The organism is Vibrio sp., assembly GCF_050299255.1.
Taxonomy (GTDB): domain Bacteria; phylum Pseudomonadota; class Gammaproteobacteria; order Enterobacterales; family Vibrionaceae; genus Vibrio.
Genome location: NZ_JBNKVP010000017.1, coordinates 1 through 57,671, shown reverse-complemented (window position 1 = coordinate 57,671; position 57,671 = coordinate 1). Strand labels below are relative to the sequence as shown.

The window sequence follows — 57,671 nt, the reverse complement described above, 5'->3', positions numbered from 1 at the left end:
GTCACCGCCAAATCGGGAAACAGCATCAGCAGCAGAAACAGCGGCAGCAGCAAATGGGCCGAATGGGGGAACAGTACATTGGACAGCGACGCAACGGCGATAATAATGGCGTAATAGGCCAGGTTCCACATCCAGTAGGTTTGGCGCCCTATCCGGCCTTGAAATGAGAACAGCAACTGTTGCATCGGCATAATCGATTCCCCTGTAATGAGCGACTCAATTCAATGCGATTTGAAAACACTCTTTATCCATATCGCGGATATTGACGGTTAAACTGCGCACCTGGCCCGCCTGTTCAGACAGCACTTCGAGCAGCTGGCGCGACAACTGTCTTTTCTGCTCGTCCGTTCGGCCAGCCAGCAATTCAAAGCTGATATGGATAAAATCAACGCTGTCGCCTTGATCGCCAATCAACCACTGATGGCATCGCAATGCCCGGGATTTAACCGACGCGATATCAAACAAGCCTGACTGCAGTACCACGTGGTGCAGATCTTCCAGCAGACCCTGCACATTCAGCCGCTCATCCACCGAACTGGAATACTCCATAACCAGATTTGGCATACACTTTCCTTTGTTATTGTAGATGTAAATTTCTTTCAGCCACTTGCATAGCCAACCTCACTAATAACAAGAAGCGGGGGAAAAGCCGAGCGACGAGAGTGACTTCTGTCTATCAGATCACTGAAGCACAGAGGTTTAAAATTATTTTTGTCTTAGAACCAGCAGCTTAATCTACATCCAATAAAGAAATGACACGCGTCATGATCTGTTTGGTTTTATCTGTTATATTCTTTCGAAATCACGTTTATTTTTTACATTAATAGAAATTGGAGATATTCCTATGCGTCGTCCTGTAGTGATGGGTAACTGGAAACTTAACGGCAGCAAAGCCATGGTCACTGAGCTGCTGAATGGATTAAATGCGGAACTGGAAGGCGTAACAGGCGTTGACGTAGCGGTTGCTCCACCTGCCCTGTACCTGGATCTGGCTGAACGTCTGATCGCCGAAGGCGGTAACAAAATGATCCTGGGTGCGCAAAACACCGATCTGAACAACAGCGGTGCTTTCACTGGCGATATGTCTCCAGCAATGCTGAAAGATTTCGGTGCTTCTCACATTATCATCGGTCACTCTGAGCGTCGTGAATACCACAACGAATCAGACGAATTTGTCGCTAAGAAATTTGCTTTCCTGAAAGAGAATGGTCTGACTCCTGTGTTCTGTATCGGTGAATCAGAAGCGCAAAACGAAGCGGGTGAAACTGAAGCAGTTTGTGCTCGTCAAATCAACGCTGTGATCGACGTATATGGCGTTGAAGCGCTGAACGGTGCCATCATCGCTTACGAACCAATCTGGGCTATCGGTACCGGTAAAGCGGCTACGGCAGAAGATGCACAGCGCATCCACGCATCTATCCGTGCTCTGATTGCAGCGAAAGACGCAGCAGTAGCTGAACAGGTGATCATCCAGTACGGCGGCAGCGTGAAACCTGAGAACGCAGAAGCTTACTTTGCTCAGCCAGACATCGACGGTGCATTGGTTGGTGGCGCATCTCTGGATGCGAAAAGCTTCGCAGCTATCGCTCAAGCAGCAGCCAAAGCGAAAAGCGCGTAAATAATTAGCTTCCAAGCAGCGTGAAGGCCAGCAGATGCTGGCCTTTTTTGTTGCTCGATTGTCAGCCTGGCATCGAATCCTGTATCCTAGCGTTTTTCCACTAAGCTATTCCCCCTATGCACGATAAACATGGCCTGTTATCCGGTCCTATCCCTCAAGTGCTGCGCAATATGACCGTGCCGATGACTTTTGGCATGATTGCAATTCTGCTGTTCAATTTAGTGGATACTTTCTTTATTTCTCTGCTCGGCACTCAGGCGCTGGCGGCCATCAGTTACACCTTTCCGGTTACGTTTGCCGTCAACTGCATTACCATGGGCATCGGCATGGGTCTCTCGACCACGATTGGCCGCTGCTTGGGACAGGGTAATACATTGCAAGCCGCCCGCTTGTCCGGGCACGGGTTACTGCTGGCGGTGATGCTGGTTACTCTAGCCTCCAGTATCGGTCTCAGCAGTATCGACCCTCTGTTTCTGCTGCTGGGTGCTAAGCCGGAGTTACTGCCGCTGATCGATCAGTATATGCAGGTCTGGTACCTGACCATTCCGCTGCTGGTGATTCCGATGGCGGGTAACAGTGCCATCAGGGCGTCGGGAGATACCAAAACCCCGGCCAAAATCATGATGTTAGCCGGTGCAATTAACGGCCTGCTCGATCCCCTGCTTATCTTTGGCTATGGCCCATTTCCTGAACTCGGTATTCAGGGCGCGGCCATTGCCAGTGCCTTCAGCTGGTTTGGTGCCCTGTGTGGCTCACTGTTTGTGCTGATCAAACGCGAAAAACTGCTCGCCTGGCCGCAATTGCCCACGCTGCTGTCTGACTGGAGTCAGATTCTGAAAATTGGTACCCCGGCCGCACTGTCCAATGCGATGAATCCGCTGTCTGGTGCCATCTTAATGATGCTGCTTTCCAGCCACGGCACCGCCGCTGTAGCCGCCTATGGTGCCGCGCAGCGGATTGAATCGATCCTTATCCTGGTACTGATGGCGCTGACTTCGGCACTGACTCCGTTTATGGCTCAGAACCTGGGAGCGCAGAATCATCAGCGCAGCTTTACCGGGCTGTTTCTCAGCATGCGCTTTGCTATCCTGTTCCAACTGGTGATTTTTATCATGATGGTGCCGCTCAGCATTCCGCTTGCAGCGCTGTTTTCTCAGGAACAGAGTGTGCGGGATCTGCTCTGGCACTATCTGCTGGTGGTACCGTTCAGTTACGGCTTCCAGGGAGTAATCATGATGCTGGTCTCCGGCCTGAATGCCCTGCATCAGCCGCTAAAAGCGTTTCAGTGGAGCTTTATGCGCCTGTTCGTGTTTATTCTGCCGGGGGCGTGGCTGGGCAGCCTGTGGCTGGATATCGAAGGGCTGTTTATCGGCATCGCGGTGGGTAATCTGCTGGGCGGAACCATGGCTTATCTGTACGCGCTGAAACTGCGCAGGCAACAGCTGGCCCTGGCTGAAGAGAGCTGAGCTCAGGCAATAAAAAAACCGGCTCCAGGCCGGTTTTCGCGGTTATTCGGCTTCTGCCAGTTGTTGCTCTTCCAGACCGGTTTCGAGGTCAATATCCAGCGGTTCCTGGGATAAAATGATACCGGTATTGTCGGCGTACAAGTAGTCTTCCGGTAAGAAAGTGACACCGGCAAAGTTGACTGCCACATCCACTTCCCCAGCCCCTTGCTGAGTCGCACCGACCGGAATGGATGCCATGGCCTGAATGCCGATGTTCATCTCTTCCAGTTCATCCACTTCGCGCACGCTGCCATACACGACGATGCCTTCCCACTCATTTTCTTCGGCCAGTGTTGCCAGCTCAGCATCGATCAACGCCCGTCGTAACGACCCGCCACCGTCGATGAGCAGCACGCGTCCTATACCATCCTGCTCGAGGATTTCACGAACTAAGCCATTATCTTCAAAACATTTTACTGTGGTGATCTGGCCGGCAAAGGAAGCGCTGCCGCCAAAATTACTGAAGATTGGTTCGACAACATCTACCTGATCCAGATAGATATCACACAAAGCCGAAGTGTTGTATTCCATTGCCATTGCTCTCTTACCGAATTACATCCACTTCGAGTATATAAGCTGATCAGGTCATTGCAATGACATGACGCAACTAACTCGCCAGAGTTTGAGCTATAACCACTCCGGCAAACAATAAGTTAGTCACCAATGAACATTTCACCACCGCCGGCATCATAGGCGCGATTTGTGCCGGACGAGTGGTCTGCCACACAGCCCGGCCATGACGGAAAGTCACCAGCACGCTGAACAAGAACGGCAAACTGATCCAGACCGGGACCGGCTGCAGGATAAGATAGAGGATAAAAGCCAGCATGGCACCAGACAGCAAGATAAAGTGGTACTGCTTGGCTTTGTGCTGCCCCAGCCGCACCGCAACAGTACGTTTACCACACGCAGCGTCATTTTCGATATCGCGCATATTGTTGATATTGAGCACCGCCACCGCCAACAGGCCACACCCCACCGAAGGCAGAATTAACATCATATCCAGCCGCCCGGTGTGCAAAAAATAGCTGCCAGCGACGCCGAGTAAACCAAAGAAGACAAACACAGAGATATCGCCAAGGCCGACATAGCCGTACGGTTTTTGTCCTACGGTATAGGCGATTGCCGCGCCGATGGCGAGCAAGCCAAGAATGAGGAAAGCCAGGATATTTTCTGCACTGTCCAGCGCATACAGTACCAGCCATAAACCGGCGGAAATGGTGAGCAGTACATTAATGATGATGGCGCGCTTCATCTCGACCGTACTGACTTCGCCGGACTGGATTGCCCGGGTGGGACCTAACCGGTTGTGGTTATCGGTACCCTTGAGCGCATCACCATAATCATTGGCCAGGTTAGACAGTATCTGTAACAGTGTCGCGGTCAGAAGAGCCAACAAGGCAACCGGGAGGGAGAACAGGCCGCCTGAGAATGCCAGCACGCTGCCGGTCATTATTGAAACCAGCGCGAGAGGGAGAGTTTTCGGTCGGGCGGCATCAAGCCAAATGCGAAGCGGTTGCAGCATGATGTAATCTTGCAATTTAAGTGAGCTGAAATTGTGTCATATCTCACCATAACTCGCAAAAACAAAAAAGGCCACCACAGTGACCTTTTTCGCTAATTCTGGCTAAATTTCCAGATCGAGATTATTTCACCCGGCCGACATATTCAGCAGAACGAGTGTCGACTTTAATCACTTCGCCGATCTGAATGAACAGTGGCACGCGAACCACCGCACCGGTAGACAGAGTCGCTGGTTTACCGCCGGTACCCTGTGTATCACCCTTCAGGCCAGGATCGGTTTCAGTCACTTCCAGTTCTACGAAGTTAGGTGGGGTAACGGCGATTGGGTTGCCGTTCCACAGTGTCAGCATACAAGTATTGTTTTCAACCAACCATTTCGCATTGTCGCCAACCGCTTTAGCATCGGCCGCGATCTGTTCAAAGGTTTCGCTGTTCATGAAATGGTAGAATTCACCGTCGCTGTACAGGTAGTCCAGATCGATGTCCATGACGTCAGCAACTTCAACGCTATCGCCTGACTTGAACGTTTTCTCCAGAACTTTGCCGGAAAGCAGCTTGCGGATTTTCACGCGGTTAAAAGCCTGACCTTTGCCTGGTTTTACATACTCGTTTTCGAGAATGACACAAGGCTCATTATCAAGCATAATTTTAAGACCGCCTTTGAATTCATTCGTGCTAACAGTAGCCATTTTTTCCTCTTACCATTCTTCGAGTTAAATTTAATGCCGCATATAATAACCCGAAAAGTCGCATCTGTTGAGCAAAACTGGCTGCAACAGCTCGCGAGTGGGATCTCCGACCCGCTAACACTGCTCAATATACTGGATATCGACCCGTCGCCCTGGCAACACGGATTCGCAGCTCGGCAGCTGTTCGCCCAGCGTGTTCCACAAAGTTTTGTCGACAGAATGGAAAAAGGCAATCCGCACGATCCCCTGCTGCGCCAGGTATTGCCATTGGCGGCCGAGTTTGCCCAGACCGAAGGCTACAGCGCCGACCCGCTACAGGAGCAGAACAACCGCCAACCGGGACTGCTGCACAAGTATCACAACCGGGCATTGCTGATCGTCAAAGGGGGTTGTGCCATCAACTGCCGCTACTGCTTTCGGCGTCATTTCCCCTATGGCGACAATAAAGGGGACAAGCGCACCTGGCAGGGCAGCCTGGATTACATCGCCCGCCACCCGGAAATCGATGAAGTTATCTTGTCCGGCGGCGACCCTCTGATGGCCAAAGATCACGAACTGCAGTGGCTGACCAATGCCATCGCCGATATTCAACATGTCAAGCGGCTGCGCATTCACAGCCGCTTGCCGGTAGTGATCCCGGCGCGTATTACCGAGCAGTTATGTCAGATCCTGTCCGCTACCCGGCTGGACTGTGTGCTGGTCAGCCACATCAATCACGCCAACGAAATCAATTCGGAAGTGAGATCTCAGTTTCAGCTACTTAAGTTGCATAATGTTACGCTATTAAATCAGGCCGTATTACTTAGTGGTGTTAATGATTCTGCCGACAGCCAAATCGCGCTGAGCAACGCCCTGTTTGATGCCGGCATCCTACCTTACTACCTGCATGTATTAGATAAGGTCCAAGGAGCGGCGCATTTTTATGTCTCAGATCAACGGGCAAAAGCGATCATGGCAGAAGTGATTACCCGGTTATCCGGCTACCTGGTGCCCAGACTGACCCGCGAAGTGGCAGGAAGAGCCAGCAAAACCCCATTGGATTTACAACTAGAGTAACAGACAGCATGGTTTCACAACGTGGTTTTACCCTGATAGAGATGGTCCTGGTGGTCGTGATTCTTGGCATCCTGGCCAGCACCGCCGCGCCCAGGTTGCTGAACATTCAGACCGATGCCCGCATCTCAGCGTTGAACGGCCTGAAAGGCAGCATGCACAGCATCTCAGATACCGTGCATCCTAAAGCGATTATTGAAGGGTTGGATCAGCTCAGTCAGGCGGTGCTGTCAATCAGTGGTCAACAGGTCAAACTGGCCTATGGTTATCCGGCGGCGGACTCCGCCAACAGCTGGAGCAAACTGATCAACGCCAGCTTTGCCGATGCCATTTTTAATGCCGACACGCCATCGGAGTGGTATTTCCACAATCAGGGTCAGGGCTGGATACGTTTTATGACCGCCAGCCGCAAAGATCCCGCCCAGCAGTGTTATCTGCTCTATACCCAGGCCACCAGCGCCAGTTCCCCCCAGTTTGAGACCACCACCAACGGCTGTTAATGAGCTGTGCTGCAGAGACAAAAAAACCACCATTTCAGGTGGTTTTTTCATCATTATTGCCGGTAGGCAGAACGATTAGAACAGCTCTTCTGCTACTTTGTACAGATCGTTGCGGATCGGACGTTTCATGTTCTCAATCGCATCGATAATATCGTGATGAACCAGCTCTTCTTTCACGATACCAACACAGCGACCACCCATGCCCTGCTGCAGCAGGTGCACAGCATAGTTACCCATGCGAGAGGCCAGAACCCGGTCAAACGCCGTCGGACGACCACCACGCTGAATGTGACCCAGTACGGTAGCGCGGGTTTCACGGCCAGTGGCAGTTTCAATCTCTTTCGCCAGCTCGTTAGCATCCATCATCAACTCCGTCAGGGCAATAATCGCGTGCTTTTTACCCTTCTTGATGCCGTCCTGGATATTGTTGATCAGCTGCTGTTTGTCCAGACCGGTTTCCGGAGTGATGATGTATTCACAACCACCGGCAATCGCAGACATCAGGGTCAGATCACCACAGTGACGTCCCATGATTTCAACAATAGAAATCCGTTGGTGAGACGAAGAAGTATCGCGCAGACGGTCGATCGCATCGATAACCGTGTTCAGAGCGGTCAAATAACCGATCGTGTAGTCGGTACCCGCAATGTCGTTGTCGATAGTGCCTGGCAGACCGATACATGGGTAACCCATTTCAGTCAGTTTTTTCGCACCCATGTAAGAGCCGTCACCACCGATCACGACCAGCGCATCAATCCCGTGTTTTTTCAGGTTTTCGATCGCTTTCTCACGGACCGCTACGTCTTTGAACTCAGGGAAACGGGCAGACCCCAGAAAAGTACCGCCTTTGTTGATCACATCAGAGACACTGGATCGATCCAGCTTTTTGATCCGATCTTCGTACAGGCCAAGGTAACCATCGTAAACGCCATACACTTCCAGGCCCTCTGAAAGTGCAGTCCGGACGACGCCACGAACCGCTGCGTTCATGCCTGGGGCGTCACCACCACTAGTCAAAACACCGATTTTCTTAATCATGCTCACCCTCGATTTGGAAATCCAATTTCAAATTTTATGTCAGTTGCTAACAGGTGCAGCCGACCAAATAATAATAAATTGGGCAATATGTTACCTTTACCCACTAGGAATACTAGCTATATTGCAGCCAATTTTGTAACTTTTCTACTTATGAAAGAGTATTACAGTTTTGCTCATTCACTTTGTTGACGCACATCAGGATCACGATTATTTGTCAATTCAGTGAAAAAGATAGTCAACAACGGCTCGCTTGTCGTGACTCATTTCTGCTACCAGCCCTGGCGTTTTTGCGCTTTCTCGGGTCCAAATACCACAGAATAGGGATCCTGGTGGATCAGTACATCAGCGTCGGTAAACATATCCATTAACAGATCTTCCACCTGATCGGATATCCGATGCGCTTCAATCAGCGGGATGTGATCATCCAGCTCAAGGTGCAGCTGAATAAACCGGGTCGGGCCGGACATTCGGGTACGTAACTGGTGTACCCCCCGTACGCCACTGACCGACATGCAACACTCACGGATCTGCACCAGCTCTGTGTCAGGCAGCTTCCTGTCCAGCAGGGTCTGGGTTGCTTCATTGACCATTCTGAACGCACTGTAAAGAATGTAGCCGCCAATACCGATGGCAAATACGGCATCGGCCTGACCAATGCCCAGCCAGCTCAGACCAAGCGCAACCATAATGGCGATATTCATATACAGGTCGGATTGATAATGGAGTGAATCGGCGGCGATCGCCTGGCTGCCGGTTTTGGCCACCACATAGTGCTGAAAACGTACCAGGGCGAAGGTGACCACAATCGCAAACAGGCTGACATACACGCCGAACTCCGGAGACTGCAGTTCATGCGGGCGGAAAAAGCGATCCACCCCGTTCAAAATCAGAAATACCGCTGAGCCGGAAATGAACATCGCCTGAGCCAGTGCCGCCAGCGATTCAGCTTTGCCGTGACCAAATGTGTGTTCACGGTCGGCCGGCTGCACCGCGTAGCGGACCACCACCAGATTCACTAACGAGGCCGCGATATCCAGCATAGAGTCGATCACAGACGCCAGCAGGCTGACGGAACCAGTGATCCACCAGGCCGCCACTTTTACTACTAACAGAAGGCTGGCAACGATGGTCGCCGTCCAGGCTGCCAAGGTCACTAATCGGGCATATTCTTGTTTCATAACGGATTAAATCAGGTTGTTGTTCGCTTAAGTATAACGATACCGCGTGCAAAAGAGTATGGCCAAAAAAATAGCGGCCCGCAGGCCGCTATGGTAAAGATAGTCAAATGGCAGTGTGACTATTTACTCTTGTTCCAACGAGGTTGTATCTCGCTGCATTGTTGCATCCGTTGCTGGCTCAGTTCCGCAAATTTGGCTTTCTGTTCTGCGGTCAGCACACTCAGCATTTTGTGTCGCTGCGCCATCATGGCAACGCGGCGTTCGGTCTGCTGCTCAACCAGCTCTCTGGCCAGTTCGGTCGCAGCGGCCTGGTCGAAAGTGTCGGCCAGCATCAGTTGCTGCATCTGGGCATGGTGGGCCTGCATCTGAGCCTGACGCTCGGCGCGATTCGCGGCAAACTGCTGCTGCATCTGCTCGCGACGTTCACTACGCAGGGTTTTCAACTGCTCCTGCTGCTGATCGGTCAGCTCCAGATCTTTCCAGACGCCACGTTCATATCCGCCACCACACGGGCCGTCGTGAAAACCCTGGTGATGCCCTTTACCGCCATAAGCATTGGCTACTCCCGCGGTCATTAGTGCTACCGGTGCGATCATTGCCGCCAACAACCATTTATTTTTCGTTTTCATCGTCTTACCCTTTTACTAAGTGAATGAGAGACGCTGTCTGCACAGCGGTTATTGTCAGCATAGGGGCTACCCGGTAAAGCGACGTCTAGACAGGGTAAAGAATCGTAAAGACGCCCGTTTGGCTGTTAGCCGGGCGCAATTTCACAGTAATATAGAGTCAGAGAGCAGCCGTAACCGGGGGACGTAGATGGCGCATATTCTGCTGATTGATGATGACACCGAACTGACCGCATTACTAAAAGAAGTGCTCAGTCTGGAAGGGTTTACCGTCTCTGAGGCCAACGACGGCGAAGCGGGCCTGGCTGCCGTGAGTGCCGAGATCGACCTGATCCTGCTCGACGTGATGATGCCGAAACTGAACGGCATTGATACCCTGCGCCAGCTCCGGGCCAATTGGCAGACGCCGGTGTTAATGCTCACCGCCAAAGGGGAAGAGATAGACAGGGTGATCGGGTTGGAACTCGGTGCCGATGACTACCTGCCTAAGCCATTTAGCGATCGGGAACTGCTGGCGCGGATTCGGGCCGTACTACGCCGCTCCCAGCCGCAAGCGGTCAGCAAAAATGGCGACTGCCTGCAGTACCAGGATCTGAAAATCTACCCGGGCAAACAGGAAGCTTATTGTCAGGAGCAACTGCTGGATCTCACCACCACGGAATTTGCCTTACTAAGTCACTTTATTCAGCACCCCGGTGAAATTCAGACCAAAGAAGTGCTCAGCCTGGATGTACTGGGCAAACGGCTGGCGGCGTTTGACCGCGCCATTGATATGCATGTCTCGAACTTACGCAAAAAATTGCCGGCACGAGCCGATGACAAGCCCAGAATCAAAACCCTGCGTGGTCGCGGCTACTTACTGGTGGAGGAAAATTGATGCGTCTGCCCAAGATCACCAGTCTGTATGGCCGGATCTTCGCGATATTCTGGTTTACCATGCTACTGGTGCTGATTGCGGTGCTCGCTCTGCCCCATTTGGATCCTCGGGTGGCCAGAGAGATCCCCGCCGATCACTATCAGCGCCTGACCCAGATCCGCGATCAGGTTGAGACAAAATTTGCCAACATGACCGATCTTGGCCAGGTCCTGTTTCTGATCGATAACGCCTCCCGTTCGCCACGCGGGCCGAGAATCCAGCTGTTCCTGACCGATCAAAATGATCGCCTGCTCAGTACAGCCCACCATATGGATTTTAAAATCAAGGCCCTACAAAACTTTATTACCAGTATTGATTCGCCAGAGGAGCCGAAACAGAAACTTTACGGCCGCTACATGCTGGCCGGTCCACTGCCTATCTCTCTGGTCGGCCAGGATCTGCTGCTTTATGTCGGTGTCAAATGGACCCAACCGCCACCGTTTTTGCTGCGCCTGTTTGATAAACCGCTGCAGCTGCTGCTGGCGGTGATGTTGGTCAGTACCCCGTTGCTGTTGTGGCTGGCCTGGGCCCTCAGCCAACCGGCCCGGAAGCTGGAACGGGCCGCCAAACGCGTGGCTCAGGGCGAATTTGAGGTTGATCCGGAACTGGAAAAAGGCACCAGCGAGTTTCGTCAGGCCGGTGCCAGCTTTAACCAGATGGTGGAAGCGGTCAATCAAATGCTCTCCGGCCAGCAGCGGCTGCTGTCCGATATCTCCCACGAGCTGCGCTCACCGCTGACCCGCTTGCGCATGGCCAGCGCCCTGGCCAGCCGCAAACAGGGCGAAAGTCCGGAACTGAGCCGCATCGATACCGAAGCGCAGCGGTTGGAAACCATGATCGCCGATCTGCTGGCGCTATCGAGAATGCAACTGAACAGCCACCTCAGCAGGGAAGTTCAGCCCTTGTCCAGCCTGTGGGAAGAGTTGCTCAGCGACGCTCAGTTCGAAGCCGAACAGATGGGTAAACAGCTCAATTACGACGCGATACCGGACCGTTCGATCTCCGGCAACCCCAAACTGTTGATGAGCGCGCTGGAAAATGTGGTCCGCAATGCCATCCACTATGGCAGCAGACAGGTCGCCGTGAGCATGCAGGTTGACGCAAATAGCCTGACCATTACGGTTGAAGACGACGGCCCAGGTGTGGACGATAATGAACTGGAGCAGATCTTCCGGCCGTTTTACCGTGTCTCCACCGCCCGGGACCGGGATTCTGGCGGAACCGGACTGGGGCTGGCAATAACCGAAAGCGCGGTACGTCAGCACAGCGGTACCATCCAGGCGTCGAAAAGTCATCTCGGCGGGCTGAAAGTGATCATCACCCTGCCCTTGCACGTCAGTCGCTAACCTCGCACGATCCTGGCCAGCCGTTCTACGCGGTCGGGATAGCGCTTGGCGTCACCCTGTCCGGCCATTATACTGAGCGCCATTATTGTTACTGACGCGGCTAACCATTCATGTTTGACATCGCCCTGTATGAACCGGAGATTGCACCCAATACCGGTAATATCATCCGACTGTGTGCCAATTGTGGCGCAAACCTGCACCTGATAGAACCGCTGGGGTTTGATCTGGAAGAGAAAAAAGTACGCCGCGCCGGGCTGGATTATCATGATCTGGCGCGGGTGACCCGCCACCGGGACTACAATGCTTTTCTGGATTACTTCAAACAGGAGCGCGGCGCACTGCCACGCATTTTTGCCTGTACCACCAAAGCGCAGCAGCATCACGTCGATGCGCAGTTTCAATCCGGCGATGTGCTGTTATTTGGTCCTGAAACCCGCGGACTGCCACCTGAAATCATTGACAGCCTGGCCGCAGAACAGCGTTTGCGCATCCCGATGATGCCACAGGCACGTAGCCTGAATTTATCCAATGCGGTGGCGATCATAGCGTTTGAAGCGTGGCGGCAACTTGGCTTTAACGGCGCAGTCTAACCGCGGACAAAAGCGACCTTACTTCAGTTTCGGCTGGTCGTCTTTGTCGTTGTCATCGTTATCTTTGCGTTCATATTCGCCCTCAAAGGTGTTGCCTTTGTCGCCGGGCTGAAATGGCCCCTGATCGAATGGGCCTCGATGAAAATGCTGGCTGGAGTAACTGCCGCTGGCTTTTACTTCAACCTTACTCATCAACTGCCTGGCCAGCGCCGCACGTGGCCCGGGCAGCAGTACTACCATTCCCAGCGCATCGGTCATAAAGCCCGGGGTCAGCAACAACACCCCAGCGACCGCCAGCATCACGCCTTCCAGGATCTGCTGAGCGGGAATTTCCCCTTGCTGCAGCCGAGATTGCACCGTCAGTAACGTCTGGATGCCCTGACTGCGCACCAGCGAAGCGCCTACCAGCGCGGTGATGATCACCAGAGCGAGAGTTGGCCAGAGACCGAGAAAACCACCAACCTGAATGAACAGGCCGATTTCGATAATCGGTACAAATATAAACAGCAGTAATAGTATCGGAAACACAGTCCCTCCTTAAGTTTGCTTACACATTAGACGTAAGGCCAGTGGAGTGCAAGCTCCGCTCTTTTCCGCCGTTGCAGTGGCAATATTTGATATGCATTCAATTACTATCCAATTAGTGGCAAACGATTTCACCGGCTTCTACACTTTTATCAGCCAAACTGGGTATGGATGAATGAAACAATTTGCCTCGCGAATGTGGAAAATGGCGATCATCTGGTTGATCGTATCGGTTATCCCTATTCTCTATTACTATCAATTAAAAGGTGAAGCCCAGCAGTTTCTGTTAACTCGCCTCGAAAGCGAGGGACTTCAGTTTCTTTCGTATGTAGATGCGAGGGCGACACGCGTGCACAAACAGCTGCACGATAATATCCGCCAGGTTACCCGCTCTTCGCTGTTGCGCGATTTTGCCCACAATCGCAGCCCGGTGCTGAGACGTTACATTGAAAACGAATGGTATCTGCTTTCCTCAAGCTCAAAAATGTTCTATCAGCTCCGCTATCTGGATACGGCCGGCCAGGAAGTGGTCCGGGTAGACTTCACCCAGCCAATGAGCGAACCATACATCGTTCCTGCAGACAAACTGCAAGACAAGTCCGGGCGGGATTACTTCAGCTATGCACGCCAGCTTTCAGAGGGCGAGCTGGGCTATTTCGGAATCGATCTGGAACAGGAACATGGCCAGCCAGTGCAGCCCTATCGGCCGGGCTTTCGTATCCTCTATCCGGTCGGCGATCCGGGTCAACGCTACGGCTATTTTATTGCCAATCTGGAAATCTTTGCACTGGCAGAGCAGATCTCGCAAAACGATCTGCGCCTAGACGTCGAGTTCATCAGCAACGATGGCTACTACCTGATCAGCCCTGATCGAAACAAGCTGTTTGGCGATCTGATTTACGAACGACATAAATTCAACCTGTCGCTGGAACATCCGGATCTGTGGCAGCAGATGCAAAACGACAATAACAACAGCGGTTATCACTACGATGCACATGGGTTGTTCGTCTACAAGACCTTTGATAACCAACTGTTTGCTACACGTGGCGGCATGTATATCGTCACTCAGTACCCGCCAGACATGATCGCCGCCGAACTGTCCGAACGGCAACATACCATTATCCTGGAAGCCCTGACCCTGTGGCTGATCTTTGGCATCCTGTCCGGCGGTGGTGCCTTGTTGCTGGAATCGGCACAGCGTAAAAATGTCGACCGGATCTTTGGTCAGCACCTGTTTGACAGTGATGTCGCCGTCGCAATTACCGACGCCAAGCATCGAATCTTACGGGCGAACAGCAAACTGTGTCAGTTGCTTGGCACGGAGGCGGGCATACTGCGACGAAAAGACCTGGTGGCATTGAGCCACCCGCGCAATCAGGCCGCGGTCATCCAGCAGTCATTAAATACCTATGGAAAGTGGCGCGGCGAGCTGACACTGAGCCATAAAAATGGTCAGGACAGCGTGTGCAAAGTGGAAGCAAGAGTGGTCACGGGTAGCTGGCGGGCGACGCGTTATTTCATCTACACCCTGACGGATATCACCGAGCAACACCGAATGATCCAGACACTAAAAGCCAAAAGTGAACATGACGATGCCACCGGTCTGTGGAACAAAGCTAAGTTTGATGACACGCTGCTCCACCACTGCAAGCTATTACAGCGCTATCCGAACCAGCCACAGAGTTGCCTGGCACTGGTGGATATTGATGACTTTAAGCGGGTCAACGATCAGTACGGCCATCAGGTGGGCGATTTGGTGATCGCTCATGTGGCTGAATCACTACAGGAGCTGCTGCGCAGCACCGACTTTATCGCCCGGATTGGCGGCGATGAATTTGCCGTGATTATCCTTCACACCCAGTGTCACCAGGCAGCCCGACTAATGAGCCGCCTGTGTGAAGCCATCGCCAACTGGCATACCCACCAGGTGACTGTCAGTATTGGCATCGCCCAGTTGGATAAAAACGACGATCAGACCTTCCGCAATGCTGACGAAGCCCTCTACCGGGCCAAAGCCAAGGGCAAAAATTGTGTCATTGTCCACGGCGATCAAACCCTTTCTGTCGTCTAAATGAGCAAGCAGGCTCACTGAGTTGCACATTGATGCAAAAATAGTGATCTAGTTACTATATTTGTCCTAAAACTAAAGTATTATGTGCTACAGAGTCAGGACGGATTAAACAGCCATGTATTCTGGCGAATGGATTCTTAAGCTACAGATTTGGCTAATAAAACACTTATTTATCAGTATAATTATCTAAGGATCCAGCTATGGCCAACTTTTCTGAAACGGTCACAACCTCTTCCCCTGCTACCCGTATTGAACACGATCTGCTCGGCGAGCGTCATGTCCCCGCCGACGCTTATTACGGCATCCACACCCTGCGTGCGATTGAAAATTTCAATATTTCCCACAACACCATTTCTGACGTACCGGAATTTGTCCGTGGCATGGTGATGACCAAGAAGGCCGCCGCACTGGCCAACAAAGAGCTTGGCGTGATCCCAAAGGATGTCGCCCTCAAGATCATTGAAGCGTGCGATCTGATGCTCGAAACCGGTAAATGCATGGACCAGTTCCCATCCGATGTGTTCCAGGGCGGAGCCGGTACCTCTGTCAACATGAATACCAACGAAGTGATCGCCAACCTGGCGCTGGAACTGATGGGCAAGGAGAAAGGTCAGTATCAGTTCGTTAACCCCAATGACCACGTCAATAAGAGCCAGTCGACTAACTGCGCGTACCCGACCGGTTTCCGCATCGCCGTGTTTAACTCAGTGCAGAAACTGATCGACGCTATCGAGTACCTGAAAGGCGCGTTCGAACTTAAGAGTCAGGAATTCCAGAGCATACTGAAAATGGGCCGCACCCAACTGCAGGATGCGGTACCTATGACGGTAGGCCAGGAATTTCACGCTTGGGCTGTCACGCTGAACGAAGAGATTCGCGCGTTGCAGTACACGTCCAAACTGTTGCTGGAAGTCAACCTGGGTGCCACGGCGATCGGTACCGGTCTGAACGCCGCGCAAGGTTACCAGCAGCTGGCAGTGAAACATCTGGCCGAAGTGACCGGCCTTGACGTGGTGGCCGCGGAAGATCTGATTGAAGCCACATCGGACTGCGGCGCCTATGTGATGACCCACGGGGCGCTGAAACGTCTGGCGGTGAAACTGTCCAAGATCTGTAACGACCTGCGCCTGCTGTCGTCAGGTCCACGCGCCGGTTTGAATGAGCTGAACCTGCCTGAGCTGCAGGCCGGATCGTCCATCATGCCGGCCAAGGTGAACCCTGTGGTACCGGAAGTCGTCAACCAGGTCTGCTTCAAAGTGTTAGGTAACGACAATACCATTTCCTTCGCGGCAGAAGGCGGTCAGCTGCAACTGAACGTGATGGAACCGGTGATTGCCCAGAGCATGTTTGAATCGCTGTCGATTCTGACTAACGCCTGCGTCAACCTGCGCGATAAATGCATCGATGGCATTACCGTTAACCAAGAAGTGTGCGAAAGCTACGTGTATAACTCTATTGGTATCGTCACCTACCTCAACCCATACATTGGCCACCACGAAGGCGATATCGTCGGTAAGATCTGTGCGGAAACCGGCAAGAGCGTGCGTGATGTGGTGCTGGAGCGAGGCCTGCTGACTGCTGAAGAGATCGACGACATTCTGTCAGTAGACAACTTCATGCATCCTACTTACAAAGCAAAACGCTACGAATAATACAAACGGGGCTCTTTGGGGCCCCTTTCACCACGGAAGGTTATCTGCCAGCGCTGAGTCACCCGCTCAGTGCTGATTAAGTCACAGTTAACAAACGAGGCATCCAAATGGTCATTGTCGAACTGCTCGTGGTATTACTTTTCATCTTTGTCGGCGCCCGGATAGGCGGGATCGGCATTGGCTTTGCCGGTGGGGCGGGGGTCATCGTCCTGTCACTGCTGCTCGGGGTTCCGACCAGCCAGGCATTTATCCCTGTCGATGTCATTCTGATCATTATGTCAGTGATCACCGCGATTGCCGCTATGCAGGTGGCCGGCGGTATGGACTGGCTGGTACAGGTGGCAGAAAACTTTTTGCGCAAGCATCCGGAAAGAATCACTTTTTACGCCCCGATCGTCACCTTCCTGATGACACTGATGGCCGGTACCGGTCACACCGCATTTTCCACTTTACCGGTAATCGCGGAGGTCGCCAAAGGTCAGGGCGTGCGCCCTTCACGTCCTCTTTCGATTGCTGTGGTGGCATCACAAATCGCCATTACCGCCTCACCGATTTCTGCCGCCGTGGTCGCCTTTGCCGCGATGCTCGCGCCGGTCGGAGTCGATTACCTGACCTTACTGGCGGTTTGCATTCCGACCACCTTTATCGCCTGCATGATCGGTGCCTTTGTCGCCAACTTGATGGGCAGCCCGCTGAAAGATGATCCGGTTTACCATGAACGCATGGAACAGGGCCTGATCAAACTGAGTGGTGAGCAGAGCCGTCAAATCCTGCCGACAGCCAAGACTGCCACCTATATATTCCTTGCCGCCATTGGCCTGGTCGTCAGCTATGCCGCCGCCATCTCTAGCTCGGTCGGCCTTATCGAGAATCCGGCCCTGGGCCGCAACGAGGCGATCATGACTTTCATGCTGGCCGCCGCGGCTGCGATCGTGTTAGTCACTAAGATCGATGCCGCCAAAATTCCAGCCGCGTCGACGTTCCGTTCCGGTATGACCGCCTGTGTCTGCGTACTTGGCGTCGCCTGGCTGGGTTCGACCTTTGTCAACGCACACGTGGATGGCATTAAAGAAATTGCCGCCGAACTGCTGGCCGACTACCCGTGGATGCTGGCCATGGTGCTGTTCTTTGCCTCTATGCTGCTTTACTCGCAAGGTGCCACAACAGTCGCCTTAATGCCTGCTGCGCTGGCAATTGGTGTTGCTCCCCTTACCGCGGTGGCCTCCTTTGCCGCGGTCAGCGCCCTATTTGTGCTCCCCACCTACCCAACCTTGTTGGCGGCGGTAGAGATGGACGATACCGGTTCAACCCGTATCGGTAAATACGTCTTTAACCACCCTTTCTTTATTCCGGGCGTGGTGACGATTAGCTCTGCTGTTGCGTTAGGGTTTACGTTTGGTGGATTATTGATTTAGGTATTATTTAGCAGACTTGGGGAGCTCCGGCTCCCCTTTTTTATCGACTACAATATAGACTTGATTTAAATCAAAGATTGCGATAGTTTTTGATTAAATGAATAAACCATCCACAATGAATAAAATTTCAACCACTAATGACTTATCATTAATAACATTAAAAGTAAGAGTCATATATATTAAATAAAAAGAATATTAATCCAGTAGTAATACACAATTACCCCAAATTACATTTTCACACCTTTGGGCGCTAATAAATTTAAATAACTTTTGTGAACAAAACCAAAGTTGTCACCTGTCACGCCACTTAAAATATCTACAACCCGCATGACAAGAATATAAACTTCTAATTAGTTGGAGATTATCCATTCTTGCATGCCTTTATTATCATCCGCAAATGTCAGCCCGTTATTCGGTTCTACTGAACTATCATAACTGTGGCGCTGATGAACACCTGTTACCAACGGTTGTCAGGTGTAAGGAGAGAGCTATGACTACCCACACTGTTCCCACCACTGAAAAAAAGAAAGGCCTGTTCGCCCAATTTAAATTTCCTTCTGCCTATACCATTTTATTTGCTCTGATCGCGATTGTGGCCATGCTGACCTGGATTATTCCCGCCGGCCAGTATGACCGACAAATGAATGAAGAACTGGGCCGGGAAGTGCCGGTCACCGGTACCTATCAACCGGTAGAGGGCAACCCGCAAGGTGCTCTGGATGTGTTGCTGGCCCCCATCGATGGCTTCTACGACCATAACAGCTACGAAGCCGCTGCTATTGATGTCTCACTGTTTGTGCTGATCATCGGCGGCTTTTTAGGCCTGGTGACCAAGACCGGCGCCATCGATGCCGGCATTGAACGGGTTACCGCCCGGCTGGAAGGCCGGGAAGAGCTGATGATCCCTATCCTGATGGCGCTGTTCGCCGCCGGTGGTACCGTATACGGAATGGCAGAGGAATCACTCCCCTTCTATACCCTGTTGGTACCAGTGATGATGGCGGCTCGCTTCGATCCGCTGGTCGCCGCGGCAACCGTTTTACTGGGAGCGGGCATCGGCTGTTTAGGCTCAACCATCAACCCGTTCGCGACCGTGATTGCCGCCAACGCCTCTTCGATTCCCTTCACGGATGGCATCTGGCTGCGGGTTGCCATGCTGGTGATTGGCTGGTTGATCTGCGTCGCCTATGTGATGCGCTATGCGCGCATGGTCCGGGCCGACCAGAGCAAATCTATCCTGTACGACAAATATGAAGAAAACCGTGCCCACTTCCTGCATGGTAAAGCCGGCGAGCAGCTGGACTTCACCAGCACCCGCAAACTGATCCTGACCATATTCGGCGGCTCTTTCGCGGTGATGATTTACGGTGTAGCCGTTGCCGGCTGGTGGATGGCGGAAATTTCGGCGCTGTTTATCGCCGCGGCTATTCTGGTTGGCCTTGTCGCGAAGATGAGCGAAGAAGAGTTCACCACCAGCTTCATTGATGGTGCTCGGGATCTGCTCGGCGTGGCGCTGATCATCGGCATTGCCCGCGGGATAGTGGTCGTGATGGACCGCGGCATGATCACCGACACCATCCTGCATTCAGCTGAACAGATGGTCACCGGGCTGTCGTCGGTAGTGTTTATCAACGTGATGTTTGGCCTGGAAACCCTGCTCTCCTTCCTGGTGCCTTCCACTTCCGGTCTGGCGGTATTGACCATGCCGATCATGGCGCCATTGGCCGACTTTGCCGGCGTGGGTCGCGATTTGGTGGTCACTGCCTACCAGTCTGCCTCAGGGTTAGTCAACCTGGTCACACCAACGTCCGCTGTGGTAATGGGTGGTCTGGCGATTGCCCGGGTCCCTTACGTGCGCTGGGTGAAATGGGTCGCGCCGCTGCTGGCAATACTGGCGCTGTTCTGCATGGTCGTGCTCAGCATAGGGGCGATTCTGTAGCTTTTGAATGTCAATCCCGCCTGCAAAAGCCGCTGAATCAGCGGCTTTTTTGTTGCCCCAAACTTTTGCTATCCAAATGTATTTAGCCACTATGGATATTTACGCTTATCGCCTGCACTTTTATTTTTTACAGTTAATGGATGAATTACTATTTTTCATCGAAAATAAAATTTAACTAATCTGAACTGCTTATTGCTAATTAAAACCAGCTCGGTGAAAGATGTGACCCAGATATCCTTTATGAAAAGTTATTTTGTTAACAAAGGCCAAAACCGGGCTGATAAAGCGTTATCCACTTACCTAAAATGCATAAATGCTCTTTTGCTGTGTTCCAAAGCTTGTCAGAGAAATGACTAATATTCCCCCCAACTCACTTAACTCTATACCAGATAAAACTATTAAGAATAAAATTCCACACCAAATGAATAAGTACAGAGCATTTGGTTAATATCAATATGAATATATTTTGTTAATAGCAGTGAACTTGTCGAAACCATCATGAAAAAACAATTTGTGATTAGCTTCTAAGAAAAGCCGACCACGCTGTTTAATATAAATACCAACAACAGATTGGCAATTATAAAACATCGTTAATCAAGCTAAGGAATATATTAATTTCCTTCCCCTAGAAGAATATTCAAATATAGAGAGATGCCGTTATGAGTAACTTATATGTTGGTTCTGAAATCGGTCAGTTACGTCGTGTTCTTATTCACCGTCCGCGCCGTGCACTCACTCACCTGACCCCATCCAACTGTCACGACTTACTGTTTGATGATGTGCTGGCAGTAGAACGCGCCGGAGAAGAGCACGATGCCTTTGCCGATACACTGCGCAGTCAGGGAGTTGAAGTGCTGCTGCTGACCCAGTTGCTGGCAGAAACCCTGGATGTTGCAGAAGCAAAACAGTGGTTACTTGAAACCCAGCTGTCGGAATACCGCTATGGCGCGACCTTTGCCAACGATTTGCGCTGCTATCTGGCCGATTTACCGCACCTTGAGCTGGCCAAAATACTCACCGGCGGTCTGGCGTTTGGCGAGATGCCTCTGCAATCCTCTTCTATGTTGCAGGCAATGCACAAACCGACCGATTTTATTATCGATCCTTTACCTAACCACCTGTTCACCCGCGACACTTCCTGCTGGGTCTATGGCGGGGTATCGATCAACCCGATGGCCAAAGTCGCCCGCCAGCGGGAAACCAACCATCTGCGTGCCATCTACCGCTGGCACCCCACCTTCGCCGACCAACCGTTCATTAACTACTTTGGTGACCAGGAACGCAACTATGACCGTTCCACCATCGAAGGGGGTGACGTACTGGTGATCGGCAACGGCGCGGTCTTGATTGGCATGTCAGAACGCACCACGCCACAAGGGGTTGAGCATCTGGCCTCTGGCTTGTTCAAACATGGTCAGGCCAAGCAGGTGATTGCGCTGGAGCTGCCAAAAGATCGCTCCTGTATGCACCTGGATACCGTAATGACCCATATGCGCGAAGATACCTTCTCCGTCTACCCCAACGTGATTCCGGACGATGTGAACTGCTGGAGTCTGACCGGTGATGAATCCGGTGCGGTGCGCGCCAGCCAGCAATCCAGCTACATCCGCACCATCGAAGCGGCGCTCGGTGTTGGCCAGCTGAACCTGATCACCACCGGCGGCGACAGTTTCGAAGCCGAACGGGAACAGTGGAACGACGCGAACAACGTCCTTACCGTCAAACCCGGCGTGGTGATCGGCTATGAGCGCAATACCTACACCAATGAAAAATATGACAAAGCCGGTATCACCGTACTGCCTATCCCCGGCGATGAACTGGGCCGAGGCCGCGGCGGCGCCCGCTGCATGAGCTGTCCGATTGAGCGTGACGGCCTGTAAACCTGACTACCCGGCGGAGCGGTGACTCCGCCTTTGATGAGAGATGCCGAAGATGACTAAACAAACTGTCGTGGTCGCCCTGGGGGGCAATGCCTTGTTACGCCGTGGCGAACCTCTGGAAGCGGATGTCCAGCGTCACAATATCGAAATCGCCGTTCACACCATCGCCCGGATTGCCGAGGAGTACAACGTGGTGCTGGTGCATGGCAACGGTCCGCAGGTAGGACTGCTGGCACTGCAGGGGCTGGAATACAAACAGGTACACCCTTATCCGCTGGATGTACTGGGGAGCGAAACCCAGGGCATGATTGGCTATATGCTGATGCAGGAATTCAAAAACCAGCTGCCGCAGCGCAACATCACCTGCATGCTGACCCAGATGACTGTCGATCCGAACGATCCGGCCTTCGCCGACCCAACCAAGCCGATCGGCCCGATCTACCAGGAAGCCGAAGCACGTGAACTGGCCGAGAAATATCACTGGACCGTCAAACCAGACGGTAAGCACTTCCGCCGTGTGGTGCCGAGCCCACAACCCACCGGCATAATCGAACACGAAGCGATCACCAAGCTGATCAGCGAAGGCCACCTGGTGATCTGTACTGGCGGTGGCGGCATTCCGGTCAAACGCGAAAACGGCAAGCTGGTCGGGGTGGAAGCGGTGATCGACAAAGACATGTCCGCGGCTTTCCTGGCCAGACAGCTCGATGCCGATGCCCTGCTTATTCTGACTGACGCCGACGCGGTGTATCTGGATTGGGGCAAACCCACCCAGCATGCCCTGCGCAGCACGACGCCAAGCGAACTGGCCAAATACCAGTTTGATGCCGGTTCTATGGGGCCAAAAATTGAAGCCTCATGTGAATTTATCAGGCAAGGCGGCAAAGTGGTCGGAATCGGCTCGCTGGAAGACGGTCTGCGCATCCTGCAAGGCACGGCGGGTACCAACATCACCAAAGGTTAAACATGGGGTGATTGCTTAATGTCAGCAATTACAACCAGACGTTAAATCCAGTTTTACTGCGCTTTGTTACCTTTTACTGCAAGTGAGAAAGCGCAAATCAATTAGAAGGAAAACACCATGGCTTTCAATCTACGCAACCGTAACTTCCTAAAACTATTAGACTTTACTCCACGTGAAATCCAGCACCTGCTGGACCTCTCTGCGGAGTTGAAAAAAGCCAAATACAACGGCTACGAGCAGCCTCGCCTGAAAGGTAAAAATATTGCGCTGATTTTTGAAAAAACCTCAACCCGTACCCGCTGTGCCTTCGAAGTGGCCGCGTTTGACCAGGGTGCACAGGTCTCCTACCTCGGCCCAACCGGCTCACAGATCGGCCACAAAGAGTCGATGAAAGATACTGCCCGGGTACTGGGGCGCATGTATGACGGCATCGAATATCGTGGTTTTGGCCAGGCGATCGTTGAAGAGCTGGGCGAATACGCTGGCGTACCGGTATGGAATGGTCTGACTGACGAATTCCATCCAACTCAAATCCTGGCTGACTTCCTGACGATGCTGGAAAATGGCCGCGGTAAACAGCTGCACGAAATCAAGTTTGCTTACCTGGGTGACGCGCGCAATAACATGGGTAACTCGCTGATGGTCGGCGCGGCGAAAATGGGCATGGACATTCGTCTGGTGGCACCTAAACAGTTCTGGCCTGAAGATGCGCTAGTGGCACAATGCCGTGATATCGCGGCCGAAACCGGGGCAAAAATCACATTGACTGAAGATGTCCAGGAGGGCGTGCACGAGTGTGACTACCTGTACACTGACGTTTGGGTATCGATGGGAGAAGCCAAAGAAGCCTGGGCTGAGCGGATCAAGCTGATGCTGCCTTACCAGGTCAACATGGAAGTAATCAAAGCAACCGGCAACCCACAGGTTAAATTCATGCACTGCCTGCCTGCGTTCCACGGAGAAGATACCACGGTGGGAAAACAGCTGGCACAAGAGTACCCCGTACTTAAGAATGGCTGTGAAGTGACCGACGACGTGGTCGAGTCTGATTATTCTATCGTGTTCGATGAAGCCGAGAACCGCATGCACACCATCAAGGCGGTAATGGTGGCGACGCTGGGCGACTGAGTAAAACCATAACCGGTGACGCATCAGCCGGCGTCACCGGTACACACCACATCAACGGCAGCGCAATCCGACAATTTCATTATCAGAATTATTATTTACCCAAATAATAATATTTAGATTAAACATACGGTGATCGCGCTCATAAACAGACATATGATTCGCATGTACACTATGCGACAGATGATACCAACCCAGTTACAGATGGAATCTGGCGCTCTTTACGTGTTCGGGGGAGCCAGGCGTCACGGATGACGATTTTCATAACCGAAGACTCAAGGAGCCGATCGTGAACGACATCCTCCATCTCCCCCTGTCTGCCGAAGCCGATGAGCATACCCTGGCAACCGATTGTAAACGATTGCTGCAACAACAGAGCTTCGCTACCCAGAATGATCTGCGTGAAAAACTGGTCGAAATCGGCTATCAGGGGATCAGTCAGTCAACCGTGTCCCGCCTGTTATCTCAGTTGGGCGTAGTCAAGGTACAGAACGCCTGCGGCAAAAAAGTGTATTGCATTACCGTTGAAACCGCTCCGGTGCGCATTGAAGCGTCGATTTCGTCACAGATCGAATTCATTACCCATAATCAGGCTATGGTGGTGGTAAAAACCCATCCGGGCAGCGCCCAATTGGTGGCCAGGTTGGTCGATATCGATCCACATACCGAAATCCTTGGCACCGTTGGCGGCAATGATACTGTGTTAGTGATCCCCAAAGACGTCACTCGGATTGACCAGTGCCAGCGGATCGTCAAAGCTCGCCTGGGCGTCCATTAAGCCGATAATCAGCCCGCCGGAGCAAAAAAGCGCAGACTTTACGCCACTTTCGTCAAAGCGGTGAAACTTATTGCGCTGAAAACCTGTCTGATTGAGTTAAGATACACCACAATCAGAATAACCGGCTAGATAGTATGCATTACCTGATATCGCTATTTCTTCTCTGCTTGTCTGTCATCAGCGCCCCGGCAACAGCCGAGCTGTTTGGTAACAATAATGCCCCCGCACTCAACAACGGCGGCAGCAAATTTGTGCCCGTCGACCAGGCATTCCCGTTCAACGGTTACCAGCAGGGAGACCACGTCTATCTGGACTGGCAAGTCAAACCAGACTACTACCTCTATCAGCAGCGTATTACTATCAGCGGTGATAACGTCAACGTCGCCTCAATTGATATGCAGGATGGCGAACCGTACCGGGATGAGTTTTTTGGTGATGTCAACATCTACACTAAGCCGCTTTACGTCGAAGTCAGGTTGAGTGATTTTCAACCCGGAGCACGGTTGCTGGTACAGTATCAGGGCTGTGCCAAAGCCGGTTTCTGCTACCCACCGGAAACCCGGGTAATTGAGCTCAGCGCATTTGATAACAGTGCCACCCCCCCAACCGGTGGCAAAGCGAATGTCACCGCCAATAAAACCGTGGCAACGCAGTCAGATCCCGCCTCCGGGAACGGTTCTAAAGATGCCTCGCTGGCGGCAGAGCTGGCCGATAACTGGTGGACGCCACTGCTGTTTTTGCTGTTTGGTATCGGCCTGGCGTTTACACCCTGTGTACTGCCTATGTACCCCATTCTGACCAGTATCGTGCTTGGCGGTGGCAAACTGAGTCACAGCCGCGCGCTGCTATTGTCGATTATCTACGTACAGGGCATGGCGCTGACCTACACCTTGCTCGGACTGGTAGTCGCTTCAGCCGGCTTACAATTTCAGGCTGCGCTTCAGCACCCTTATGTGCTGGTTGGCCTGAGTGCACTGTTTATCGCTCTGGCGCTGTCGATGTTCGGCGTCTACACCCTGCAACTGCCCAGCGGCCTGCAAACCTGGCTGAATAACCTCAGCAATAAACAGCAGGGCGGGAATTACGCCGGTGTGTTTGCCATGGGGGCCATTTCCGGCCTGGTCTGCTCCCCTTGTACCACCGCACCGCTGTCCGGGGCGCTTTTGTATGTTGCCCAGAGCGGTGATCTGCTCACCGGTGGCGTGGCCCTGTACGCGCTGGCGTTGGGGATGGGCATACCACTGATCCTGGCCGCGGTATTCGGCAACAAATTACTGCCAAGAGCCGGTGCCTGGATGGATAACGTCAAAATCCTGTTTGGCTTCGTTCTGCTGGCGGCACCGATCTTCCTGTTGGAGCGGATTCTGGACGAGTCCGTCGCGGTCTGGCTGTGGTCACTGCTGGGTATCTGTGCCTTCAGCTGGCTGTATCATAAAAAGAACAGCCTGCCATTCGGTGGCTGGAAACAGAGTGCCATTGGCATTATCGCCATGTTGGGATTGCTGGGGTCGGCGCTGCCACTCTACCAGCATCTGACAGACAGTCAGCCGCTGCAAAGCCGTGAAACTGAAGTTAACTTTATCCGCATTGCCAGTGTCAACGAACTCAACCAGCAGTTGGAGCTGGCCAAGCAGGCTGGCAAACCGGTGATGCTCGACTTCTACGCCGACTGGTGTGTCGCCTGTAAAGAGTTTGATAAGTACACGTTCCACGATCCTGATGTGGCGAAAAAACTGAGCGAATTTGTATTGCTTCAGGCCGATGTAACTAAAAATATGCCGCAGGATATTCAGCTGCTGGAAACGATGAATGTGCTCGGCCTGCCCACCATAGATTTCTGGCAAGCAGACGGAACGCCCCTTAAAGATGCCCGTCTGACCGGTTTTATGAACGCGGAAGATTTTGCCGCTCATCTGGAAAAATACCAGTTGTAAACGTGCTGTGCGGCAGCGGATCACGCCGTTGTCGCAACTCTTCCGGCTTTATATGCAAGCATTCTAATAAAAGTCGATATGCATCAGACTTTTAGCGGATAAATATTGTCCAAATGACGAATTGTGACAATAATTCTTGTAACGAAACAGACACAAGTAGTTAACGTCATGGACTCGACATACACCATCATCATTGCCGATGATCACCCCCTATTCCGCAATGCGCTGTTTCAGTCTGTACATCTGGCCGTCAGCGGTGCCAACCTGCTCGAAGCAGATTCGCTGGAAGCCCTGATGGCGCTGCTGGCGAAAGAGGATGAACCCGACTTACTGCTGCTGGATCTGAAAATGCCCGGTGCCAACGGCATGTCCGGATTAATCCAGCTGCGAGCAGAATACCCGGATTTACCGATAGTAGTCGTTTCAGCCAGTGAAGAGCCGGCGGTGGTAACGCAGGTGAAAAGCCATGGCGCGTTTGGCTTTATTCCCAAATCCAGTGACATGCGGGCGCTGGTCAGTGCGCTGAATCAGGTGCTGAGCGGCGAACCTTTCTTTCCGGAAGGGTCGATTACCAACAACAGTGCCTGTACCGAACTGGCCGAGAAAATCGCCACCCTCACCCCCCAGCAATACAAAGTGTTAGGCATGCTGTCTGACGGCCTGCTGAATAAGCAGATTGCCTATGAGCTCAACGTATCTGAAGCGACCATCAAAGCCCATATGACGGCGATTTTCCGTAAACTCGGGGTGAAAAACCGCACCCAGGCGGTGATCCTGCTACAGCAGCTGGAAACCGAACACTGAGCGACGGCTAGCGCGTGATGATTCTCATCCAGATCTCCGGCACAGCACTCCGCTGTGCCGTTTTTTTATACCACCCGGCTTTAGTCGTAGACCGCCTGGCCCGTGTTAGACCTTTGGCTAAGTTAACAGTTAATTAACATCACACTTTTACCGGCTACTGCCCGACAACGCACATTTTTCCTCGCTTTTGCGCTAATTTGCGCCCGACTAAAGTTGAAAAGAGTTCTTGAACGACTGCTGCTATTGTTGATGCTGAAACATTTCGTTAACAACAACACTAGCTCGTAAGGAGACGGCAATGGCGTTTGAAAGTCAGGAACGAGCCAAGGCCTACTGGGACAAGAACGTAAAACTGATGATCTCTCTTTTGGTGATTTGGTTCTTCGTATCTTTTGGCTGCGGTATTTTATTCGTTGATGCGCTCAATCAATTCCAACTGGGTGGTTACAAACTCGGATTCTGGTTCGCTCAACAGGGATCCATCTACACCTTCCTGGTCATCATTTTCTACTATGCATGGAAAATGAGACAGATCGATCGTGAATTTAATGTGGACGAGTAAGGAGTACCTCCAATGGATTTAAAAACGATTACCTATCTCGTTGTCGGAGCAACTTTCGTGCTCTACATCGGTATTGCGATTTGGGCGCGCGCCGGATCGACAAAAGAATTCTATGTCGCCGGCGGCGGGGTTAATCCAATCGCCAACGGGATGGCAACCGCAGCAGACTGGATGTCAGCCGCATCGTTCATCTCTATGGCAGGTCTGATCGCCTTCATGGGTTACGGTGGTTCGGTATTCCTGATGGGCTGGACTGGTGGCTACGTGTTACTGGCACTGCTACTGGCACCTTACCTGCGTAAGTTTGGTAAATTTACCGTGCCAGAGTTTGTCGGTGAGCGCTTCTACTCCAATACTGCCCGTGTGGTTGCGGTAGCCTGTCTGATCATCGCTTCGGTTACTTACGTAATCGGTCAGATGAAAGGGGTTGGCGTCGCATTTGGTCGCTTCCTGGAAGTTGATTACTCAACTGGCCTGCTAATCGGTATGTGTATCGTATTTGTCTACGCCGTACTGGGCGGCATGAAAGGCATCACCTACACGCAGATTGCTCAATATTGCGTACTCATTCTTGCTTACACTATCCCTGCAATCTTTATCTCTCTGCAACTGACGGGTAACCCTCTGCCACAGCTCGGCTTAGGTAGCACCATGGCGGGCAGCGATGTCTATCTGCTTGACCGGCTCGACCAGGTGGTCACCGAACTCGGCTTTACCGAGTACACCACCCACGTGCGCGGCGATACGCTGAACATGTTCGTCTACACCATGTCACTGATGATCGGTACTGCAGGTCTGCCACACGTAATCATCCGTTTCTTCACCGTACCAAAAGTGCGTGATGCACGTACTTCTGCCGGTTGGGCACTGGTATTTATCGCACTGCTGTACACAACCGCACCAGCGGTAGCGGCAATGGCCCGTCTGAATCTGATGGACACAGTCAACCCTGCTCCGGGTCAGCACCTGGCGTACGATGAGCGTCCTGACTGGTTCAAGAACTGGGAAAAAACCGGTCTGTTGTCCTTTGACGACAAAAACGGTGATGGCAACATCCAGTACACGTCAAATGCAGCGACCAATGAGCTGAAAGTAGATAATGACATCATGGTTCTGGCCAACCCTGAAATCGCCAAGCTGCCTAACTGGGTTATCGCCCTGGTTGCTGCTGGTGGTCTGGCCGCCGCACTGTCAACCGCAGCAGGCCTGCTGCTGGCGATATCGTCGGCGATATCCCATGACTTGATCAAAGGGGTAATCAACCCGAATATTTCCGAGAAGAAAGAGCTGATGGCGAGCCGGATATCCATGGCGGTGGCTATCGGTGTGGCCGGTTACCTCGGTCTGCACCCACCGGGCTTCGCAGCAGGTACCGTGGCACTGGCATTCGGCCTGGCTGCCTCGTCCATCTTCCCGGCACTGATGATGGGTATCTTCAGTAAAAACATCAACAAAGAAGGCGCCATCGCCGGTATGATCGCTGGTATCGGTATCACGCTGTTCTACGTATTCCAGCACAAGGGTATCCTGTTCATTGCAGACTGGAAATACCTGGAAAGCTGGGGCAGCAACTGGTTCCTGGGTATTGAACCAAACGCCTTTGGTGCCATTGGTGCGGTGTTTAACTTCCTGGTAGCGTTCGCAGTATCGAAAGTGACTGCTGATACACCACAAGAAGTGAAAGACCTGGTTGAGCACGTACGCGTTCCTGTGGGCGCAGGTGAAGCTCAGTCACACTAATCGAGCACGCCATTATAAAAGCCCCCGCGGGGGCTTTTTTATTCTCGCGATTCGGTTATCTTAGCCGTAAAGTTGTAGTTGCAAGGAAGCCATTATGTTTAAAAACAAGCACCTTCTCGTGGGCCTGCTGATCGCCCCGGTTCTGTCTATCATCGCCTACTTCGGTACCGACCTGGCGCTGAGTGAAAAGCCCCATGCCGCCAAAGAGGGGGAAACCTACAAACTGGTCAGTAAATCCAATTGCCGTTATACCAGTGGCCTGTGTGACATGGAAAACGGCGAATTTAAGGTGCAGTTCCGCTCAGAAAACCTGACTGAGAAACAGCTTGAATTAAGCCTGTCGGCCAAGTTCCCACTGCAGGGCGTCAAACTGTCGATGGTCGATGAGATGGAGCAGACCGCCACACCGAAAGAGATGCAGGCGACCGACGAGAGCTTGCAACACTGGCAGGTGAAACTGCCGGCACCGGCGTCAGAAGAAAGCTGGTTGCGGGTGGTGATCCAGGCCAATGATACCCTTTACTATGGCGATACCCAGACCGCGTTTGTGGTGTACGAAACCCTGCTCAACAAAGCGGACTAACTGGTCCTGGCGCAACAGCGCTGCCGCTGCAACCGTAAAAAAGCCGCTGATCTCCAGCGGCTTTTTGTCTTCAGCGTGCAGGCCCGTTCAACTCACCCGATTCAAAATGGCTCTTAGCTTCAATGGCTTGACCGGTTTGGCGATAAAGCTGAAGCCATGCGCCTGAATCCCTTCAAACATCTCATCGGTACGGTCGGCACTGATGATCACGCCGTGGAAGGCATCGCCGAGGCGCAACCGGCACTGCTGCAGCACCTCCAGCCCGGTACGGCCGTTATTGAGCCGGTAGTCGGACAGGATCACATCCGGTTGCCACTGCTGGTCGATAGATTGCAGGCTTTCTACTAACCCTTCAGCGGTGCGCACATCACAGCCCCAGCGTTGCAGCAGGTTAGTCATACCCAGCAGAATGTCCGGCTCGTTATCGACACACAGCACTTTCAGATGACTGAGATCCGACACCGCTGCGGCCTGCGCCTTGGGCAACTGAACCGCCGGACTGGCATCGGCTCTCTCCAGGCGGATAGAAAACACACTGCCCTGGCCGGGCCAGGAGCGCATGGCGATCTGATGGCCCAGTACGTGGGCAATCCCTTTCGAGATCGCCAGGCCTAAGCCGAGCCCCTGATCTGAACGCACCTGGCTGCCACGGTTAAATTCCTCAAAGATCTCCTGCTGCTTGTCTTCGTCGATGCCGCAGCCGTTGTCCCACACTTCAATTCGCACCGCCTGCTTGCCTTCATGGCGTACCCCGAGCACCACTTTACCTTTCGGGTTATAGCGAAACGCATTGGTCAGAAAGTTCTGTACGACCCGGCGCAGCAATTTGGGGTCTGACTGCACGTAGAGGCTAGACGGCATCATATGGAATTCGATTCCCTGTTGCTTGGCCAGCGCACTGAACTCCGCATTCAGGTTGGCCAGCACGTCCACCAGCGCAAAGCTGTGGGCGTGCACCTCCAATTTACCCGACTCCAGCCGGGAGATATCCAGCAGGTCGCCGATCAGGTCCTCCGCGGCGCCCAGCGCACTCTCGATATGGGTCGACAACCGCTTCGATTCCGGCTCCTTGGCCACTTCCGATAAAGAAGAAGCAAACAGCCTCGCGGCATTCAGTGGCTGCATTAAGTCATGACTGACCGCCGCCAGGAAGCGCGATTTGGATTTCGACTCTAGCTCAGAGCGCTGGGTGGCGGTCACCAGCTGCTTGTTAAGTAGCTCCAGCTCGTGGGTATGAGCCTGCACCCGTTCCTCAAGCAGCTCGTTGGCATCTTTTAGCGCCTGCTCGGCTTGCCGGAATACGGTAATGTCGGTAAAACTCATCACAAAGCCGCCGCCGGGCATCGGGTTGCCCTGCACTTCGATTACCCGGCCGTCCGGGCGCACCCGCGACGAGGTATGCCGGGTGCCCTGCTCAAGGTGATACACCCGTCTGCGCACATGGTCTTCGGGATCCCCCGGGCCGCACAATCCCTGCCTGGCATTGTGGCGGATCACGTCCGCAATCGGCCGGCCGACCTGGATCAAGCCGGGCGTAAAATCGAACAGTTCCAGATAGCGCTGATTCCAGGCCACCAGCCGCAGCTGTTTATCGACCACCGCGATACCCTGGCCGATGTGTTCGATCGCGCCCTGCAGCAGGCCACGGCTAAAGTCGTACAGTTCAGAGGCTTCATCGACTATGGTCGCCACCTCTTCCAGCTGCATGTTTTTACCCTGTAGCGCCGAAGTAAGGACTAACTTAGCCGAAGAAGCACCAAACACCCCGGCCAGTACCCGCTCAGTGTGACGGATCAGGCTGGACGGTGCCTGCTGGTTGGGCAGACGGGTTTCCCGTTGCTGGCTCCAGTACTGATTAAAGGCGTTGCGTACCCGTTGGCGGCCGACAAACCGTGACGCCAGCATTTCCAGTTCGGCCACCGTGACCCGGCTTTGGTACAGGCTCATGTTCTCGCTTTCCGGCAACGGAGTACCGATAAACGACGCCGACTGTAAGCGCTCACTCAGGCTGGCACGGGTCAGCAACGACACCAGGATATAGCAGCCGCTGTTGACCAGCAGGCTCAGCGCCATCCCCCAGTCGGAGCTGTTAAGGCCGAGCGGCTCCAGCAGTTGCGGCGGCTTAATCACCCATAGCAGCAGGTTACTGGTGGCATCACCGGCCAGCATATTGGTCTGACTCATCAGCGTGATCAGCCAGATGGCAAAGCCAAACGCCAGCCCCACATAGGCGCCTTTACGGTTACCCTGGCGCCAGTACATGCCCCCCAGTAGGGCCGGGGCAAACTGGGTAATGGCAGCAAAGGAGAGAAAGCCTATCGCAGACAGTGAGTGAATACTTCCCAACACCTGGTAGAACCCCCAGGCACCGAGCAGCAGCAATACGATCAGCGCGCGGCGGATATTGAGCAGCAAGCCGGAAAAATGGCGGTAGTTGCGCTGCGACAGGCGCATCCGGCGCAGCAGCAGCGGCATCACCAAATCATTGGAGACCATGATCGCCAGCGCGATGGTCGAGACGATCACCATACCGCTGGCCGCCGATGTGCCGCCCAGAAATGCCAGCAGCGCCATCAGGTTGGCATCGAACGCCATCGGCAGGCTGATCATAAAGGTATCGGCCGAGCTGCCCCCGAGCACGCTCTGACCCACCCAGGCGACCGGCAACACAAACAGCCCCATCAGTGCCAGATAGAGCGGGAAAACCCAGCGGGCGGTATGCAGGTCCTGCGGCTGTTCATTTTCCACCACCATGGCGTGAAACTGACGCGGCAGACAGACGATTGCAGTCATGGTCAACAGGGTATGGATTATCAGGGTGGGGATCTGCGGTGGCTGATAACTTTGCTCGGCCATCGACCAGAGCTCTACCTCCGGCCGGCTGACCGCGACCAGAACGATAAACAGGCCGACCAGCAAAAACGCCGCCAGCTTAATGATGGATTCAAACGCGATCGCCATCATCATGCCGCGGTGGTGCTCGGTGTTATCGATATGGCGGGTACCAAACAGCATGGTAAACACGGCCAGGGCGATCACCACCAGTTCGGAAATATCGAACGGCAACCACTCCCCGGCACCCAGTTCCGGCGAGATGATCTCCAGCCCCATGGTAATACCGCGCAGCTGCAGGGCGATGTAGGGCAAAATACCGACTACGGCGATAACCGTGACCACCACCGCCAGCCCCTGGGATTTACCGTAGCGGGCAGCGATAAAGTCAGCAATAGAAGTAATGTGTTCACGCTTTGCAACCAGGATCAGTCTGGCCAGCACCCGCCAGCCAAACACAAACACCAGGATAGGCGCGATATATATCGGCAGAAACGACCAGGGGTTGTTACTGGCCTGGCCGACGGTGCCGTAAAAGGTCCATGAGGTACAGTAAACTGCGATCGACAGGCTATAGATCCACGGGCGCCATTTCGCCAGCCAGTTACTGCGCCGGTCGCCATACCAGGCGATCATAAACAGCGCCACCAGGTAGAGCAGCGACACGGGTATGACAATCCATCCTTGCATGCTAATCCCTTTCGTTTACCGACAAAAAACCTCTTCCGAGGAAGAGGTTTTATTTAACTAGGGTTAGCACAACAGCGCAAATAAACCGTTCTGATTCTGTGCTTTATACTCGGCTTTCTTCCGCCTGCTCCCGGCGGCGGGAGCGATCGCTTTCCGGATTAATCAGCAGGGCCAGCACACCCATCAGCGCCATTGCCCAGAACACCTTGGCGCCATAATGTTCGTACCCCCAGCCACTGAGGGTGGTCATCAGGGCGATAAATGCCCCCAGCGGAATGGCATTGTACAGCGCCTGCAGCGGCACCATCTTACGCGGCTCGGCGCGCTGTATGTACTGGATCGCGGCAATGTGCGCCATGGCAAAAGTCACGCCATGCAATAGCTGAATCACCACCAGCGCAGCGATGGCAGTCGTCGAGGCCGTCAGTCCCCAGCGCACCATGACACCGAATGAAGCGGCCACAAACAGCGCGCGCAGCGACCAGCCGGCGAACAGCCGCTTGCTAAAGGCAAACACCATAATTTCCGCAATCACGCCCAGGCTCCACAGGTAACCGATCAGATCTTCCGCATGACCCGCCTGCTTCCAGTAGATGGTACTGAAACTGTAGTAGGCGGCGTGGCTGCCCTGGATTAAAGCGACCAGCAACAGAAACTTGATCACTCTGCGCTCAGACAGCAGCTCGGTTAGCTTAGGCCTTGGGCCGTCACTGCCCGGTTCACTGACCGGCTGCGGATTGGGCGTGCGTACGCTGACCAGCAGTGACAATGCCACACCAAACAGCGCGGTGAAGACAATCATGTCACTGCCAAAGTTGGCCACCAGATACCCCACCACGGTGGAACCGGCGATAAAGGCGATGGAACCCCATAACCGGGTGCGGCCGTAATCGAGCATTTTCAGCCGGGCATAATAGTTCGCCATCGCATCGGACAAAGGCACAATCGGTCCGCAACAGAGGTTAAACAGCACCGTGGCCAGCGCCAGCATCCAGAACTCACCACCGGTAAAGAAGTGAAAGGCAACAAAAATCAGCGCCGCCAGGCTTAACCAGCGCAGCGCTGGCAGTAACTGCTCCGCCCGGTGGATGCGCGGTGTGATCAGCAGATTGGCCACACAGCGGGTGGCAAAACCGATGCCGACCAGCAGGCCGATATCGGTCGCCGATACGCCCTGATTTTCAAACCACAGTGACCAGAACGGCAGATAGACCCCGTAGGCGAAAAAGAAACCGATAAAATACTGCGAAATCCACGCAAAAGGCGAAGGGGTGAACATGGTGAGCGGATACCTTGGCTAATCTAGATAAAATTCGCCGCTATTATCCACTGCATTGCGGCGGATAAAAAGGGAAGATCACAGTAATTAAACTTCCCCTATTTCAGGTGCTAAGGCCGCATTAGACCAAAGTCGTCTGGAGCTTAGCTGGAAATTTGTCAGACTTAAATCAGCCTAGATTATCCATGAGCGTTCCGCTATGCCTGATAAATTTAATATGCAGTCACCGCCGTTTGACCGTTTGTCTGACAGTCAACAAAGTCGGTTACGTGCCGCACTGGACGTCGCCTATTACCGTGACAAACAGGTTTTGCTCACCCCCGACGCCCCCAGTAGCCATCTGCATATACTGATCAAAGGTACGGTAGAAGAGCGCTCCAAAGACGGCCAGGAGATTTTCGCCCATTACGCCAACGATGACCTGTTCGACGTGCGTTCGTTGTTTGAAGGGCAGCCGCGCCATCAATACGTGGCACTGGAAGACACCCTCAGTTATCTGTTGCCGAAAGAGCTGTTTCTCGAGCTGTACAATGAAAACGGTCAGTTTGCCGCCTACTTCGACAACAATCTGGCCAAACGTCAGGAGCTGATCGAAACCGCCAAACAGCAGCAGAACTTAGCCGAATTTATTTTGACCACAGTGGATGACTCTATCTTTCACCCACCGATGATCCTCTCCCCTGAGCAGCCACTCAACCAGGTGACCCGCCAGTTGAAAGAGAGTGGCGTAGATTCAGCGCTGGTGCTGTTAACCGAAGACGATCCCCGCCGGCAAGAGAATCCGGCCGCTCACCCTTACGGCATCGTCACCCGGACAAATATGCTCCACGCGGTAATGCTCGACCAGCTGCCCCCGGATACGCCGGTGGGCAAAATTGCCACCTTCCCGGTCTATCACGTCGATGTCGGCGATTTCCTGTTCAACGCTATGATCACCATGACCCGCAAGCGGATGAAACGGGTGATGGTGGTCGATGGTCATCAGGCGGTTGGCATGCTGGACATGACCCAGATCCTCAGCGCGTTTTCCACCCATTCCCACGTACTGACTCTGCGTATCGCCCGGGCCAGTTCGATCGAAGAGCTGGTGCTGGCGGCAGGGCAACAGCGAGAGCTGGTGCAGAGCCTGCTGACCAACGGTATTCGCACCCGCTTTATCATGCAGCTGATTTCGGCGGTCAACGAACAGATCATGGAAAAAGCGTTTGAACTGGTGGTACCGCCGGCGCTGCACGACCAGTGCTGCATGATCGTACTGGGGTCGGAAGGGCGCGGCGAGCAGATCCTGAAGACCGACCAGGACAATGCACTGATCATTAAAGACGGCTTCGCCTGGCACCAGTGTGAAACGGTGATGCAGACCTTGACCCATACCCTGCAACAGCTCGGCTATCCGCTCTGCCCTGGCAATGTTATGGTCAACAATCCTAAGTGGGTCAAGAGCCAGAGCGAATGGCAGCAGACCATCTCCCACTGGATTCAGTCGGCTCAGCCCTCCGATGCGATGGATCTGGCGATTATGGCCGATGCCCATGCCGTGGCGGGTAACCGCCAGCTACTCGAACCGGTCAAACAACATCTGCAGCAACAGATGGAACACCGCATGCTGGTACTGCAGGAGTTCACCCGTCCGGCACTGCAATTTTCTTTGCCCCTGACCCTGTTTGGTAACGTCAAAAGCGATAAAGACGGCCTGGATATCAAGCGGGGGGGCATTTTCCCCATCGTGCACGGCATCCGGGCACTGGCGCTGGAGTACGCGGTGCCGGAAACCAATACCTTTGAGCGGATTGAAACCCTCAGGCAACGTAAAATTCTCGAGCCGGACACCGCGGACAACCTGGCCGAGGCGCTGAAACTGTTCTTCAAACTGCGCCTGGCCCAGCAGTTGACCGAGCACCACTCCCATAACAATCTCGATCTAAAGGCCATCGACCGCACCGAACGTGATTTACTCCGTCATGGCCTGCATGTGGTGAAGAAGTTCAAGCAGTTCCTTGGCTTCCACTATCAGATTCGAGATTAACCAGGACAGCAAGAGCGAGAAAAGATGAATTGGCTGCTACGCAAATACTGGCACTTCAGGCTGAAAGGCTCACCCTATCAGTCGCTGTTTGGCAAAATCGATCGCAGTGAACTGGTGTCACTGGATTGTGAAACCACCAGCCTGGATCCGAACCGGGCTGAACTGGTGACTATCGCCGCGACTAAGATCATCGGTAACCGGATTCTGACCAGCCAGCCGTTTGAAGTGCGGTTACGTGCGCCGCAATCGCTGGACTCTGGCTCGGTAAAAATTCATCGCATCCGCCATCAGGATCTGGCGGACGGACTGAGTGAGCGTGACGCGTTGGTGCAACTGCTGGACTTTATCGGCAACCGGCCGCTGGTCGGCTACCACATTCGCTATGACAAAAAAATCCTCGACTTAGCCTGCCGGCGCCAGCTTGGCTTCCCGCTGCCCAATCCGTTGATTGAAGTCAGTCAGATTTACCACGATAAACTGGAAAAACACCTGCCCAACGCCTATTTTGACCTCAGTCTGGACGCGATCTGCAAGCATCTGGACCTGCCGCTACAAGATAAACATGACGCCCTGCAGGACGCCATTGCCGCCGCGCTGGTGTTTGTCCGGCTGACCAAAGGTGACCTGCCCAGCTTCAGCGCCCCCTACAGCCGCTAAAGCGGTGGATTTCTCGATCCAGTTCTCATATTCCGCTTCTGCTAGCGCGTTTTAAACGACCGGACACACTCTCATCCTAAAGTCTAATTGTGGAAATACGCTGGCTGGCTGACAGTTATAGGCATACTTTTCCAATGGTCTGGCTGGAGCTTCTCCAGCGACAAAATAGGGAATTTTGCTGAATTCACAAGGAGACAAGCAATGAGTGAAGCCCACATTTATCCGGTTAAAGACAATATTAAAGCCACAACACACGCGGATAATGACACCTATCTCGCCATGTATCAGCAGTCCGTCTCAGACCCAGAAGGTTTCTGGAGCGAACACGGTAAAGTGGTTGACTGGATCAAGCCCTTCACCAAAGTTAAGAGCACATCCTTTGACACCGGTCACGTGGATATCCGTTGGTTTGAAGACGGCACCCTGAACGTCTCGGCCAACTGTATCGACCGCCATCTGGCTGATCGCGGTGACGAAGTGGCGATCATCTGGGAAGGCGACGACCCGGCGGAAGATAAAGCCCTGACATTCAATCAGCTGCACAAAGAAGTGTGTCGCTTTGCTAACGCCCTCAAGCAACAAGGGGTACGTAAAGGCGACGTGGTCTGCCTGTACATGCCAATGGTGCCTGAAGCGGCTGTGGCGATGCTGGCCTGTACCCGTATCGGTGCCATCCATACCGTGGTATTCGGCGGCTTCTCTCCTGAAGCGCTGGCCGGTCGTATCATAGATTCAAACGCCAAAGTGGTTATCACCGCCGACGAGGGGGTTCGTGGCGGGCGCGCGGTACCGCTGAAGAAAAACGTCGACGAAGCGCTGTCTAACCCAGAAGTCTCTATCGATAGCGTACTGGTGCTGAAACGCACCGGCGGCGATGTCGCGTGGGATTCTGCGCGTGACGTCTGGTGGCATGAAGCCACCGCCAGTGTCAGCGATGACTGCCCGCCAGAAGAGATGAACGCGGAAGATCCGTTGTTTATTCTCTACACTTCAGGTTCTACCGGCAAGCCAAAAGGCGTACTGCACACCACCGGCGGATACCTGGTGTACGCGACAATGACCTTCAAGTATGTGTTCGACTACCAGCCAGAAGACACCTTCTGGTGTACCGCGGACGTTGGCTGGATCACCGGCCACACTTACCTGATTTACGGGCCGCTGTCGAATGGCGCCAAAACCATCCTGTTTGAAGGGGTACCGAATTACCCTAGCACCAGCCGCATGAGCGAAGTGGTTGATAAGCATCAGGTGTCTATCCTGTACACCGCACCAACGGCGATCCGCGCCCTGATGGCCAAAGGTGATGAAGCGGTGAAAGGCACTTCTCGCAGCAGCCTGCGCATCATGGGTTCGGTCGGTGAGCCGATCAATCCGGAAGCCTGGGAGTGGTACTACAAAACCATCGGCAATGAAAAATCACCTATCGTTGATACCTGGTGGCAAACCGAAACCGGCGGCATCCTGATCACGCCACTGCCGGGTGCCACTGATCTGAAACCCGGTTCGGCCACTCGACCATTCTTCGGTGTTCAACCCGCGCTGGTCGACAATGTCGGCAACATCATTGACGGTGCCAGCGAAGGTAACCTGGTGATCCTGGACTCCTGGCCGGGTCAAATGCGTACCGTCTACGGCGACCATGAGCGCTTTGAACAGACTTACTTCTCTACCTTCCAGGGCATGTACTTTACCGGCGACGGTGCCCGTCGCGATGAAGACGGCTACTACTGGATCACCGGTCGGGTCGATGACGTGCTGAACGTATCTGGTCACCGTATGGGGACTGCGGAAATCGAATCGGCGCTGGTCGCCCATGAGAAAATTGCCGAAGCGGCGATCGTCGGTATCCCACACGACATCAAAGGCCAGGCGATTTATGCTTACATCACCCTGATCGATGGCGAGTTTCCGTCTGCTGAGCTGCATAAAGAAGTCAAAGACTGGGTGCGCAAAGAGATCGGCCCAATCGCGACGCCGGATGTGCTGCACTGGACTGATGCGCTGCCTAAGACCCGTTCTGGTAAGATCATGCGCCGCATTCTGCGTAAGATCGCCACCGGCGACACCGGCAACCTGGGTGATACTTCTACCCTGGCTGACCCTAGCGTGGTCGACAAGCTGATTGCCGAAAAAGCGGAACTGATTTAAACCGCAGTAACGGCAGTAAATGTAAACGCGCCGTAAAAAACTCCAGCCGCCATTGTTAATGGCGGCTTTTTTTTGCCCACAGCTCCGCATTCTTCAATCACCAACCCGCTGACAGACAAGATTTTTGCTATCTTGATACCAATTTTTACAACTCCGACTAGGAGATTAGACCAGTAAATTGCTGCGATTTGCACTGAATTAGCTATAATCTTGGTCTATTTCTAAAATTCGGGCTGTTTTTGATTGAAACTGAACACCGAATTACCGATGATGTGAGAATACCGTATAATTTCTCATAATAATGGAAGATGGCTACACAATGTCTGCAAAGTTACGCATTCTCGTCCTAAACGGCCCAAATTTGAATCTGTTAGGCTTACGTGAGCCGGCGCACTACGGGGGGCAAACCCTGGCACAGATCGTCGAATCACTCACCGACCAGGCGCAACAAGCCGGTGTCGAGCTGGAGCATTTGCAGTCGAACCGCGAATATGAACTGATCGAAGCAATTCACCAGGCCCACGGCAAGGTGGACTTCATCATCATTAATCCGGCGGCCTTTACCCACACCAGCGTGGCATTGCGAGATGCATTACTGGGGGTGGCCATTCCCTTCATCGAAGTACATTTATCGAATGTGCACGCCCGCGAGCCATTCCGTCACCACTCCTATCTGTCTGATAAGGCACAAGGGGTCATTTGCGGACTGGGTGCGCAGGGTTACCAATTCGCTTTAACTGCCGCGATCACGCAATTGCAGTCGAAGTAACGTAATTACTATAACAGTAACGAAACACTCTGCAGCTCTGCTAGAGCTGTCTTAATTAACAAGATAAAAGAGAAAGAAACATGGATATCCGTAAAATCAAAAAACTGATTGAGCTAGTTGAAGAGTCTGGCATTGCAGAACTGGAAATCTCCGAAGGTGAAGAATCAGTTCGCATCAGCCGTCACGGCACTGCAGCTCCAGTTCCAGTTCACTACGCGGCAGCACCAGCGCCTGTAGCAGCACCGGCAGCCGCTCCTGCGGCGGCAGAAGCAGCTCCTGCGGCTCCAGTTGCAGCCGAGCCTTCTGGCCATCAGGTTCTTTCTCCAATGGTTGGTACGTTCTACCGTGCACCTAGCCCAGACGCAAAACCATTTGTTGAAGTAGGCCAAACTGTTTCTGCTGGCGACACTCTGTGCATCGTTGAAGCGATGAAAATGATGAACCAAATTGAAGCCGATAAATCTGGCGTTGTCAGCGCCATCCTAGTTGATGACGGTCAACCAGTAGAATTCGATCAGCCTCTGATTGTTATCGAATAAGCGGGGCTCGCCTTATGCTAGATAAAGTAGTCATCGCGAACCGAGGTGAAATTGCACTTCGAATTCTTCGCGCTTGTAAAGAGTTAGGTATCAAAACGGTCGCGGTACACTCCACCGCTGACCGCGATCTGAAACACGTTCTGTTGGCCGATGAATCCATCTGTATCGGTCCGGCTCGTGGTATCGACAGCTACCTGAACATTCCACGTATTATCTCTGCCGCAGAAGTCACCGGTGCGGTGGCCATCCACCCTGGCTATGGCTTCCTGTCAGAAAACGCAGATTTTGCCGAGCAGGTTGAACGCAGCGGCTTTATCTTTGTCGGTCCGAAAGCCGAAACCATCCGTATGATGGGCGACAAAGTGTCTGCCATCAACGCGATGAAAAAAGCCGGCGTACCGTGTGTACCAGGCTCAGATGGTCCGCTGGACAACGACGAAGAGAAAAACCGAGCTCACGCTAAACGCATCGGCTACCCGGTGATCATCAAAGCCTCTGGTGGCGGCGGCGGTCGTGGTATGCGTGTGGTCCGCAGCGAAGCAGAACTGGTTCAGGCCATCGCCATGACCCGTGCCGAAGCCAAAGCGGCGTTCGACAACGACATGGTTTACATGGAGAAATTCCTGGAAAACCCACGTCACGTGGAAGTACAGGTAATTGCTGACGGTCAGGGCGGTGCTATCCACCTGGGTGAACGTGACTGTTCAATGCAGCGTCGTCACCAGAAAGTGGTGGAAGAAGCGCCAGCTCCGGGTATTACCGAAGAGATGCGTAAGTACATCGGTGAACGCTGTACCCGTGCCTGTGTTGAAATCGGTTACCGTGGTGCCGGTACCTTTGAGTTCCTGTACGAAAACGGCGAGTTCTACTTCATTGAAATGAACACCCGTATTCAGGTTGAACACCCAGTGACCGAAATGGTCACCGGTGTCGACCTGATCAAAGAGCAGCTGCGCGTGGCCGCCGGCCAGCCGTTGTCATTCACTCAGGATGACATCAAGATCCGTGGCCATGCCATCGAGTGTCGTATCAATGCCGAAGATCCGGTCCGCTTCCTGCCTTGTCCGGGCAAGATCGAGCGTTTCCACCCGCCAGGCGGCATGGGCGTACGCTGGGAGTCGCATATTTATATGGGCTACACCGTACCACCGCATTACGATTCAATGAACGGCAAGCTGATTACTTTCGGTGAAAACCGTGATGTTGCAATTGCGCGTATGCGTAACGCACTGGGTGAAATGATCATCGAAGGCATCAAGACCAATGTGCCGCTGCAGCAAGAGATCATGGCCGACGAAAACTTCCAGCATGGTGGAACCAATATCCACTATCTGGAGAAAAAACTCGGCATGCATTAAGCCTGCAGGCAAAGCCTCTAAATGCTCACTTCGGTGAGCATTTTTTTTCTACCACAATGTGCAAAAAATCCTCTTAGATTTCAATAGATCTAATCCATCTGCTCCAGTCGATAAACGGCATTCTCCAAACTAGTTATGATCTTTCCTTGGCTCAGCGCGTAATTCGGTTTGATATCCGAACACAAGGAATGACAACAATGAAACTGGTCAAATCTGCCCTACTCTCAACTCTGTTATTTGGTGCTATCGCTGGTTGTAGTGACGACGATGATACGGTAGTTACTGAAAACAACTCCTTTTTGCGTGTCTATCACGCATCACCGGATGCTCCTGCCGTTAACGTCTGGCTGGATGGTAAGCCAGCCCTATCCGGCGTCGAATATCAGCAGAGCTCTGGTCAAATCACACTTCCTGCTGGTAGCCATTCCGTTCAGGTCGATGCAATTTTAGCCGATGGCAGTACCACTACCGTGATCCCATCGACTACAGTCGAACTCTCCACCGGACAGGAATATAACCTGTTTGCTGCGGGGAAAGTCAGCTCTGGCGGTAGTGGTGACTTCACCTTTGGCCCGCAAATTGTTGTGCGAGACGCTCTGAACCCAGAACAGGCTCGCGTTCAAGTGATCCACGCCGCCCCCGATGCGCCGACCGTGGATGTGTTCATTACACCGCCTGGCGCCGATCTGACCTCCGCGGCGCCATTTGCAGACGACGCGGCTTACCTGGCGGCGACTGATGCGGTAGAAGTCCGTGCTGGTGCTTATCAAATTCGCATCACCGATGCCAATGACCCGACTAATGTCTATTTCGATTCGGGAACCGTTGACGTACCTGCAGGAGCCGACTGGGTTGCGCTGGCCACCAACAATACCATGGCGGGTGGCTCACCAGTGTCACTGCTGGTCGATACCGGCACAGAATCGCTGGTAGTTCAGGATGTGAACAGTGGCGCTGAGCTTCGGGTGGTACACGCGATTTCTGACGCCCCTGGGGTCGATGTCTGGGTCGATGGCAACGCCCCATCAGCTGGCAGTCCGCTGTATAACCTGAGGTTCAAACACCAAACTGACTATCTTGCGTTGCCTGCCAAGCAGACTGACTTTGCCGTTGCGGTGAGCGGCTCCAGCCCGATCACTGTGGTTGATGCGTTGGCGTTAAGCGCTAATCTGGGTGCTAACCAAAATTACACCGCTTTGGCGATCGGTAACCTGGGAGATGGCATCGGCAATGACCAGCTGTTTGTGGTTACTGATGACACCCGTCGCATCGCCACTGAAGCAAGGCTGAGAGCCATTCACGCCTCAACACTGGCAGGAAATGTGGATATCTATCTCAGTGTCGACGCCTCCCCCAGCAGCGACGACATCGTCCTGCAAGACATCCCTTATAAAGGTGATAGCAGCCTGCTTTCTGTGATGCCTGGTAGCCTGTACATCATGGTGACCCCGGCCAATGACATGAGTACCGTGGCCATTGGGCCAGTGATGCTAAACCTGGCGGGCGGCTCGCTGACCACCTTGGTCGCGGTAGACGACCCTGCCTCGGCCACCTCAGTCGGAGTGATCAGTCTGGATGACTAACTTAATAATATCGTTTAAGCCCGCTCAGACATGGTGCGGCTTAAACGATCTGGCCATATTCCTGCAGACTAATTGGGGAGTAAAGCGCCATTAAATCTGCTACACTCTGCGCCAATCAAATCACAGACTGAGCACTTTGCCATGCCTTGGATTCAAATCAAACTCAATGCCACCAATGACAATGCGGAAGCCATTGGCGATATGCTGATGGAACAGACCGGCGCACTGTCGGTGACTTTTCTGGATGCGCACGACACCCCGGTGTTTGAACCGCTTCCCGGCGAAACCCGCTTATGGGGCGATACCGATATTCTCGCCCTTTATGACGCCGAAGCCGACAGCCAGTGGATTGTTGACCAGATCAAAGCCAGCAACATGTTGACCGAAGACTTCGCCTACAAGGTGGAACAACTGGAAGACAAAGACTGGGAGCGGGAATGGATGGAAAACTTCCACCCGATGAAATTCGGTCAGCGTCTGTGGATCTGTCCAAGCTGGCGCGAAGTGCCTGAACCGGACGCGATCAATGTGATGCTGGATCCCGGTCTGGCGTTCGGTACCGGCACCCACCCGACGACGGCTTTGTGTCTGGAATGGCTCGAGAGCCTGGATCTGAGCGGCAAAACCGTAATCGATTTCGGTTGCGGTTCCGGCATTCTGGCCATTGCGGCCATCAAACTGGGCGCGGCTAAAGTGATCGGCATTGATATCGATCCACAGGCTCTGCTGGCCTCTCAGGACAACGCTCAGCGTAATGGCGTCGCAGGACAGCTGGAAGTATTCCTGCCCCAGGATCAACCGGCAGGATTGCAAGCAGACGTGGTAGTGGCCAATATCCTTGCCGGCCCACTGCGTGAACTGGCACCGGTCATCAAAGGCTTAGTGAAAGCAGATGGCCAGTTGGCCATGTCCGGGGTACTGGATACCCAGGCGGAAGACGTGGCGAATTACTATCGCGATGAACTGACCATCGACCCGATTGTCGAACAGAGCGAGTGGTGCCGCATTTCCGGCCGAAAGCAAGGCTGAATCGAATCTGCGAGACTAATTGACTGAAATTCATACAGTTTACAAAAACATTTTGTAAATGCTCAAATATTAGTCTTTTCAGCATCGAAAAAAATGCGTAAAATGCGCGCCCTTGCTGGTACAGAACTGTGATGACGTTTTGAAAATCGGGAACTATCAACTTAAGAATAATCTCATCGTCGCTCCTATGGCGGGAGTGACCGACAGACCTTTTCGAGAGTTGTGTCTTCGATACGGTGCGGGAATGGCGGTCAGTGAAATGATGTCGTCCAATCCTAAGCTGTGGAAAACGTCCAAGTCGCAACAGCGCATGGTACACGAGGGTGAATCGGGCATTCGTTCTGTACAGATTGCCGGTTCCGACCCGCAGTTGATGGCCGAAGCCGCTCAGTTCAGCGTTGAAAACGGTGCCCAAATCATCGATATCAACATGGGCTGTCCGGCTAAAAAAGTGAATAAGAAGCTGGCGGGCTCTGCTCTGCTCAAGTATCCGGATTTGATCAAACAAATCCTGACTACAGTGGTCAAAGCAGTGGACGTTCCCGTAACGTTAAAAACCCGAACCGGTTGGGACCCAGATAACAAGAACTGTGTCCACATCGCTCAACTAGCCGAAGACTGCGGCATACAGGCATTGGCGCTGCATGGCAGAACCAAAACCTGTATGTACAAAGGAGAGGCGGAATACGACAGCATCAAGGCAGTCAAGCAAGCCATTTCAATTCCGGTTATCGCTAACGGTGATATCGATAGCCCGGAAAAGGCTAAGCACGTACTGGAGTACACCGGTGCAGACGCTTTGATGATTGGACGCCCGGCCCAGGGACGTCCGTGGATTTTCCAGGAAATCCGACACTATTTGGAAAACGGCACCACGATGCCTGAACGACCGGCGACGGAAGTGAAAGGTATACTGCTTGGCCATGTGGCGGCTCTCCATGCATTTTATGGTGAGTACTTAGGTCCTCGTATCGCACGTAAACACGTCGGTTGGTACCTGAAAGAGCATGAACAGGCAGGTGAGTTTCGCCGTACCTTCAACGCGATAGACGCAGCCCCGCTGCAGCTGGAAGCGTTAGAAGGTTATTTTGATAACGTTGCATCATAATTAAGAGAAGAGCTAGACCGAATATGTTCGAACAAAATCTGACTTCAGAAGCATTAACAGTAACTACCGTAACGTCACAAGATCAAATCACGCAAAAACCTCTGCGTGACTCTGTTAAAGCGTCTCTTAAAAACTATTTGGCTCAGTTAAACGGCCAGGAAGTGACAGAACTTTATGAGTTAGTACTAGCTGAAGTTGAACAACCACTATTAGACACCATCATGCAATACACCCGCGGTAACCAGACTCGCGCGGCGACTATGATGGGTATCAACCGCGGTACTCTTCGTAAGAAACTGAAAAAATACGGCATGAACTAATTGTAGTTCGCTAATTTTTTGATATTTAAGGGCTTATTCTTCTGGAATAAGCCTTTTTATTTTCAACCACTGCAAATCGGCCGCTTTCCCTCGCCATGTCCGAAACGCGATTGCAGCCCCCGAGTCCAAAGTTTCACTTCCCAGACGAAAACGACACAACCACTACATCCGTTGATAGCGATTCAATACCGATTCCGCTTACTAACCCATTTGGCAGCCCCTTGCCTCACCTCACTGTCATCGGACCTGGCGGCTGAACCAGTCTTTCCGATGGGCTCTCCAGTTGCACAAAACAATCGGTTCTAACTTATACCCCTTTAGTATTGTAGAAAAACACCATTGGCCATTATCTTAGCGGGCCGAATTCAACCCTTACTGGTTGAAAATTTCTCTTTTCTAAAACTTACATAAGGACAAATTGTCATGCCAGTAGCGGTTATCGCTTCCTTAACGATATTTGTTGGCATTCTTTTCTTCCTCTACGGACAACAGAAGCAGCAACGCACTCTTTCTCGCTTAGTTTTACTGGGCTTAGTATCGGGCAGTATTTTCGGCCTCGCACTGCAACTTAGCTTCGGTGAAGGCAACCCGGTGATCAAAGACATTCTTGAATGGGTTAACGTCGTCGGCCGTGGCTATGTCGGCCTGCTCAAGATGATCATCATGCCACTGGTACTCGTCTCCATGATTGCTGCAGTGGTTAAACTGGAAAAAGGCGGTTCGCTGGGTAAAATCTCCGGCCTGACAATTTCTGTTCTGCTCGTAACGACCGCAATTTCAGCCGCCATCGGTATCATGATCGCTCAGTCATTTGGCTTAACCGCAGAGGGGCTAACAGAGGGTGCGCGTGAAACGGCTCGTATCGCAGTACTAGAAAGCCGTGCATCGAGTGTAAGCGACCTAACCATTCCTCAGATGTTAGTCAGCTTTATTCCAACCAATCCATTTGCTGACCTGACTGGATCGCGTTCTACGTCGATTATTGCGGTAGTGATTTTTGGCGTATTAACTGGCATCGCAGCCCGTAAAGTGATGGCGGAGAAAGCGCAGCTTGAATCCCCGATTCGCACTTTTGTCGAAGCAGCTCAGTCAATCGTAATGCGGCTGGTCAAAATGATCATGGCGCTGACGCCTTATGGTATTGCCGCTCTGATGGCAAAAGTGGTCGCGACCTCAAGCGCGTCCGATATCCTTAATCTGCTTGGATTTATTGTCGCGTCTTATGTGGCCATCTTACTGATGTTTGTCGTTCACGGCATTCTGGTCTCTTTGGTTGGTGTCAACCCAACCGAGTACTTTAAGAAAATTTGGCCGGTACTGACGTTTGCGTTCACTTCACGTAGCTCTGCCGCAACCATTCCGCTCAATGTTGAAGCGCAAATCACCAAACTTAATGTGCCACCAGCGATCGCCAACCTGTCAGCTTCATTTGGTGCGACGATTGGCCAAAACGGTTGTGCCGGTATTTATCCGGCAATGCTGGCTGTGATGGTAGCGCCATCAGTGGGTATTGACCCGATGGACTTCAATTTTATCCTGTCGCTCATTGCTATCATCACGATTAGTTCATTTGGTATTGCTGGTGTAGGTGGCGGTGCCACGTTTGCTGCGCTTATCGTACTGCCAGCGATGGGCTTGCCTGTCACGATTGCCGCGCTGCTTATCTCCATCGAACCACTGATCGATATGGCCAGGACGGCGCTTAATGTCTCCGGTGCCATGACAGCAGGTACCATTACCAGCAGGATCCTGGGTGATGAGCCGGCACCAGCCGAGATCGAACAAGCTCAGGCTTAATTTAATCCAGTATCAACAAGGCCAACGTTTCAGCGTTGGCCTTGTTATTTTCGGCTACTGAAATTCAGGATAGATATCGCACATATCCCATAAAATCCGCTCCAACCGTTCTGCGAGAATGCGGGGCAACTTGAGGAAAAAGGGAAGTTATTGCGTATCCGGCGTCTCGGCTAACGCTTCCAGAATCGAACAGTGACTGGCGTTATCATCTATATGGCCACAACAGGCGTCGTTTATTTTTTTTAAAGCGTGGCGAATCCGCTGCAGTTCAGTGATTTTATCGTCGATTAAGCTGAGTTTCGCCGTGGTAATGGCTTTCACCTCTGCGCAACTGTGCTCGGTTGCTTCCAGTTTGATTTCCAGCAGTTCTTTGATCTCATCCAGACTTAAGCCAAGCGATTTGGCTTTCATGATAAAAGCCACCTGGCGCTGGTTAGCGTCATCATATAGCCGGTAGCCCGATTCACTGCGACTGGCAGGCTGAATCAACTGGTTTTTTTCGTAAAAGCGCAGGGTGTCTGCCGTCACCCCACAACGTTTGGCTAATTCACCGATCTGAAACATGGTTTGTCCTGTTAACTATCTCATTACTTTTTAAGCGAAACGACGGCAAAGATGTAATTATTTTTGTGATGCCAAACGATTGCGCGAGCTTTTTTGTAATAAATTGGTTAGAATACGCGCCATTCAAATCGAGCGACACGATAAGCTATCCACACACGTTAAAGGTGTTTACCAAAATTGGCCAAGTGAGCCCTGCTGGTGCTCCCATGTTCACTTTTGGCAAATATCTTTTATTTTGTTTAACTCCATGAATTAAAGGAAGATGGAAGCATGAACAACGCTCGTCCTATTCGCCGCGCTCTTATCAGCGTATCAGACAAAACTGGCATTGTAGAGTTTGCCCAAGCACTCGCTGAACGTGGTGTGGATATCCTTTCAACCGGTGGTACTGCCAAACTGCTGGCTGAACAAGGCATTTCGGTTACTGAAGTCTCTGATTACACTGGCTTTCCAGAAATGATGGATGGCCGTGTTAAAACCCTGCATCCTAAAGTGCATGGCGGCGTATTAGGTCGTCGTGGTCAGGACGATGACGTAATGGCCCAGCACGGCATCCAGCCTATCGATATGGTGGTCGTTAACCTGTACCCATTTGCCCAAACCGTGGCCAAAGCAGACTGCTCGCTGGAAGATGCGGTTGAGAATATTGATATCGGTGGTCCGACTATGGTGCGCTCAGCGGCCAAAAACCACAAAGATGTCACTATCGTTGTTAACGCCAGCGACTACCAGCGCGTCATCACTGAAATGGACGCCAATGATAAGTCTCTGACCCTGTCTACCCGCTTCGATCTGGCGATTGCCGCCTTTGAACACACCGCCGCGTATGACGGCATGATCGCCAACTACTTCGGTACTATGGTGCCATCTTACGGCGAGAACCAAGAGGGTGACGATGAGTCTAAATTCCCTCGCACCTTCAACATGCAGTTCGAGAAGAAGCAGGATATGCGCTACGGCGAGAACAGCCACCAGGCGGCGGCTTTCTACGTAGAAAGCAATCCTCAGGAAGCGTCTGTTGCGACTGCCCGTCAGCTTCAGGGTAAAGCGCTGTCTTACAACAACATCGCCGACACTGACGCCGCATTAGAGTGTGTTAAAGAGTTTGCTGAGCCAGCGTGTGTGATCGTGAAGCACGCTAATCCATGTGGCGTTGCGCTGGGTAAAGATATTCTCGAAGCCTACAACCGCGCCTACCAGACTGATCCGACTTCTGCCTTCGGCGGTATCATCGCCTTTAACCAGGAGCTGGATGCGGCTACCGCCAGCGCAATTGTTGAGCGCCAATTCGTTGAAGTAATCATCGCACCCAAAGTGTCTGCCGCAGCGGCAGAGATCGTCGCGGCGAAGAAAAACGTTCGCTTGCTGGAGTGCGGTGAGTGGGATACTAAAACCACAGGTTTTGACCTGAAACGTGTAAACGGTGGCCTGTTGGTTCAGGACTGTGACCAGGGAATGGTAACTCTGGCAGACCTTAAAGTGGTATCAAAGCGCCAGCCGACTGAAGAAGAGCTGAAAGATGCGCTGTTCTGCTGGAAGGTTGCCAAGTTCGTTAAATCCAACGCGATTGTATACGCCAAGGGCGATATGACCATCGGTGTCGGTGCCGGTCAGATGAGCCGCGTCTACTCAGCCAAAATCGCCGGTATCAAGGCCGCTGACGAAGGTCTGGAGGTTGCAGGCAGCGTGATGGCATCAGACGCTTTCTTCCCGTTCCGCGACGGAATCGACGCCGCCGCCGAAGCTGGCATCAAGTGCGTAATTCAACCTGGCGGTTCAATGCGTGATGAAGAAGTGATCGCCGCGGCCGATGAACACGGTATGGCGATGATCTTCACTGGCATGCGTCACTTCCGCCACTAATTACCGGGCAGCCTAGTCTCCTGGTTTCACTATCGAATTGATCGCTCCTCATAACCGAGGGGCGATAGCTTATTAAGAGTTTAAGGATACGATTATGAAAATTCTGGTTATCGGTTCCGGTGGTCGCGAACATGCACTTGCGTGGAAAGCCGCCCAGAACCCTGAAGTTGAAACCGTATTTGTGGCCCCTGGTAATGCTGGTACCGCTAATGAGCCCAAACTGCAGAACGTCCAGATCGGCGTTGAAGATACCGCAGCACTGGTAGAATTTGCCAAAAACAATGCCATTAGCCTGACTATCGTCGGCCCGGAAGCACCGCTGGTTATTGGTGTGGTCGATGCGTTCCGCGCGGAAGGTCTGCCGATTTTTGGTCCAACCCAGGCGGCGGCGCAGTTGGAAGGCTCCAAAGCCTTCACTAAAGATTTCCTCGCCCGTCACAAGATCCCAACCGGTGCTTATGCGAATTTCACTGAAATCGAGCCTGCCCTGGCTTATGTTCGTGAGCAGGGCGCACCGATTGTGGTTAAAGCCGATGGTCTAGCCGCCGGTAAAGGCGTAATTGTCGCCCTGACCCTGGAAGAAGCCGAAGAAGCGATCAAAGACATGCTGGCAGGCAATGCCTTTGGTGATGCCGGTAGCCGGGTGGTGATTGAAGAATTCCTCGATGGCGAAGAAGCCAGCTTTATCGTCATGGTTGACGGTGAAAACGTGCTGCCGATGGCAACCAGCCAGGACCACAAACGTGTCGGCGATAAAGATACCGGCCCGAATACCGGTGGTATGGGCGCCTACTCGCCAGCACCTGTTGTTACCCCTGAGATCCACAACCGCATCATGGACGAAGTGATTTATCCGACCGTTCGCGGCATGGCAGCTGAAGGTCACCCTTACACCGGTTTCCTGTACGCTGGCCTGATGATCGACCAGGACGGCACACCGAAAGTGATCGAATACAACTGTCGTTTCGGCGATCCGGAAACCCAGCCTATCATGATGCGGATGCAATCAGATCTGGTTGAGCTCTGTCTAGCGGCGATTGATAAGAAACTGGATCAGGTTGAATCCAAATGGGACCCTCGTGCGTCTATCGGTATCGTTCTGGCTGCAGGCGGTTACCCTGGTGACTACAACAAGGGTGACGTAATTTCCGGCCTGCCAGGTCAGGAAACCGAAGGTGAAAAAGTCTTCCATGCTGGTACCAGTCAGAAAGACGGCCAGGTCGTGACTAACGGTGGTCGGGTACTGTGTGCAACTGCACTCGGCAATTCGGTGTCAGAAGCTCAGCAGCGTGCCTATGCCCTGACTAAACAGATCTCCTGGGACGGCGCTTTCTATCGCTCAGACATTGGCTACCGCGCCATTGCCCGTGAGCAGCAGAGCAAATAACTGCAGCCGACAGACAGATAGCAAAAAAGCGCCGTTAACGGCGCTTTTTTTAATTCTTAACCAAGCTACTCGTCAATCAGTCTCGGACGCTCGATGCAATCCTGGCTGTCATCGGCCAGCATCAGCAGCTCTTCGACGATCACCGAATTAACCCGGGTTCGGCCGATAAAGGCTAAATAACTGTCGATATTGGACAGCCGGTTGACCACCAGGTCGGGTAACGTCTGGTTGAACTCAATTTTATTGAATTCCTGACCGTTACAACTTTCAAAGGTCTGGCCATCCCAGTAGCCCTGAATCAAATCGACCCCTTTCTTGCCGTTAGGTTTGGCCTGATTGATCACCACTTCCGCTTCCTGTTGATAGCGGATTAACTGCTCTTTGTTGAGTGGCAACACTTTACCCGCCAGGCGATAACGCTGGTAAATCGCTTCACCATCTTTATTGAAACGGACATGAACCTGGTAAGGAACCAGTTTGTTGCGTTTGATCTGCTCGCCTTCTCGAATCAGTTCTCTGACCTGACCGTCGCGCCAACGGTAATCCGTCTGATACCAGCCATAATCACCGGAATAGACATAATCTGCACCAGAGTATGGAAACGCTGACTTTTCGGTGAGCCAATAATAACTGGTTGCATCCCCCATCACCTGACCGGAAGAATATTCAGACATTTGATCAAGGTTGGGCGTAGGAAGCGAAGATACGCAGCCAGCAAGCAAAGACGTGACTAGACAAGGGAGAAGAATTTTTTTCATAAACATAATACTACGCCAAGATGGAGGCATCTTGGCGTAGTATAGATTATTTCACTGAGTCTTTCAGTGCTTTACCAGCGACAAATGCTGGTACATTTGCTGCAGCGATTTGAATTTCTGCGCCGGTTTTAGGATTGCGGCCAGTACGTGCTGCACGATGGTTTACTTTGAATGTACCAAAACCAATTAGTTGAACTTGGTCACCCTCTTTCAGTGCGTCTGTTACGCCATCCAGAGTCGCTTCAAGCGCCGACTTAGCCTGAGCTTTAGATAGATCTGCTTTCTCTGCGATAAAGTCGATTAATTGGGTCTTGTTCATTAGGTTTCCCTTCTTGTGTTATCGAATTCACTTCACTCTAAAGCATAAACGCCCCATCTGGCAAAGGGTTGTGGCCGATCTTGGGTTCTTATGCCGCAGTTTTAGCCATATTCTGAGTATTAACTCACAATTTGTCTAAACCCTTGCCAGTATTGACATCAAGCTTTAATCAATTGCTGAACGAACCTAATACAACAGTCCGAAACGATAATAGGGTGAAATAGAATCAGAATTCGGATCTGTGACCTGTTAGCTAGCCCGGCTCTGTTGCTGTGCTACCTTAAAGTTTTGAGTCTAAAAGCGATATTATGCTGCAACTGCTTCTGTATATTACATTGGCACTGGGTGTCTCATTTATCTGCTCTGTTCTGGAAGCAGTCTTGCTGAGCGTCACCCCGGGTTATATTGCCAGCTGGCGCCAGCAGTCTCATCCGTTAGCCGATCAACTGGAAAGACTCAAGCGGGACATTGACCGGCCACTTGCCAGTATTCTGACTTTGAATACCATCGCCCATACCGTAGGGGCTGCCGGTGCTGGTGCACAGGCGACTATACTGTTCGGCAGCCACTGGCTGGGACTGTTTTCCGCCTTGCTTACGCTGGCCATCCTGATCCTATCAGAGATTGTACCGAAAACACTGGGGGCGACTTACTGGCGACGACTGGCCCCCATAACCACCCGAAGCTTGATTATTATGCTGTGGTTACTCGCTCCGTTCGTCTGGTTGTCTGAACGCATTACCCGTCATCTGTCTCACGGGGCCGATTTACCCAATATGCGCGAGGAGCTGTCCGCGATGGCGCTGCTGGCCAACGAAAGCGGTGAATTTGCTCAGGGAGAATCCAATATACTGCAAAACTTGTTGGCCAGCCGTAGCACTCTGGTGACCGAGGTGATGACGCCGCGCACCGTCCTGTTCCGGGTGGCTGCCCAGTTGTCAGTCAATGAGTTTTTGCTCCAGTACCGCGATACCCCGTTTTCCAGGCCTTTGATTTACAGTGAAACAACCGACAACATCATCGGCTTTGTCCATCGGCTGGAGCTGTTCAAATTACAGCAGTCCGGTCAGGGGGACAGACAACTTGGCGAAGTGATGAGACCAATCCACGTAGTACTGAACACCCAGTCACTACCGACCGCGTTCGATCAGATGATGGCGCATCGACTGCAACTGGTCGTGGTGGTCGACGAATACGGCACAGTACAGGGAATATTAACCTTAGAAGATATTTTCGAGTTTCTGCTTGGTGAGGAGATCGTCGATGAAGCGGATAAGACCACCGACATGCAGCAACTGGCCTCAGAACGTTGGGAACGCTGGAAAAAGCGCCACGGTGTGAAAGAAAGCCGAGACGAAGAAGAATGAGGGGCCAACGCCCCTTTTAGTGCTCAGAGTGCAATACCGATGTTACTGACGGCCTCGTCACGCAATTCCTGACGCAAATCTTTGATCAGTTCAATATCACGCTCACCGGCATCTTTGAGTGGCCTGAAGATGGCCCACTGCACATCCCACTCTTCACATACCGCGGGATTCTGTTTCTGATTGTCATTGGTGATGGCCTCACCACTCTGCGCTTCTTCCAGTTGTGCCACCGTCATCACCGATTGCTGGCTGACTTTGTGCATATTATCTTTCAGATCGTCCCGGTCTAACAGGCCATGTAACAACGTTGATAGTGCAATGCAGGCGTCAATCGCCGGGTAAACGGCGTAAAAGTCGTAGTCTTCTGAACTCGGAATGATCTCTTCCAGCTTTTCCAGTTGACGTTCAAAGTTGACCTTGGCGTTTTTTACCGTCAGCAACTCCCAGACACTGTCGAGGATATCGCGGTAAATACGTGGTTCAGCGAATTCTGTATTGTCACAAAACATGGCATAGTTAGGATACATACGCTCACACAGGCAAGCCATGAACGTGATTTGTTGCCAAGGTTCGAACTTTTCAAGACGAAGCTGAAGAGGATTCTGAAGCATAGTTACTCATTCGTTGCAGAAACAGACAGCGGAAGTGTACTTGATATACCAGAGGGAAAAAAGCAAAGCCGATGAACAATTTTACCCATAAGCTCTATATTCTGACCGAACATGATGCAAAGTACCGGCAACTGGTGACTAACCTCGACCTGCCCGACCTGACCATCACCGACCACCGCGACAACGCAACTATCTTGCTCGCTGCACCACCAATGGCGGCAAAGGCACTGGAACAGTTTCCAAACCTTGCATGGTTGCAGTCTATTTATGCCGGCGTGGATGCATTGGTCAGCAAGCCGCAGCTGAACAATTATATACTCACCAACGTCAAAGGCATTTTCGGCCAGCAGATCGCGGAATATGTGCTCGGCTACACCATCGGCTACTATCGACATTTCCAACGTTACCAGTCACAACAGCAACAACGTAGCTGGCAACCCCATCTATACCAGTCACTGAACCAAAAGCGGATGGTGATCCTGGGTACCGGCTCGATTGGTGTCAAATTGGCCCACAGCGCCCACGCACTCGGCATTGAGACTATCGGCGTCAACCGCAGCGGTATTCCGGTCAAAGACGCCCCGTTCAGCCGCATCTACCATGTCCAGGAGTTGCATAAAGCGCTGAGCGAGGCGGACATTATCGTCAACACCCTGCCTAATACTCCAGAAACGTATCGCCTGCTCAATGGCGATACGCTGACCGCCGCCAATCAGGCGCTGCTGTTTAACGTAGGCCGCGGCGCGACCCTTTGTGAACAGGGTTTACTGCAGGCTCTGGCGAATGGCTCCATCGCTCATGCCTATCTGGACGTGTTTGAGACGGAGCCACTTGATTCAGACCACCCGTATTGGTCTCATCTCGACATCACCGTCACTCCGCATATTGCTGCCCTGAGCTTTCCAGAGCAGGTGGTCGAGATATTTGCAGACAATTACCTGCGCTGGCGTGATGGCTTTAGCCTTAACCATAGGGTCGATTTCGATAAGGGGTATTGATGCTGGATGAACTGCTGAAACAGATCAGGCGATGTAAAGTCTGTGAACCGGACCTGCCTCTGGGTGCCAATCCGGTTATCCAGGCCAGTCGTAATGCCCGACTGATGATCATTGGCCAGGCTCCTGGTACCCGGGTGCACCAGACCTCGATCCCCTGGAATGACCCAAGCGGCGACAGACTGAGATACTGGTTAGATCTCGATAAAAGTACCTTTTATGACGCGCAGCACATCGCCATTATGCCGATGGGACTGTGCTATCCAGGCAAAGGACGCAGTGGTGACCTCCCGCCAAGGAAAGAGTGCGCTCCGCTCTGGCACCAGCGTGTGCTTGAGCAACTCCCCAATATCGGAATGACGCTGCTGATCGGCCAGTACGCACAAAATTATTACCTGCAGGACAAACCCGCCACACTGACCGAAACGGTTAAGCAGTGGCAACGCTGGGCACCTCATTTTTTGCCTTTGCCCCACCCTTCACCGCGTAATACGCTGTGGCTGAAAAAGAATCCCTGGTTTGAGTCGGAGGTCGTTCCCTATATGCGTAACTATGTCCATCGCCACCTTAACAATAGCTAGCTTAAAATAAAGTGAATTCCAGATACCAAAAAGCCCCCGTCATTGCTAACGAGGTTTGTTGATAAGTGACGGAGTGGTGGGAGATCTAGTTCGGGATTACACTCAATCACGCTCGCGCATGAGCGGGACTTGATTCCCTTGAAAAAAATACCGATAGCCAGAAACGACAAAACCCAGTCGTAAGACTGGGTTTCGAAATAAGTGGCGGAGCGGACGGGACTCGAACCCGCGACCCCCGGCGTGACAGGCCGGTATTCTAACCAACTGAACTACCGCTCCGCACTGGTTAGACTCTTGAGTCTAAGTTTTTGCCTTTAGATTTTACTAAAATCTAAAAACGAAATGTAAGCCTGGCGATGTCCTACTCTCACATGGGGAAGCCCCACACTACCATCGGCGCTGTTTCGTTTCACTTCTGAGTTCGGCATGGAATCAGGTGGGTCCAAAACGCTATGGTCGCTAAACAAAATTTAATGTAACTGGTGCTGATAGGCAGACTCGAACTGCCGACCTCATCCTTACCAAGGATGCGCTCT

The 57,671-nt window shown here is 52.6% G+C and carries 52 protein-coding genes, 1 tRNA gene, 1 rRNA gene and 2 pseudogenes (1 of these 56 running past the window's edge); 38 read left to right on the top strand and 18 right to left on the bottom strand.

What is annotated here, in order from left to right:
* Positions 1-191 carry the 5' portion of a DUF805 domain-containing protein gene (locus ACQY6F_RS07300; protein WP_428773299.1) on the bottom strand. 235 nt of this gene lie to the left of the window's left edge, so only the first 191 of its 426 coding nucleotides appear in the window; its start codon is at positions 189-191; its stop codon lies beyond the left edge, outside the window.
* Positions 192-216: 25 nt separating this feature from the next.
* Positions 217-564, bottom strand: coding sequence for a 5-carboxymethyl-2-hydroxymuconate Delta-isomerase (locus tag ACQY6F_RS07295; protein ID WP_428773298.1), 348 nt, complete (start codon positions 562-564; stop codon positions 217-219).
* Positions 565-844: 280 nt separating this feature from the next.
* Here ACQY6F_RS07295 and tpiA point away from each other — a divergent pair, with 280 nt between their 5' ends.
* Entirely contained in the window at positions 845-1,618 is a 774-nt protein-coding gene (gene tpiA / locus ACQY6F_RS07290) for a triose-phosphate isomerase (protein ID WP_428773296.1), read from the top strand.
* Positions 1,619-1,734: 116 nt separating this feature from the next.
* A complete protein-coding gene (locus tag ACQY6F_RS07285) occupies positions 1,735-3,084 on the top strand; it encodes an MATE family efflux transporter (protein ID WP_428773295.1) in 1,350 nt (449 codons plus the stop codon).
* A gap of 42 nt (positions 3,085-3,126) precedes the next feature.
* Here the strand turns inward: ACQY6F_RS07285 and rraA are convergent, their stop codons facing one another.
* The 3 genes from rraA to efp all read right to left on the bottom strand — a co-directional run bounded on the left by rraA (position 3,127) and on the right by efp (position 5,336).
* Positions 3,127-3,654, bottom strand: coding sequence for a ribonuclease E activity regulator RraA (gene rraA / locus ACQY6F_RS07280; protein WP_428773293.1), 528 nt, complete (start codon positions 3,652-3,654; stop codon positions 3,127-3,129).
* Between the two features lie 76 nt (positions 3,655-3,730).
* On the bottom strand, positions 3,731-4,648 hold the full coding sequence (locus ACQY6F_RS07275) for a 1,4-dihydroxy-2-naphthoate polyprenyltransferase (protein WP_428773292.1): 918 nt from the start codon (positions 4,646-4,648) through the stop codon (positions 3,731-3,733).
* Positions 4,649-4,769: 121 nt separating this feature from the next.
* Positions 4,770-5,336 carry an elongation factor P gene (efp, locus tag ACQY6F_RS07270; protein ID WP_428773291.1) on the bottom strand — a complete coding sequence of 189 codons (567 nt, stop codon included), beginning with the start codon at positions 5,334-5,336 and terminating at the stop codon, positions 4,770-4,772.
* A gap of 33 nt (positions 5,337-5,369) precedes the next feature.
* Here efp and epmB point away from each other — a divergent pair, with 33 nt between their 5' ends.
* Positions 5,370-6,392 carry an EF-P beta-lysylation protein EpmB gene (gene epmB / locus ACQY6F_RS07265; RefSeq protein ID WP_428773290.1) on the top strand — a complete coding sequence of 341 codons (1,023 nt, stop codon included), beginning with the start codon at positions 5,370-5,372 and terminating at the stop codon, positions 6,390-6,392.
* Between the two features lie 8 nt (positions 6,393-6,400).
* Positions 6,401-6,889: a type II secretion system protein gene (locus ACQY6F_RS07260; protein WP_428773289.1), complete on the top strand. Its 489-nt coding sequence runs from the start codon at positions 6,401-6,403 to the stop codon at positions 6,887-6,889.
* Positions 6,890-6,964: 75 nt separating this feature from the next.
* On the opposite strand, the gene pfkA is transcribed toward ACQY6F_RS07260, so the two are convergent.
* The 3 genes from pfkA to ACQY6F_RS07245 all read right to left on the bottom strand — a co-directional run bounded on the left by pfkA (position 6,965) and on the right by ACQY6F_RS07245 (position 9,734).
* The gene (gene pfkA / locus ACQY6F_RS07255; RefSeq protein WP_428773288.1) at positions 6,965-7,927 is read right to left on the bottom strand and encodes a 6-phosphofructokinase; all 963 of its coding nucleotides are present in this window, start codon (positions 7,925-7,927) and stop codon (positions 6,965-6,967) included.
* A gap of 269 nt (positions 7,928-8,196) precedes the next feature.
* Complete coding sequence (gene fieF / locus ACQY6F_RS07250; RefSeq protein WP_428773287.1) at positions 8,197-9,105, bottom strand: CDF family cation-efflux transporter FieF; 909 nt, start codon at positions 9,103-9,105, stop codon at positions 8,197-8,199.
* 119 nt (positions 9,106-9,224) lie between these two features.
* The gene (locus ACQY6F_RS07245; RefSeq protein ID WP_428773285.1) at positions 9,225-9,734 is read right to left on the bottom strand and encodes a CpxP family protein; all 510 of its coding nucleotides are present in this window, start codon (positions 9,732-9,734) and stop codon (positions 9,225-9,227) included.
* 187 nt (positions 9,735-9,921) lie between these two features.
* Here ACQY6F_RS07245 and ACQY6F_RS07240 point away from each other — a divergent pair, with 187 nt between their 5' ends.
* The 3 genes from ACQY6F_RS07240 (at position 9,922) to trmL (ending at position 12,583) form a co-directional block, all read left to right on the top strand.
* Positions 9,922-10,608: a response regulator gene (locus tag ACQY6F_RS07240; RefSeq protein WP_428773283.1), complete on the top strand. Its 687-nt coding sequence runs from the start codon at positions 9,922-9,924 to the stop codon at positions 10,606-10,608.
* Positions 10,608-11,993 carry an envelope stress sensor histidine kinase CpxA gene (gene cpxA, locus ACQY6F_RS07235; RefSeq protein ID WP_428773281.1) on the top strand — a complete coding sequence of 462 codons (1,386 nt, stop codon included), beginning with the start codon at positions 10,608-10,610 and terminating at the stop codon, positions 11,991-11,993. The genes ACQY6F_RS07240 and cpxA overlap by 1 nt, the downstream gene beginning before the upstream one ends.
* Before the next feature lie 110 nt (positions 11,994-12,103).
* A complete protein-coding gene (trmL, locus tag ACQY6F_RS07230) occupies positions 12,104-12,583 on the top strand; it encodes a tRNA (uridine(34)/cytosine(34)/5-carboxymethylaminomethyluridine(34)-2'-O)-methyltransferase TrmL (RefSeq protein WP_428773279.1) in 480 nt (159 codons plus the stop codon).
* A gap of 18 nt (positions 12,584-12,601) precedes the next feature.
* Here trmL and ACQY6F_RS07225 read toward each other — a convergent pair whose 3' ends face one another.
* The gene (locus ACQY6F_RS07225) at positions 12,602-13,111 is read right to left on the bottom strand and encodes an FxsA family protein (protein ID WP_428773278.1); all 510 of its coding nucleotides are present in this window, start codon (positions 13,109-13,111) and stop codon (positions 12,602-12,604) included.
* A 172-nt stretch (positions 13,112-13,283) separates the two neighbouring features.
* On the opposite strand from ACQY6F_RS07225, the gene ACQY6F_RS07220 reads away from it, so the two are divergent.
* The 14 genes from ACQY6F_RS07220 (at position 13,284) to ACQY6F_RS07155 (ending at position 30,555) form a co-directional block, all read left to right on the top strand.
* Positions 13,284-15,179: a diguanylate cyclase gene (locus ACQY6F_RS07220; RefSeq protein ID WP_428773276.1), complete on the top strand. Its 1,896-nt coding sequence runs from the start codon at positions 13,284-13,286 to the stop codon at positions 15,177-15,179.
* Positions 15,180-15,379: 200 nt separating this feature from the next.
* A complete protein-coding gene (gene aspA / locus ACQY6F_RS07215) occupies positions 15,380-16,831 on the top strand; it encodes an aspartate ammonia-lyase (RefSeq protein ID WP_428773274.1) in 1,452 nt (483 codons plus the stop codon).
* Positions 16,832-16,938: 107 nt separating this feature from the next.
* The gene (locus ACQY6F_RS07210) at positions 16,939-18,246 is read left to right on the top strand and encodes an anaerobic C4-dicarboxylate transporter (protein WP_428773273.1); all 1,308 of its coding nucleotides are present in this window, start codon (positions 16,939-16,941) and stop codon (positions 18,244-18,246) included.
* A gap of 490 nt (positions 18,247-18,736) precedes the next feature.
* Positions 18,737-20,185, top strand: coding sequence for a YfcC family protein (locus ACQY6F_RS07205; protein ID WP_428773271.1), 1,449 nt, complete (start codon positions 18,737-18,739; stop codon positions 20,183-20,185).
* Positions 20,186-20,192: 7 nt separating this feature from the next.
* Positions 20,193-20,360, top strand: a complete 168-nt coding sequence (locus tag ACQY6F_RS07200) for a hypothetical protein (RefSeq protein WP_428773270.1) — start codon at positions 20,193-20,195, stop codon at positions 20,358-20,360.
* A gap of 484 nt (positions 20,361-20,844) precedes the next feature.
* The gene (gene arcA / locus ACQY6F_RS07195; protein ID WP_428773268.1) at positions 20,845-22,065 is read left to right on the top strand and encodes an arginine deiminase; all 1,221 of its coding nucleotides are present in this window, start codon (positions 20,845-20,847) and stop codon (positions 22,063-22,065) included.
* A 52-nt stretch (positions 22,066-22,117) separates the two neighbouring features.
* Positions 22,118-23,029, top strand: a complete 912-nt coding sequence (gene arcC / locus ACQY6F_RS07190) for a carbamate kinase (RefSeq protein WP_428773267.1) — start codon at positions 22,118-22,120, stop codon at positions 23,027-23,029.
* Positions 23,030-23,146: 117 nt separating this feature from the next.
* Positions 23,147-24,157, top strand: coding sequence for an ornithine carbamoyltransferase (locus tag ACQY6F_RS07185; protein ID WP_428773266.1), 1,011 nt, complete (start codon positions 23,147-23,149; stop codon positions 24,155-24,157).
* A 286-nt stretch (positions 24,158-24,443) separates the two neighbouring features.
* Complete coding sequence (locus ACQY6F_RS07180; RefSeq protein ID WP_428773265.1) at positions 24,444-24,932, top strand: arginine repressor; 489 nt, start codon at positions 24,444-24,446, stop codon at positions 24,930-24,932.
* Positions 24,933-25,066: 134 nt separating this feature from the next.
* Positions 25,067-26,866: a protein-disulfide reductase DsbD gene (locus ACQY6F_RS07175; protein WP_428773264.1), complete on the top strand. Its 1,800-nt coding sequence runs from the start codon at positions 25,067-25,069 to the stop codon at positions 26,864-26,866.
* Between the two features lie 168 nt (positions 26,867-27,034).
* On the top strand, positions 27,035-27,670 hold the full coding sequence (locus ACQY6F_RS07170; RefSeq protein ID WP_428773263.1) for a response regulator: 636 nt from the start codon (positions 27,035-27,037) through the stop codon (positions 27,668-27,670).
* Between the two features lie 298 nt (positions 27,671-27,968).
* On the top strand, positions 27,969-28,232 hold the full coding sequence (locus ACQY6F_RS07165) for a DUF4212 domain-containing protein (protein ID WP_428773262.1): 264 nt from the start codon (positions 27,969-27,971) through the stop codon (positions 28,230-28,232).
* 12 nt (positions 28,233-28,244) lie between these two features.
* Complete coding sequence (locus ACQY6F_RS07160) at positions 28,245-29,972, top strand: sodium:solute symporter family protein (protein ID WP_428773261.1); 1,728 nt, start codon at positions 28,245-28,247, stop codon at positions 29,970-29,972.
* A 94-nt stretch (positions 29,973-30,066) separates the two neighbouring features.
* On the top strand, positions 30,067-30,555 hold the full coding sequence (locus tag ACQY6F_RS07155) for a hypothetical protein (RefSeq protein ID WP_428773260.1): 489 nt from the start codon (positions 30,067-30,069) through the stop codon (positions 30,553-30,555).
* A gap of 87 nt (positions 30,556-30,642) precedes the next feature.
* Here ACQY6F_RS07155 and ACQY6F_RS07150 read toward each other — a convergent pair whose 3' ends face one another.
* Both ACQY6F_RS07150 and ACQY6F_RS07145 read right to left on the bottom strand, forming a co-directional pair.
* A complete protein-coding gene (locus tag ACQY6F_RS07150; protein WP_428773259.1) occupies positions 30,643-34,077 on the bottom strand; it encodes a PAS domain-containing hybrid sensor histidine kinase/response regulator in 3,435 nt (1,144 codons plus the stop codon).
* 63 nt (positions 34,078-34,140) lie between these two features.
* Positions 34,141-35,356, bottom strand: a pseudogene (locus ACQY6F_RS07145) (3-phenylpropionate MFS transporter).
* 199 nt (positions 35,357-35,555) lie between these two features.
* Here ACQY6F_RS07145 and ACQY6F_RS07140 point away from each other — a divergent pair.
* From ACQY6F_RS07140 to acs, 3 genes are all read left to right on the top strand, one after another.
* Positions 35,556-37,382, top strand: coding sequence for a DUF294 nucleotidyltransferase-like domain-containing protein (locus tag ACQY6F_RS07140; RefSeq protein ID WP_428773257.1), 1,827 nt, complete (start codon positions 35,556-35,558; stop codon positions 37,380-37,382).
* Positions 37,383-37,406: 24 nt separating this feature from the next.
* Positions 37,407-38,039, top strand: coding sequence for a 3'-5' exonuclease (locus ACQY6F_RS07135; protein WP_428773256.1), 633 nt, complete (start codon positions 37,407-37,409; stop codon positions 38,037-38,039).
* Between the two features lie 201 nt (positions 38,040-38,240).
* The gene (gene acs, locus ACQY6F_RS07130) at positions 38,241-40,187 is read left to right on the top strand and encodes an acetate--CoA ligase (RefSeq protein WP_428773255.1); all 1,947 of its coding nucleotides are present in this window, start codon (positions 38,241-38,243) and stop codon (positions 40,185-40,187) included.
* On the opposite strand, the gene ACQY6F_RS07125 is transcribed toward acs, so the two are convergent.
* Positions 40,184-40,381, bottom strand: a complete 198-nt coding sequence (locus ACQY6F_RS07125; RefSeq protein WP_428773254.1) for a hypothetical protein — start codon at positions 40,379-40,381, stop codon at positions 40,184-40,186. The genes acs and ACQY6F_RS07125 overlap by 4 nt on opposite strands.
* A 125-nt stretch (positions 40,382-40,506) precedes the next feature.
* Between ACQY6F_RS07125 and aroQ the strand changes: the two genes are divergently transcribed.
* From aroQ to ACQY6F_RS07085, 8 genes are all read left to right on the top strand, one after another.
* Positions 40,507-40,956, top strand: coding sequence for a type II 3-dehydroquinate dehydratase (aroQ, locus tag ACQY6F_RS07120; protein WP_428773252.1), 450 nt, complete (start codon positions 40,507-40,509; stop codon positions 40,954-40,956).
* Between the two features lie 80 nt (positions 40,957-41,036).
* Complete coding sequence (gene accB / locus ACQY6F_RS07115) at positions 41,037-41,495, top strand: acetyl-CoA carboxylase biotin carboxyl carrier protein (protein ID WP_428773251.1); 459 nt, start codon at positions 41,037-41,039, stop codon at positions 41,493-41,495.
* 14 nt (positions 41,496-41,509) lie between these two features.
* Entirely contained in the window at positions 41,510-42,853 is a 1,344-nt protein-coding gene (accC, locus tag ACQY6F_RS07110; protein ID WP_428773249.1) for an acetyl-CoA carboxylase biotin carboxylase subunit, read from the top strand.
* Between the two features lie 197 nt (positions 42,854-43,050).
* Positions 43,051-44,436, top strand: coding sequence for a DUF4397 domain-containing protein (locus ACQY6F_RS07105; protein ID WP_428773248.1), 1,386 nt, complete (start codon positions 43,051-43,053; stop codon positions 44,434-44,436).
* Between the two features lie 141 nt (positions 44,437-44,577).
* The gene (prmA, locus tag ACQY6F_RS07100) at positions 44,578-45,465 is read left to right on the top strand and encodes a 50S ribosomal protein L11 methyltransferase (RefSeq protein ID WP_428773247.1); all 888 of its coding nucleotides are present in this window, start codon (positions 44,578-44,580) and stop codon (positions 45,463-45,465) included.
* Positions 45,466-45,604: 139 nt separating this feature from the next.
* The gene (gene dusB, locus ACQY6F_RS07095; RefSeq protein ID WP_428773245.1) at positions 45,605-46,573 is read left to right on the top strand and encodes a tRNA dihydrouridine synthase DusB; all 969 of its coding nucleotides are present in this window, start codon (positions 45,605-45,607) and stop codon (positions 46,571-46,573) included.
* A gap of 23 nt (positions 46,574-46,596) precedes the next feature.
* Positions 46,597-46,893, top strand: a complete 297-nt coding sequence (gene fis, locus ACQY6F_RS07090) for a DNA-binding transcriptional regulator Fis (protein ID WP_000462885.1) — start codon at positions 46,597-46,599, stop codon at positions 46,891-46,893.
* 423 nt (positions 46,894-47,316) lie between these two features.
* Positions 47,317-48,690, top strand: coding sequence for an L-cystine transporter (locus ACQY6F_RS07085; RefSeq protein ID WP_428773244.1), 1,374 nt, complete (start codon positions 47,317-47,319; stop codon positions 48,688-48,690).
* A 147-nt stretch (positions 48,691-48,837) separates the two neighbouring features.
* Here the strand turns inward: ACQY6F_RS07085 and zntR are convergent, their stop codons facing one another.
* Positions 48,838-49,254 (bottom strand): Zn(2+)-responsive transcriptional regulator, encoded by a 417-nt coding sequence (gene zntR / locus ACQY6F_RS07080; protein ID WP_428773243.1) that lies wholly within the window; start codon positions 49,252-49,254, stop codon positions 48,838-48,840.
* 55 nt (positions 49,255-49,309) lie between these two features.
* Here zntR and ACQY6F_RS07075 point away from each other — a divergent pair.
* From ACQY6F_RS07075 to purD, 3 genes and pseudogenes are all read left to right on the top strand, one after another.
* Positions 49,310-49,384, top strand: a pseudogene (locus tag ACQY6F_RS07075) (phosphoribosylamine--glycine ligase); the annotation flags it as partial.
* Positions 49,385-49,524: 140 nt separating this feature from the next.
* A complete protein-coding gene (purH, locus tag ACQY6F_RS07070) occupies positions 49,525-51,117 on the top strand; it encodes a bifunctional phosphoribosylaminoimidazolecarboxamide formyltransferase/IMP cyclohydrolase (protein WP_428773242.1) in 1,593 nt (530 codons plus the stop codon).
* A 94-nt stretch (positions 51,118-51,211) separates the two neighbouring features.
* Positions 51,212-52,504, top strand: coding sequence for a phosphoribosylamine--glycine ligase (gene purD / locus ACQY6F_RS07065; protein ID WP_428773241.1), 1,293 nt, complete (start codon positions 51,212-51,214; stop codon positions 52,502-52,504).
* Between the two features lie 65 nt (positions 52,505-52,569).
* Here purD and ACQY6F_RS07060 read toward each other — a convergent pair whose 3' ends face one another.
* Positions 52,570-53,262, bottom strand: coding sequence for a DUF1481 domain-containing protein (locus ACQY6F_RS07060; RefSeq protein ID WP_428773240.1), 693 nt, complete (start codon positions 53,260-53,262; stop codon positions 52,570-52,572).
* A gap of 46 nt (positions 53,263-53,308) precedes the next feature.
* Entirely contained in the window at positions 53,309-53,581 is a 273-nt protein-coding gene (hupA, locus tag ACQY6F_RS07055; RefSeq protein WP_428773238.1) for a nucleoid-associated protein HU-alpha, read from the bottom strand.
* Between the two features lie 308 nt (positions 53,582-53,889).
* Between hupA and ACQY6F_RS07050 the strand changes: the two genes are divergently transcribed.
* Positions 53,890-54,948, top strand: a complete 1,059-nt coding sequence (locus tag ACQY6F_RS07050) for a CNNM domain-containing protein (RefSeq protein ID WP_428773237.1) — start codon at positions 53,890-53,892, stop codon at positions 54,946-54,948.
* Between the two features lie 23 nt (positions 54,949-54,971).
* On the opposite strand, the gene ACQY6F_RS07045 is transcribed toward ACQY6F_RS07050, so the two are convergent.
* Entirely contained in the window at positions 54,972-55,559 is a 588-nt protein-coding gene (locus ACQY6F_RS07045; protein ID WP_428773236.1) for a YjaG family protein, read from the bottom strand.
* Between the two features lie 71 nt (positions 55,560-55,630).
* On the opposite strand from ACQY6F_RS07045, the gene ACQY6F_RS07040 reads away from it, so the two are divergent.
* Together ACQY6F_RS07040 and ACQY6F_RS07035 are read left to right on the top strand one after the other, a co-directional pair.
* Positions 55,631-56,557: a D-2-hydroxyacid dehydrogenase gene (locus ACQY6F_RS07040; protein WP_428773235.1), complete on the top strand. Its 927-nt coding sequence runs from the start codon at positions 55,631-55,633 to the stop codon at positions 56,555-56,557.
* On the top strand, positions 56,557-57,135 hold the full coding sequence (locus ACQY6F_RS07035) for a uracil-DNA glycosylase family protein (protein ID WP_428773233.1): 579 nt from the start codon (positions 56,557-56,559) through the stop codon (positions 57,133-57,135). Before ACQY6F_RS07040 ends, ACQY6F_RS07035 begins: the two co-directional genes overlap by 1 nt.
* 202 nt (positions 57,136-57,337) lie before the next feature.
* Here the strand turns inward: ACQY6F_RS07035 and ACQY6F_RS07030 are convergent.
* Together ACQY6F_RS07030 and rrf are read right to left on the bottom strand one after the other, a co-directional pair.
* A tRNA-Asp gene (locus ACQY6F_RS07030) sits at positions 57,338-57,414 on the bottom strand.
* Positions 57,415-57,483: 69 nt separating this feature from the next.
* Positions 57,484-57,599: ribosomal RNA gene (gene rrf / locus ACQY6F_RS07025) — 5S ribosomal RNA — on the bottom strand.
* Between the last annotated feature and the right edge of the window lie 72 nt (positions 57,600-57,671).

Excerpts from the sequence above, each read along its gene's own strand:
- arcA (WP_428773268.1), top strand. The coding sequence starts at position 20,845 with ATGAGTAACTTATATGTTGGTTCTGAAATCGGTCAGTTACGTCGTGTT.
- ACQY6F_RS07035 (WP_428773233.1), top strand. The coding sequence starts at position 56,557 with ATGCTGGATGAACTGCTGAAACAGATCAGGCGATGTAAAGTCTGTGAA.
- ACQY6F_RS07135 (WP_428773256.1), top strand. The coding sequence starts at position 37,407 with ATGAATTGGCTGCTACGCAAATACTGGCACTTCAGGCTGAAAGGCTCA.
- aroQ (WP_428773252.1), top strand. The coding sequence starts at position 40,507 with ATGTCTGCAAAGTTACGCATTCTCGTCCTAAACGGCCCAAATTTGAAT.
- ACQY6F_RS07205 (WP_428773271.1), top strand. The coding sequence starts at position 18,737 with ATGACTACCCACACTGTTCCCACCACTGAAAAAAAGAAAGGCCTGTTC.
- ACQY6F_RS07220 (WP_428773276.1), top strand. The coding sequence starts at position 13,284 with ATGAAACAATTTGCCTCGCGAATGTGGAAAATGGCGATCATCTGGTTG.
- ACQY6F_RS07275 (WP_428773292.1), bottom strand. The coding sequence starts at position 4,648 with ATGCTGCAACCGCTTCGCATTTGGCTTGATGCCGCCCGACCGAAAACT.
- rraA (WP_428773293.1), bottom strand. The coding sequence starts at position 3,654 with ATGGAATACAACACTTCGGCTTTGTGTGATATCTATCTGGATCAGGTA.
- hupA (WP_428773238.1), bottom strand. The coding sequence starts at position 53,581 with ATGAACAAGACCCAATTAATCGACTTTATCGCAGAGAAAGCAGATCTA.
- ACQY6F_RS07285 (WP_428773295.1), top strand. The coding sequence starts at position 1,735 with ATGCACGATAAACATGGCCTGTTATCCGGTCCTATCCCTCAAGTGCTG.
- ACQY6F_RS07210 (WP_428773273.1), top strand. The coding sequence starts at position 16,939 with ATGGTCATTGTCGAACTGCTCGTGGTATTACTTTTCATCTTTGTCGGC.
- aspA (WP_428773274.1), top strand. The coding sequence starts at position 15,380 with ATGGCCAACTTTTCTGAAACGGTCACAACCTCTTCCCCTGCTACCCGT.
- accB (WP_428773251.1), top strand. The coding sequence starts at position 41,037 with ATGGATATCCGTAAAATCAAAAAACTGATTGAGCTAGTTGAAGAGTCT.
- ACQY6F_RS07155 (WP_428773260.1), top strand. The coding sequence starts at position 30,067 with ATGTTTAAAAACAAGCACCTTCTCGTGGGCCTGCTGATCGCCCCGGTT.
- ACQY6F_RS07150 (WP_428773259.1), bottom strand. The coding sequence starts at position 34,077 with ATGCAAGGATGGATTGTCATACCCGTGTCGCTGCTCTACCTGGTGGCG.
- ACQY6F_RS07200 (WP_428773270.1), top strand. The coding sequence starts at position 20,193 with ATGTCAATCCCGCCTGCAAAAGCCGCTGAATCAGCGGCTTTTTTGTTG.
- ACQY6F_RS07060 (WP_428773240.1), bottom strand. The coding sequence starts at position 53,262 with ATGAAAAAAATTCTTCTCCCTTGTCTAGTCACGTCTTTGCTTGCTGGC.
- accC (WP_428773249.1), top strand. The coding sequence starts at position 41,510 with ATGCTAGATAAAGTAGTCATCGCGAACCGAGGTGAAATTGCACTTCGA.
- ACQY6F_RS07160 (WP_428773261.1), top strand. The coding sequence starts at position 28,245 with ATGGATTTAAAAACGATTACCTATCTCGTTGTCGGAGCAACTTTCGTG.
- fieF (WP_428773287.1), bottom strand. The coding sequence starts at position 9,105 with ATGAAACAAGAATATGCCCGATTAGTGACCTTGGCAGCCTGGACGGCG.
- ACQY6F_RS07185 (WP_428773266.1), top strand. The coding sequence starts at position 23,147 with ATGGCTTTCAATCTACGCAACCGTAACTTCCTAAAACTATTAGACTTT.
- ACQY6F_RS07140 (WP_428773257.1), top strand. The coding sequence starts at position 35,556 with ATGCCTGATAAATTTAATATGCAGTCACCGCCGTTTGACCGTTTGTCT.
- cpxA (WP_428773281.1), top strand. The coding sequence starts at position 10,608 with ATGCGTCTGCCCAAGATCACCAGTCTGTATGGCCGGATCTTCGCGATA.
- ACQY6F_RS07170 (WP_428773263.1), top strand. The coding sequence starts at position 27,035 with ATGGACTCGACATACACCATCATCATTGCCGATGATCACCCCCTATTC.
- acs (WP_428773255.1), top strand. The coding sequence starts at position 38,241 with ATGAGTGAAGCCCACATTTATCCGGTTAAAGACAATATTAAAGCCACA.
- ACQY6F_RS07045 (WP_428773236.1), bottom strand. The coding sequence starts at position 55,559 with ATGCTTCAGAATCCTCTTCAGCTTCGTCTTGAAAAGTTCGAACCTTGG.
- trmL (WP_428773279.1), top strand. The coding sequence starts at position 12,104 with ATGTTTGACATCGCCCTGTATGAACCGGAGATTGCACCCAATACCGGT.
- prmA (WP_428773247.1), top strand. The coding sequence starts at position 44,578 with ATGCCTTGGATTCAAATCAAACTCAATGCCACCAATGACAATGCGGAA.
- arcC (WP_428773267.1), top strand. The coding sequence starts at position 22,118 with ATGACTAAACAAACTGTCGTGGTCGCCCTGGGGGGCAATGCCTTGTTA.
- ACQY6F_RS07085 (WP_428773244.1), top strand. The coding sequence starts at position 47,317 with ATGCCAGTAGCGGTTATCGCTTCCTTAACGATATTTGTTGGCATTCTT.
- pfkA (WP_428773288.1), bottom strand. The coding sequence starts at position 7,927 with ATGATTAAGAAAATCGGTGTTTTGACTAGTGGTGGTGACGCCCCAGGC.
- ACQY6F_RS07050 (WP_428773237.1), top strand. The coding sequence starts at position 53,890 with ATGCTGCAACTGCTTCTGTATATTACATTGGCACTGGGTGTCTCATTT.
- epmB (WP_428773290.1), top strand. The coding sequence starts at position 5,370 with ATGCCGCATATAATAACCCGAAAAGTCGCATCTGTTGAGCAAAACTGG.
- zntR (WP_428773243.1), bottom strand. The coding sequence starts at position 49,254 with ATGTTTCAGATCGGTGAATTAGCCAAACGTTGTGGGGTGACGGCAGAC.
- ACQY6F_RS07040 (WP_428773235.1), top strand. The coding sequence starts at position 55,631 with ATGAACAATTTTACCCATAAGCTCTATATTCTGACCGAACATGATGCA.
- ACQY6F_RS07105 (WP_428773248.1), top strand. The coding sequence starts at position 43,051 with ATGAAACTGGTCAAATCTGCCCTACTCTCAACTCTGTTATTTGGTGCT.
- ACQY6F_RS07175 (WP_428773264.1), top strand. The coding sequence starts at position 25,067 with ATGCATTACCTGATATCGCTATTTCTTCTCTGCTTGTCTGTCATCAGC.
- ACQY6F_RS07295 (WP_428773298.1), bottom strand. The coding sequence starts at position 564 with ATGCCAAATCTGGTTATGGAGTATTCCAGTTCGGTGGATGAGCGGCTG.
- ACQY6F_RS07240 (WP_428773283.1), top strand. The coding sequence starts at position 9,922 with ATGGCGCATATTCTGCTGATTGATGATGACACCGAACTGACCGCATTA.
- efp (WP_428773291.1), bottom strand. The coding sequence starts at position 5,336 with ATGGCTACTGTTAGCACGAATGAATTCAAAGGCGGTCTTAAAATTATG.
- ACQY6F_RS07260 (WP_428773289.1), top strand. The coding sequence starts at position 6,401 with ATGGTTTCACAACGTGGTTTTACCCTGATAGAGATGGTCCTGGTGGTC.
- purH (WP_428773242.1), top strand. The coding sequence starts at position 49,525 with ATGAACAACGCTCGTCCTATTCGCCGCGCTCTTATCAGCGTATCAGAC.
- fis (WP_000462885.1), top strand. The coding sequence starts at position 46,597 with ATGTTCGAACAAAATCTGACTTCAGAAGCATTAACAGTAACTACCGTA.
- ACQY6F_RS07245 (WP_428773285.1), bottom strand. The coding sequence starts at position 9,734 with ATGAAAACGAAAAATAAATGGTTGTTGGCGGCAATGATCGCACCGGTA.
- ACQY6F_RS07165 (WP_428773262.1), top strand. The coding sequence starts at position 27,969 with ATGGCGTTTGAAAGTCAGGAACGAGCCAAGGCCTACTGGGACAAGAAC.
- tpiA (WP_428773296.1), top strand. The coding sequence starts at position 845 with ATGCGTCGTCCTGTAGTGATGGGTAACTGGAAACTTAACGGCAGCAAA.
- purD (WP_428773241.1), top strand. The coding sequence starts at position 51,212 with ATGAAAATTCTGGTTATCGGTTCCGGTGGTCGCGAACATGCACTTGCG.